Source organism: Klenkia sp. PcliD-1-E (assembly GCF_024124375.1).
Taxonomy (GTDB): Bacteria; Actinomycetota; Actinomycetes; order Mycobacteriales; family Geodermatophilaceae; genus Klenkia.
The window spans coordinates 1-41,368 of record NZ_JAMXRZ010000026.1 but is presented as its reverse complement, the minus strand read 5'-3'; the positions used below and the strand labels follow the sequence as shown (position 1 = coordinate 41,368).

Sequence of the window (41,368 nt, the reverse complement as noted above, 5' to 3'; positions counted from 1 at the left end):
TCGCCCGGCTGCCCGGCGCGGACGGCGTGGCCCGTCAGGTCACCGCGGCGGTCGGCGAGCTGGACTGCGCCGCGTTGGGCGCCCGGGCGGCGGCCAAGGCGCGGGCCGGCACCGACCCCTCCCCCGTCGACCCGGGCCGCTGGCCGGTGGTGCTCGAGCCCACCGCCGTGGCCGACGTGGTCGCGGGCCTGCTGACCGGCCAGTTCCACGCCAAGGCCGTCCTCGACGGCACCGGTGGGCTGCGGCGGGGCGAGCAGCAGTTCGACCCCGCGGTGTCGCTGGCCGACCCGGCCGGGTTCGGGCTGCCCTTCGACACGGAGGGGACGCCCAAGCGCCCGGTCGAGCTGGTCCGGGCCGGCGTCCCGGTCGGGGTGACGTCCGACCGGCGGACCGCGGCGGCCACCGGCGGCGCCTCCACCGGGCACGGCGGACCGGCATCGGCGACCTGGGGCCCGGTGGCCACCGACGCCGTGCTCGCGGCCGGGGGCGGCGGCACCGTCGACGACCTGGTCGGCCGGCTGGAGCGCGGCCTGCTGGTCACCGACGTCTGGTACACCCGCGTGCTGGACCAGAAGCGCTCGGTGTGGACCGGCCTGACCCGCAACGGCGTCTGGCTGGTCGAGGACGGCCGGGTCGTGCGCCCGGTCTCCACGCTGCGGTTCACCCAGTCCTACCTGGAGGCCCTCGCCCCCGGGGCGGTGACCGTCGGGTCGCAGGTGCAGGCGGTGCCGCGAACGCTGACCTCCACGGCGTGGGGCACCCACCGGGTCGCCGTCCCGGCGCTGTCCCTGGTGTCGTGGAACATCACCGGGAACGCGACCGGCTGACGCTCACAGCCGCCCGAGCAGCGCCCGGACGGCGGGCAGGAGCGGCCGGTCGGCGGGGATCCAGTCCAGGTCCTCCAGCTCGCCGGCGGTCACCCAGCGCACCTCGGAGTGCTCGTGGGCGACCAGCTCGCCGCCGGTGACCCGGCCCCACCACACCCGAAGCGTGGAGGCACCGGGCGAGCCGCCGGCCACCACGCCGGGCAGCGGCACCTCGCCGAGGAAGCCCTGCGGGGCGATGTCCACCGACAGCTCCTCCTGGCACTCCCGGACCAGCGCGTCGAGCTCGGGCTCCCCGCGCTCGACCTTCCCGCCGGGGAACTCCCACCGCCCGGCCAGCGACCCGGAGCCGCGGCGGGCCACCAGCACCCGGTCGCCGTCCACCAGGGCGGCACCGACGACCTGCACGACGTCCTGCGCCCGGCGCTGCGCGGCCGCGGCGTAGAGGTCCAGGTGGGCCTGCATCGCGGCCAGCACCCGGCGGCGGACGACGGTCTGGTCCAGCAGCCGGCCGAGGGGGCCGGGCACCCGGTTGTCCCACTCCTCCTGCTCGTCGACCAGCGTGCCGGCGCCGGTCGGGGTGAACCGCCGGGTGTGCCGCACGCGGGCCAGCAGCCCGCCCGACCCGTGGAACTCGTCGGCGACGGGGCGCTGCGAGCAGACCTCGGTCAGCGGCCACGGCCAGGGCCGGCCGAGGGCACGGGCCACGTCGTGGGCCACCGTCAGCGGCGCCTCCACCAGCGTGGTGAATCGCAGCTGGAACACCACCCGAGCTTCCCAGACCGGGCAGGATGGCCGTCGTGCGCATCTCCGCCCGGGTCGACTACGCGGTACGGGCCGCCCTGGAACTGGCCGCCGCGAGCCCGGAGTCGCTCACCTGCGACCGCATCGCGCAGGCCCAGGGCATCCCGTCCCGGTTCCTGCAGGCCATCCTCGGCGACCTGCAGCACGCCCGGCTGGTGACCAGCCAGCGCGGCCGGGACGGCGGCTACCGGCTGGCGCTGCCGCCGTCGGAGGTGTCCATCGCCCGGGTCATGCGGGTGGAGCAGGGCTTCCTCGCCGAGGTGCACGGCCAGCGCCCGGAGGACGCCACCTACCCCGGCGTCGCCCAGGAGCTGACCAGCGTCTGGGTGGCCGCCCGCGACTCCTACCGCCGGGTGCTGGAGCAGGTCACCCTCGCCGACGTCGTCGCGGGGCAGCTGCCCGCCGCGGTGGCCGAGCTGGCCGAGGTCGAGAGCGCCTGGCGCTCGTTCGGGGCCGTCCCGGTCGACTGATTGACTTCCCCGCCATGAGCGGAGTCGCCGTCCTGCTGACCGGGCTGTCGGGAGCCGGGAAGTCCACCGTCACCGACGCCCTGGTCGCCGAGCTCGAGGCCGAGGGCACGCCGGTCACCGTGCTGGACGGCGACGTGGTGCGCACCCACCTGTCCAGCGAGCTCGGGTTCAGCCGGGCCGACCGCGACCTCAACATCCGGCGGATCGGCTGGGTCGCCGGCGAGGTGGTCAGGCACGGCGGGACGGCGGTGATCGCCGCCATCGCCCCCTTCGAGCAGGCCCGCGAGGAGGCCCGGGCGCTGGTGGAGGCGCACGGCCGGTTCGTGCTGGTGCACCTGAGCACGCCGCTGGAGGTCTGCGAGGCCCGCGACGTCAAGGGGCTCTACGCCCGGGCGCGGGCCGGGGAGATCCCCACCTTCACCGGTGTGAGCGACCCCTACGAGGAGCCGGTGCGGGCCGAGCTGCGCATCGACACCTCGGTCGTGGGGCTGCCCGACACCGTCGCGCAGGTCCGGGCGGCGATGGCCGGTGTGGGAGACTCGCGGGCGTGACTGACCGCGGCACGCCCCTGGTCGCGCGCCTGCACGTCGACCTGGGCCGCGTCGTGAGCGCCGCCTGTCGCCGCTGGTTCTGAGCCTCGCCTCCCAGTCCCCCGCAGCACACCGCGCACCTGCGCGAAGGAGCCCGCCCGTGTCCTCCCCCACCCGCCCCAGCCGCACGGCCCAGAAGGGGCAGGGCCAGTGGGCCCTCGGCTACCGCGAGCCGCTCAACCCCAACGAGCGGATGAAGAAGGACTCCGACGGCCTCGACGTCCGCCAGCGGATCCTCGACGTCTACGCCCGCACCGGCTTCGACGGCATCGACCCCGGCGACCTGCGCGGCCGGATGCGCTGGATGGGCCTCTACACCCAGCGCGCCCAGGGCATCCCCGGCGGGAAGACCGCCGTGCTGGAGCCCGAGGAGCTCGAGGACGCCTACTTCATGCTGCGCGTGCGCATCGACGGCGGGCAGCTGTCGGCGCAGCAGCTGCGGGTCGTCGCCGGCATCTCCACCGAGTTCGGCCGCGGGGTCGCCGACGTCACCGACCGGCAGAACGTGCAGCTGCACTGGATCCGCATCGAGGACGTCCCCGAGATCTGGGAGCGGCTGGAGGCCGTGGGCCTGTCGACGACGGAGGCGTGCGGCGACACCCCCCGCGTCATCCTCGGCTGCCCGCTGGCCGGGGTGCTCGACGACGAGGTGCTGGACGCCACCCCCGCCGTCGCCGAGGTCGTGAACCGGTACCTCGGCGACCGGGAGTTCTCCAACCTGCCGCGCAAGTTCAAGTCCTCGATCTCCGGCTGCGCGCACCACTGCACCAACCACGAGATCAACGACGTCGCCTTCGTCGGTGTCCGCGACGCCGCCGGCGAGGCCGGCTACGACCTGTGGGTCGGCGGCGGGCTCTCGACCAATCCCCGGTTCGCCGAGCGCCTGGGCGTGTTCGTCCGGCCCGACCAGGTCGCCGACGTGTGGGCCGGGGTCTGCGGCGTCTTCCGCGACTACGGCTACCGGCGCTCGCGCACCCACGCCCGGATCAAGTTCCTGATGGCCGACTGGGGGCCGGAGAAGTTCCGCCAGGTGCTGCAGGACGAGTACCTGCACCACACCCTGCCCGACGGCCCGGCCCCCGAGCGGCCGGCCACCGACCAGCGCGACCACGTCGGCGTCATGGCGCAGGTCGACGGCACCAACGCGCTGGGCTTCGCGCTGCACACCGGCCGGATCGGCGGCGAGCTGCTGGCGACCGTGGCCGACATCGCCGAGCGGTACGGGCGGGGCCGCATCCGGACCACCGCCGACCAGAAGCTGGTCGTCCTCGACGTCCCGGACGACCAGGTCGAGGACGCCGTCGCGGCGCTCGCCGAGCACGACCTGCTGGTCCGCCCGAGCGTCTTCCGCCGGCAGACCATGGCCTGCACCGGCATCGAGTTCTGCAAGCTGGCCATCGTCGAGACCAAGGGCCGGGCCAAGGAGCTCACCGCCGAGCTCGAGCGCCGACTGCCGGAGTTCGACACCCCGCTGACCATCAACGTCAACGGCTGCCCCAACTCCTGCGCCCGCTTCCAGACCGCCGACATCGGCCTGAAGGGGATGGTCGTGGGCGGGGAGGAGGGCTTCCAGGTGCACCTGGGCGGCCACCTCGGGTTCGAGTCCTCCATCGGCCGCAAGCTGCGCGGGCACAAGGTCGCCGCCACCGAGACCGCCGACTACGTCGAGCGGGTGCTGCGCGGCTACCTCGAGCACCGCACCGAGGGCGAGACCTTCGCCGGCTACGCCGCCCGCGCCGACGAGGAGTGGCTGCGCTGAGCGGCGAGGGAAGGGTCCGGCAGCTCCCGCCGTTCCACTGCCCGTACTGCGGCGAGGAGACCCTGCGGCCGCGCGAGACCGAGGGAGAATGGCACTGCGGGTCGTGCCTGCGGACCTTCGCCCTGCGGACGACGGGAACAGGAGTGGAGCAGCCGTGACGACATCCCTGGTCGAGCCGACGCCCGAGCTGGCCGCCGAGGCCGATGCCCGCTTCGAGGACATCGCCGACCCTCGAGCGCAGGCGCTCGCCGTCCTGCGGTGGGCCGGGGAGACCTTCGGTGACTCCTTCGCGCTGACCTCCTCCATGGCCGACGGCCTGCTCGCCCACCTCGCCGGCCGCGCGCACCCCGGCGTCCAGGTCGTCTTCCTCGACACCGGCTACCACTTCGCCGAGACCCTCGGCACCCGCGACTGGATCGCCTCGGTCACCGACATCCGGGTGCTGTCGGTGCAGCCCGAGCAGACCGTCGCCGAGCAGGACGCCGAGTTCGGCCCGCAGCTGCACGACCGCGACCCCGACCTGTGCTGCGCGATGCGCAAGGTGCAGCCCCTGGCCCGCGCCCTCGCCGGGTTCTCCGCCTGGGGCTCGGGCGTGCGCCGGGACGAGGCCGAGACCCGCCGCGGCACCAGGGTCGTGGACTGGGACGCCACGCGCGGCATGGTCAAGGTCAACCCGCTGGCCGCCTGGAGCGCCGACGACGTCGACCGGTACACCGCCGAGCACCAGGTGCCGGTCAACCCGCTGGTCGAGGTCGGGTACGCCTCGATCGGCTGCGCGCCGTGCACCCGCCCGGTCGCCCCCGGCGAGGACCCGCGCGCCGGGCGCTGGGCCGGGCGGAACAAGGTGGAGTGCGGCCTGCACACCTGAGGGTCGTGCTGCAGGCTGCTCGCATGACACGACCGGAGGCACTGTCGGCCGACCAGGTGGCCACCGCGGTGGCCGAGCTGACCCACTGGGACGGCGACACCCAGGGCATCTACCGCCGGGTGGAGACCGGGTCCTTCCGGGCCGCCGTCGAGCTGGTCGACCGGATCGCCGACGTGGCCGAGGAGATGGACCACCACCCCGACCTCGACATCCGCTACAGCTGCGTGCGGGTCTCGGTGGTCACCCACTCCGCGGGCGGGGTCACCGACCTCGACCTCGAGCTGGCCCGCCGGGTCGACGTCCTCGCCGAGGACGCCGACGCCGGCTGACCGACCGGTCCGCTGCCGGCTGTTCACCCGGGCGTCGTGCACCTGCCCCCTCCCCCTCGCCCTGCTCGTCCAGGGTCGGGTGGTCGAGCACGCAGGCGATCCGGGAGGACCGAACGGGATGGGCCACGACCACGGGCACCAGCACACCCACGACCAAGGACCGGTGGAGGTCAGCTGGCGCGACGAGCACGCCGACGACCCGCTGTCGGTGTCGCGCCGGCAGTTCCTGACCCGCGCCGCCCTCGTCGCCGGGGCCACCGCCGGCGCCGGCGTGCTGGGCACCGGCCTGGCCGCGGCCGCGCCCGGAGGCACTCCCGGGCGACCCGGGGCGCGCCCGCAGCCGGTCAACCCGTGGTCCGGCGGCGCGCGCTTCTACGCCGGCGACCACCACATCCACACCCAGTACTCCCCCGACGCCCAGTACACCGTCGAGCAGCAGGTGGCCAAGGGCCGGGAGTACGGCCTGTCCTGGGTGGTCATCACCGACCACGGCAGCGTGGCGCACCAGAAGTTCTCCATCGACCAGGTGACGCCGAACATCGAGGCCTCGCGCAACGCCTACCGGGACGTGCTGGTCTACCAGGGCCTGGAGTGGAACATCCCCGGCGCCGAGCACGCCACGGTCTTCCTGCCCCCCGGCCGCAACACCGTCGACATCCTCAAGGCCTTCGAGCTCGCCTACGACGGCGCGGTCCTGGCCGCGAACGGGACCATCCCCGGCGCGACGAACGGTGCCGGCGAGCGCTTCGCCGTGCAGGCCCTGCAGTACCTGGACCAGCAGGTGCGCAGCGGCCGGGCCGACATCGCGCTCATGTTCGCCAACCACCCGGCGCGGCGCGGCATCGACAGCCCGCACGAACTGCGGGCCTGGCGCGACGCCGCACCGCAGGTCGCCGTCGGCATGGAGGGCGCCCCCGGGCACCAGGCGGCCGGCATCCCGCTGTCGGCCGGCGGGCCCGGCAGGGCCCGCGGGTACTACGACTTCGCGCCCACCGCCGACAGCTTCCCCGGCTACGCCCCCTCCGCGACGGAGAACCCGTACCGCACCTACGGCGGGTTCGACTGGATGACGGCCAAGGTCGGCGGGGTGTGGGACTCCCTGCTGGCCGAGGGCAAGCCCTGGTGGATCACCTCCACCTCCGACTCGCACCAGGTCTGGCGGGACACCTTCGCCCCCGGCACCCAGAGCTACGACGCCACCGGCAGCCGCGGCGCCCCGGTCGACACCGGCGCCCCCATCACCTCCTACGGCGACTTCTGGCCCGGCCAGTACTCCTCGACGCTGGTCGCGGCCCGGTCGAAGGACTACGTCGACGTCATGCGGGGGCTGCAGTCCGGCCAGGTGGTGGCCGTGCACGGTCGGCTGATCGACGGCCTCGACGTCCGGGTGCGGGCCACCCGCGGGGACGGCGATGGGCGCGGGGTCACCCTCGGCGGCCGGACCTTCGTGGCCCGGGGAGGGGACGTCACGGTCGAGATCACCATCGACCGCGCCGGCGGCCCCAACTCCAGCGGTCAGGTGCCCCAGCTGGCGAAGGTGGACCTGATCAGCGGGCCGGTGACCGGTGCCGCCGCCGACCGCGACACGCTCTCCGCGCCGCAGACCCGGGTCGTGCAGACCTTCGACACCACCCGGCCCCCCGGCCGGCGGGTGCGGCTGGAGCACACCTTCCGCGACGTGCAGCAGTCGTTCTACCTGCGGCTGCGCGGCAGCGACGGCAAGCAGCTGGACGGGATCAACCCGCGGATGGACGTGGCCGGGCAGGAGGACCCGTTCGCCGACCTCTGGTTCTACGCGAACCCGGTCTTCGTCGACGTGGTGTGACCAGCGCCGACCACTGGTGGGTGGGCGTCCCGGCGCAGGCCGAGGACGCCCATCTGCTGGCCGCCCTCGACGCGGTGCTGGCGGGGTCGGGTCGCTGTGCGGTGTGGGTGCAGACGCACGTCGACCGCCGCGGCCCGGCACCGGTGCTGATCGCCGGCTGGCAGCTGGACGACGGCCCTGCGCTCCCCGCCGCGCAGTTCGCCGCTGCGTTCGGCGGCACGGCCCGGCCGGCCGGTGGGCCTCCCGTCGACGGGCGGGTGGTCCGCTTCCCCGGCAGCGACGCGGTGCCCGTGCAGCTCACCGTCGCCGAGCTGGTGGCGTCGACGCCCGTGGACCGGGTGGTCGGCATCGGCGCGCCGGCCCACCCCGAGGACGTGGTCGACACCGTCGACGGCTACCTCCGGCCGGTCCGCCACCCCGACGGCGTGGAGCTGCTGGTGGACCCGGCCGGCCCGGGCCGTTGGCGACCGGTGGAGATCCGTTCCCCCCACCAGTGCTGCGGGGGCCGCCACTGAGCCGCCGACTACAGCGGCAGCACCAGCAGGTCGAGCAGGCGGTCGGCCTCGGCGTCGGGGTCGGCGGTCAGCCCGGTGTGCACCGGGCCGGGCTGGACGACGGTCGAGCGCGGCGCGGTCAGCCAGCGGAACCGGGAGCCGAGCACCTCGCGGCCGGCCGCCCCGGCGCCGGGCACCGCGGCGCAGACGTCGGCGGCGGCCTGCAGCGCCCACGCGATGGCCACCGGGTCGGCCGCGGGGTCCAGCGCCCGCAGCCGGTCGGTGTCCAGGTGCACCCGGGAGCCCAGGTAGTCCCGCTGCCGGCAGTAGACCAGCACGCCCGCGTTGAACTGCTCGCCGCGGTCGACGCGCGGGACCACCCGCAGCACCGCGTACTCGTAGGTGTTCACCGCTGCGAGACCCCCGGCGGGGGCGGCGGGCCCAGCCAGCCGGGCCGGTTCTGCCCGCGCGGCGCGGGCGCCCGGCCGCGGGACCCCTCGGCCGCAGCCTGCACCAGCGGGGGCAGCCAGGCCGGGCGGGCGTCCAGGCGGGCCAGCAGCTGGGCGACGTAACGCTCCCGGGTGGCGTCGGCCGGCTCCTCCTCGGGCCCGCGCAGCCAGGCGTCGGGCACCAGGCCCAGCACCCGCTCCAGCAGCGGACGGGTCACCAGCGGACCCAGCGCGGCGTCGGCCGCCGCCACGTCGGGGTGGGACTCGACCAGCGCGTGCTGCGCGGCGTCGTAGGGCCGGGCCACCGCCGCCGGCGCCCCGGGCCAGTGGTGGTGGAAGGTCAGCGCGGCGCCGTGGTCGATCAGCTGCAGCCGGCCGTGCCAGAACAGCATGTTCGGGTTGCGCCAGGACCTGTCCACGTTGCCCACCAGCGCGTCGAACCACAGCACCCGGCCGGCGAGCTCGGGGCCGACGTCGGCGGCGTGGGCGGAGAAGTCCAGCGCCCCGGGCAGGTAGTCCATGCCGAGGTTGGTGCCGGCGGAGTGCCGCAGCAGCTCCTGCACCTCCTGGTCGGGCTCCCCCGTCGCGAGGTCGGGCGCGACGTCCACGGTGACCAGCGCGGGGACCGGCAGCGCCAGCGCCCGGGCCAGCTCCCCGCAGACGACCTCGGCGGCCAGCACGGGCACGCCCTGGCCCGCCGAGCGCCACTTGACCACGTAGGTGCCCAGGTCGTCGGCCTCGACCAGGCCGGGCAGCGAGCCGCCCTCGCGCAGCGGGAGGACGTAGCGGGTGGCGGTGACGGCGGCGAGCACAGTGCCGCGAGGCTACCGCCGCCCCCCTACGGTGCAGCCATGCTCCGTCTGCCCGCGCTCCTCGCCGGCACCCTGCTGTTGGTCGCCGGGTGCGCGGGGCAGGCCGCCGTCCGCGAGTTCCCGGTGGTGGGCGCCCCCGGCATCGGCGACGACTACTTCCCCGGCGACGGCAACGGCGGCTACGACGTGCAGCGCTACGACCTCGACATCGGCTACGACCCGGCCACCGACGAGCTCACCGGCACCGCGCTGGTCACCGCCGACATCACCGGCGCCCCGCTGCGCGGGTTCTCCCTGGACCTCGTCGGCCTCGACGTCGCCTCCGTGCGGGTCGACGGCACCGAGGTGACCACCACCCGCGACGGCGACGAGCTGCTGGTCGACCCCGGCCAGGTGGTCGTGGACGGCCGGTTCACCGTGCAGGTGGAGTACTCCGGCGTCCCCGAGCCGGTGCGCGACGGGCCCGGGGTCTCCGGGGTCGTGCCCACCGACGACGGCGTGCTGGTGGTCGGGCAGCCCGACGTCGCGGCGACCTGGTTCCCGGTCAACGACCACCCGCGCGACGCAGCCGCCGTCCAGCTCTCGGTGACCGTGCCGGAGGACCTGGTCGCGGTCTCCAACGGCACCCTGGTCGCGGAGGGCGAGCCGGTCGACGGCGAGCGCACCTGGGTGTGGCGCAGCGACGAACCGATGGCCCCGTACCTGATCACCCTGGCCGTCGGGGACTACGACCTCACCGAGCGCGAGGTCGACGGGATCACCTACCGGGACGCCGTCGCCACCGGGCTGACCGACCGGCGGGCCGACAACGCCCGCGCCGCGCTGGACCGCCAGCCCGAGGTCGTGGACTTCCTCGCCGGCATGTTCGGCTCGCCCTACCCGTTCACCGAGTGCGGCGGCATCGTCACCGACTCCTCGCTGGGGTTCGCGCTGGAGACCCAGACCCGGCCGATCTACGCCCGCGACTTCTTCGGGACGGCGTCGGCCGCCGAGCTGGTGGTGGTGCACGAGCTGGCCCACCAGTGGACCGGCGACGACCTGCGGCTGGACCGCTGGTCCGACATATGGCTCAACGAGGGCTTCGCGACCTACGCCGAGTGGGCGTGGACGGAGGCCGAGGGTGGCGAGACGGTGGCCGACCAGCTGGCCGCCGTCACCGACCTGTCGGCCGACGACGAGTTCTGGCAGCAGGCGATCGGCGACCCGGGCCCGGCCACCGACGAGCTGTTCAGCACCGCGGTCTACGTCCGGGGCGCGGCCACCCTGGCGGCGCTGCGGGAGGGGATCGGGGACGACGCGTTCGACGAGCTGCTGTCGCGGTGGACCACCGACCGGGCCGGGCAGGCGGTGACGACGGCGGAGTTCACCGAGCTGGCCGCCGAAGTCGCCGGCACCGACCTGTCCGGGTTCTTCGCCGACTGGCTGGGCGCGGGCAAGCCGACCTGATGCGGACACTGGGCGGGTGCACCCCGACCTCGCCGCGCTGACCGACGCCCCCTTCACGTACCCGGAGGTCGGCGCCACCCGGACCGGGGACCTGCCGGCGGGGGTGCACGTCGTCCGGCGCCGGTCGGTGGTCGGCCGCGGGGACGACGCCTTCGCCCGCGCGGTGGCCGCGGTGTTCGACTGGGCGCCGCAGCGGCACGCCGGCCTGCGGGTGCGGGCCAGCGGACCGGCCAGCACCGAGGGTGCCGTCGTCCTGATGACCGCGGGTCCGCCGCCGCTGGGCCTGCGGATCCCCTGCCGGGTGGTCTGGTCGGTGACCGGGGGTGACCGGCAGGGCTACGCCTACGGCACGCTGCCCGGCCACCCCGAGAGCGGCGAGGAGTCCTTCGTCGTCTCCCGGGACGGCGAGGACGTGGTGTTCGAGATGGTCGCCTTCTCCCGGCTGGCCACCCGCGCCGCGCGCCTGGGCGGGCCGGTCAGCCGGGTGCTGCAGGCGGTCGCGCTGGCCTGCTACACCGGTGCGGTGCGGCGGGCCGCGCGCGGGTGAGGACTCAGCTGCCGCTGGGGCCGAACTGCTCCACCCGGACGGCGGACGGCGCGAAGCCCAGGTCGACGAGCAGGTCCGACGCCGTCCGGGCGAACCCCGCGGAGCCGCAGACGAACGCGGTCTGGCCGGGCTCCCACAGCGGCAGCAGGTCGGCCGCGGTCAGCCGCCCGGCCGGCCGGATGCCGTGCGCTTCCCGCGTGGTGAGGATGACGGCGCCGGCGGCCTGCAGCTCGTCGGCGTAGGGCAGCTCGGCGAGGGTGCGGGCCGACACCGCCACCCGCAGCAGGTCCTCGGTGCCGGTGGCGCGGGCGTGCCGGACCATCGCCACCAGCGGGACGACGCCGGTGCCGCCGCCGACGAGCAGCGCCGGGGTCTCGCCGTCCCAGGCGAACCAGCCCCCGATCGGTCCGCGCACCTCGAAGGTGTCGCCCGGCTCGACGACGTCGGCCAGGTAGGTGGAGACCTCGCCGTCGTCCAGCCGCTCGACGAACAGCTCGACCAGCGGGTCCGAGGGCGGGGAGGCCACCGAGTAGGACCGCTGCGCGGTGTAGCCGTCCTCGGCGGTCAGCCGGACGACGTAGTGCTGGCCGGGCAGGTGGTCGACGCGGTCGGCGACGTCCAGGCGCAGCTGGACCGACCGCGGCAGCGGCCGACGTACCCCGGACACCGTCGCCGTCGTCCACGGGCCGGGCGGGCTAGTCACCCTGGTAGCGCTGCTGGCGCCACGGGTCGCCGCGGTCGTGGTACCCGTTGCGCTCCCAGAAACCCTGCTGGTCCCGCTTCAGGATGTCGAGCTTGGTCACCCACTTGGCGGACTTCCAGAAGTACAGGTGCGGCACGAGCAACCGGACCGGGCCACCGTGCTCGACGGTCAGCGGCCGGCCGTCGAACTCCCAGACCAGCCAGGCCTTGCCGCCGGTGAGGTCCTCCAGCGGCAGGTTGGTCGTGTAGCCGGACTTGGAGGTGGCCATGACGTACTGGCCCTCCGGCGTCGGGCGGGCGACGTCCCAGAGCGCGTCGAGGGAGACGCCGGCGAAGTGGGTGTCGAACTTCGACCAGGTGGTCACGCAGTGGATGTCGCCGCGGTACTCGCTGCGCGGCAGGGCGTGCACGCCGTCCCAGTCCCAGGTGGTGGGGACCTCGACGTTCCCGGCGACGGTGATGCTCCACGTCTCCGGGCTGATCCGCGGCGTCGGCTCGGCGGTCAGCACGGGCCAGTCGGCGCCCACGTCGTACTGGCCCGGGGGCAGCCTCGGGTCACGGGCGGGGCGGGTGCGGCCGAGGAATCCTCGGGTGGGTCCGGGCATGGTTGCCTCCCATTCGGGTTCGGTCGGGGGAACACGGGTAGGAGGTCGTTCGTTCCCCGGGTAAGGCTGCCCTTCCATGAGACGTGTCACGCGGCGTTCACATGGGTCTCACCTGTGCATCGTCGTACCGTGTGCTCGTGGCGACAGTGACGACGCAGCAGGCAGGGCAGTCGGCGGGGGCGAACCCCGGTCCGAAGCGGGACCCCAAGACCGGCCGGTACGGCTCCTCGGTCTTCAAGAAGGCCGTCATGGCGGTCACCGGGATCATCATGGTCCTGTTCCTGATCGCGCACATGATCGGGAACCTGCACGTCTTCCAGGGTGCGGCCTCGTTCAACGACTACTCGGAGTGGCTGCGCCAGGTCGGTGAGCCGGCGCTGCCGCCGCGCACCCTGCTGACCGTCATCGAGATCGTGCTGACCCTGTCGGTGCTCGCCCACGGGTGGGCTGCGGTCTCGCTGTGGCGCCAGGCCAAGCGGGCCCGCCCGGTCGCCTACCAGACCAAGAAGCGCGTCCAGCAGAGCTACGCCTCGCGGACGATGCGCTGGGGCGGGGTCATCGTCGGGCTGTTCATCATCTACCACCTGCTCGACCTCACCTGGGGCGTCGCCAACCTCGACGGCACCGGCGGCACGCCCTACGACCGGCTGATCGCCAGCATGTCCAACCCGGTCGTCGTGTTCTTCTACGTCCTCGCGCTGGTCACCCTCGGCTTCCACCTCCGCCACGGGGTGTGGAGCGCGACGCAGACCCTGGGGCAGAGCAACAAGCGCCGCGAGCGCGCGGTCAACGTGTTCGCCACGGCCTTCGCCGTCCTGCTGATCGGCGGCTACCTCGTGGTCCCGTTCGTCGTCCTCACCGGCATCGTGGCCTGAGACAGGAGAGATCCGACATGGCACTGGAGCTGTTCCTCGAAGGCGACCCGATCGCCGACACCAAGGCCCCCACCGACGTCCCCATCGGGGAGCGGTGGAGCGAGCGCAAGTTCCGCGGCAAGCTGGTCAACCCGGCCAACCGCCGCAAGATGACGATCATCGTGGTGGGCACCGGCCTGGCCGGCGGCGCCGCGGCGGCCACCCTGGCCGAGGCCGGCTACAAGATCAAGTCGTTCTGGTTCCAGGACAGCCCGCGCCGGGCGCACTCGATCGCCGCCCAGGGCGGGATCAACGCCGCGAAGAACTACCGCAACGACGGCGACAGCGTGCACCGGCTGTTCTACGACACGGTCAAGGGCGGGGACTTCCGGTCCCGGGAGGACAACGTCCACCGCCTGGCCGAGATCAGCACCCAGATCATCGACCAGTGCGTCGCCCAGGGTGTGCCCTTCGCCCGCGAGTACGGCGGCCTGCTGGACAACCGCTCCTTCGGTGGCGCACAGGTGTCGCGCACCTTCTACGCCCGCGGCCAGACGGGCCAGCAGCTGCTGATCGGCGCCTACCAGGCCTTCGAGCGCCAGGTCGCCGCCGGCAACATCGAGACGCACTCGCGCACCGAGATGCTCGACCTGGTCGTCGTCGACGGCAAGGCGCGCGGGATCGTCGCCCGCGACCTGGTCACCGGCGAGGTGTCCACGCACATCGCCGACGTCGTGGTGCTGGGCACCGGCGGCTACTCCAACGTCTACTACCTGTCCACCAACGCCAAGGGCTCCAACACCTCGGCGATCTGGCGGGCGCACAAGCGGGGCGCGTACTTCGCCAACCCCTGCTACACCCAGATCCACCCGACCTGCATCCCGGTCTCCGGTGACTACCAGTCGAAGCTGACCCTGATGTCGGAGTCCCTCCGCAACGACGGCCGGGTGTGGGTGCCCAAGGAGCGCGGCGACACCCGCCCGCCCCAGGACATCCCCGAGGACGAGCGCGACTACTACCTGGAGCGCAAGTACCCCGCCTTCGGGAACCTGGTGCCCCGCGACATCGCTTCCCGGCAGGCCAAGAACGTCTGCGACGAGGGCCGCGGCGTGGGCCCGGGCGGCCTGGGTGTGTACCTGGACTTCGCCGAGGCCATCGAGCGGCTGGGCCGCAAGGCGGTCGAGGCCAAGTACGGCAACCTCTTCGACATGTACGCCCGGATCACCGGCGAGGACCCGTACTCCGCGCCGATGCGCATCTACCCGGCCGTGCACTACACGATGGGCGGGCTGTGGGTCGACTACGACCTGCAGTCGACCATCCCGGGCCTGTTCGTGATCGGTGAGGCCAACTTCTCCGACCACGGCGCCAACCGCCTGGGCGCCAGCGCGCTCATGCAGGGCCTGTCCGACGGCTACTTCGTGCTGCCGAACACGATCACCGACTACCTGTCGGCCGCGCCGTTCGAGAAGGTGCCCGCCGACCACCCGGCGATCGTCGAGGCCGAGGAGGGCGTCAAGGCCCAGGTCGAGAAGTTCCTGTCCATCAACGGCACGCGCACGGTGGCCTCCTTCCACCGCGAGCTGGGCCGGCTGGTCTGGGACTACTGCGGCATGGAGCGGACCGCCGAGGGCCTGCGCAAGGCACTGGACCGGATCCCCGAGATCCGCAAGGAGTTCTGGACCAACGTGAAGGTGGCCGGTGACGCGCACACCTTCAACCAGAACCTCGAGCACGCGGCCCGGGTCGCCGACTTCATCGAGCTCGCCGAGCTGATGTGCATCGACGCCCTGCACCGCGAGGAGAGCTGCGGCGGCCACTTCCGCGCCGAGAGCCAGACCCCCGAGGGCGAGGCACTGCGCAACGACGAGGAGTTCGCCTACGTCGCCGCCTGGGGCTGGACGCCCGAGGGCGAGCCGCCGGTCCTGCACCGCGAGGCGCTCGAGTACGAGTACGTCCACCTCGCCCAGCGCAGCTACAAGTAACGATCAACGGGAGCTGAGACACGATGCAGCTGACCCTCCGGGTCTGGCGCCAGCCCTCCCCCCAGGTCAAGGGGAAGATGGCCAACTACCACCTGACCGACGTGTCGGAGGACATGTCGTTCCTCGAGATGCTCGACGTGCTCAACGAGCAGCTCATCCTCGACGGCGAGGACCCCATCGCCTTCGACCACGACTGCCGCGAGGGCATCTGCGGCAGCTGCGGGCTGATGATCAACGGGATCGCGCACGGCCCCGAGCAGACCACCACCTGCCAGCTGCACATGCGGTCCTTCTCCGACGGCGACACCATCGACATCGAGCCGTGGCGCTCCGGGGGCTTCCCGGTCGTCAAGGACCTCGTCGTCGACCGGTCCGCCTTCGACCGGATCATCTCCGCCGGCGGGTTCATCTCCGCGCCCACCGGCACCGCGCCCGACGCGCACGCCACCCCGGTCCCCAAGGTCGACGCCGACGCCGCCTTCGACGCGGCGACCTGCATCGGCTGCGGCGCCTGCGTCGCGGCGTGCCCGAACGGCTCGGCGATGCTGTTCACCGCCGCCAAGGTCACCCACCTGGGGCTGCTGCCGCAGGGCCAGCCCGAGCGGGACTCCCGGGTGGTCCGGATGATCGCCCAGCAGGACGCCGAGGACTTCGGCGGCTGCACCAACATCGGCGAGTGCTCCGCGGTGTGCCCGAAGGGCATCTCCATGGAGACCATCTCCCGGCTCAACCACGACCTGCTCGGCGCCCTGCGCGCCGGCGCGGTGCCCGCGAGCTGAGCCGGCCCACCCCGCGGAAAGGGGCGGTCGACCTCCGGGTCGACCGCCCCTTTCCGTCGCTCGTGGAGTTCTCCACGACGGATTCCCCACCGGGGCCCGATCGGTGACACCATGGCGGTGACCGACCGCCTGTGAGGAGACACCCATGACCGACGTGCTGGACCAGACCGGCCTGCGGCAGCGCCGCCACCTGGTCACCGAGATCCCCGGCCCCCGGTCGGTCGAGCTCATGGCCCGGCGGGACGCCACCGTCTCGGCCGGCGTCGGCACGACCCTCCCGGTGTTCATCACCCGCGCCGGCGGCGGGGTCCTCGAGGACGTCGACGGCAACACCCTCATCGACCTGGGCTCGGGCATCGCGGTCACCAGCGTGGGCAACGCCGCGCCCCGGGTGGTCGAGGCGGTGCAGGCCCAGGTCGCGGACTTCACCCACACCTGCTTCATGGTCACCCCCTACGAGGGCTACGTGGCCGTGTGCGAGGCGCTGGCCGAGCTCACCCCCGGTGACCACGCCAAGAAGAGCGCGCTGTTCAACTCCGGTTCCGAGGCCGTCGAGAACGCCGTCAAGATCGCCCGGCACGCCACCGGCCGGCAGGCCGTCGTCGTGTTCGACCACGCCTACCACGGCCGCACCAACCTCACGATGGCGCTGACCGCCAAGAACATGCCCTACAAGCACCGCTTCGGGCCCTTCGCCGGCGAGGTGTACCGGGTGCCGATGAGCTACCCCTTCCGCGACGGGCTGTCCGGCCCGGACGCCGCCGCCCGCGCGATCTCGCAGATCGAGGTGCAGGTGGGCGCGGGCAACACCGCCGCGGTGCTGATCGAGCCGCTGCAGGGCGAGGGCGGCTTCATCGAGCCGGCGCCGGGCTTCCTCACCGCCCTGCGCGAGTGGTGCACCAGCAACGGCGTGGTGCTCATCGCCGACGAGATCCAGTCCGGCTTCTGCCGCACCGGCGCCTGGTTCGGCGTCGACGCCGAGGGCGTCGTCCCCGACCTGGTCACCACGGCCAAGGGCATGGCCGGCGGGCTGCCGCTGGCCGCGGTCACCGGCCGCGCGGAGATCATGGACGCCGTCCACCCGGGCGGGCTCGGCGGCACCTACGGCGGCAACCCGGTCGCCTGCGCCGCCGCCCTGGGCGCCATCGAGACCATGCGGGCAGACGACCTGGTCGGGGCCGCCCGCTCCATCGGCGAGGTGATGCTGCCCCGGCTGCGGTCGATGGCGGAGCGCCACCCGGTCATCGGCGACGTGCGCGGCCGCGGCGCGATGATCGCCGTCGAGTTGGTCCGCCCGGGCACCACCGAGCCCGACGCCGCACTCGCCGGCCGGGTGGCCAAAGCCTGCCACGCCCGTGGCGTCGTCGTCCTCACCGCCGGTTCCTACGGCAACGTGCTGCGCTTCCTGCCGCCGCTGGTCATCGGGCACGACCTGCTCACCGAGGCCCTCGACGTCCTCGAGGAGGCCTTCGCCGAGGTGACCGGCTCCTGATCCGCCGCCTCGACGGCGCCGACTGGGCGCTGCTGCGCGACGTCCGGCTCCGTGCCCTGCGCGCGGACCCGGACGCCTTCGGCCCCACCCTGGACGGCGAGCGCGACCTCACCCCCGACCGGTGGCGCGAGCGCGTCACCGGCTCGGCCTGGTTCCTGTCCCACCCGCTCGGGCTGGTCAGCGGCACGCGCGAGGGCGAGGACGCGGTGCTGTCGGGCATGTGGGTCTCCCCCACCGCCCGCGGCCAGGGGGTGGGCCGGCTGCTGGTGGACGCCGTCGACCGGTGGAGCCGCGAGGAGGGCGCCGTCCGGGTCGTCGCGCGGGTGTTCGACGACAACGCCCCGGCGGTCGGGCTCTACACCGCGCTGGGGTTCGTGCTCGACGGTCCGGTGGTGGTCAGCCGACGCGACCCCTCGCGGACCTGGCACAGCTGGGTGCGACCCGTTGTGGTGGCGACCACAGGGTCCTAGCGTCGCAGCATGAAGAAGCTGATCAACGACCCCGCCGACGTCGTCGCCGACGCCCTGCGCGGGATGGCGCTGGCCCACCCCGAGCTGCGGGTCGACCACGAGAACCGGGTGGTGTTCCGGGGAGACGGGCCCCGGCAGGGCAAGGTCGGCCTGGTCTCCGGCGGCGGGTCGGGCCACGAGCCCATGCACGGCGGGTTCGTCGGTCGCGGCATGCTCGACGCCGCCTGCGCCGGCGAGGTGTTCACCTCCCCCGTGCCCGACCAGATGGTCGCCGCCACCCAGGGCGTGGACGGCGGGGCCGGGGTCCTGCACATCGTGAAGAACTACACCGGCGACGTCATGAACTTCGAGATGGCCGCCGAGCTCGTCGCCGCCGAGTCCGGCACCGAGGTGGTCACCGTCGTGGTCGACGACGACGTCGCGGTCACCGACAGCCTCTACACCGCCGGCCGGCGCGGGGTGGGCACCACCGTGCTGCTGGAGAAGGTCGTCGGTGCCGCGGCCGAGGAGGGCCGCCCGCTCGCCGAGGTCGCCGACCTGGCCCGCCGGGTGGACGACGCCGGCCGCAGCATGGGCATGGCGCTGACCTCGTGCACGGTGCCGGCCGCGGGCAAGCCGACCTTCGACCTGCCCGAGGACCAGATGGAGATCGGCATCGGCATCCACGGCGAGCCCGGCCGCCGCCGGGTGCCGCTGGCGCCGGCCCGCGAGGTCGCCGAGATGCTGGTGGAGCCGATCCTCGCCGACCTGTCGTTCTCCGGCGGGGACGGCGTCATCTGCTTCGTCAACGGCCTGGGCGCCACCCCGCTGCTGGAGCTCTACGTCCTGTACGCCGAGGTCGCCGCGCTGCTGGAGAAGGCCGGCGTGGGCATCGCCCGCTCGCTGGTCGGGCCGTACATGACCAGCCTGGACATGGCCGGCGCCACCGTCACCCTGCTGAGGTGCGACGACGAGCTGCTGCGGCTGTGGGACGCCCCCGTCATCACCCCTGGGCTGCGGTGGGGCGCGTGAACCTCGACGAGCTGCAGGCCTGGCTGCGCCGGTTCGCCGAGCTGGTGCACGAGCACAAGGACGAGCTGACCGCCCTGGACTCCGCCATCGGCGACGCCGACCACGGCGCCAACCTCGACCGCGGGATGACCGCGGTGCTCGCCGCCCTGGAGGAGGCCCCGCCGGCCGACGCCGCGGCGCTGCTGAAGAAGACCGGCGCCACCCTGGTGTCCAAGGTCGGCGGGGCGAGCGGACCGTTGTACGGCACGCTGTTCCTGCGGATGGCCGGTGCCGACACCTTCCCGGCGGCGCTGCGGGCCGGGTACGAGGGCGTGCTGGCCCGCGGCAAGGCCGAGCCCGGGGACAAGACGATGGTCGACGCGCTGGGCCCGGCCTGCGACGCCCTCGACGCCGGGAAGTCGGTGGCCGAGGCGGCGCAGGCCGCGGTCGAGGGCCGCGACGCCACCGTGCCGCTGGTCGCCCGGAAGGGCCGGGCCAGCTACCTGGGCGAGCGCAGCGCCGGGCACGCCGACCCCGGCGCCACCTCCACCGCGCTGCTGCTGCAGGCCGCCGCCGAGACGCTGTCGTGAGGCTGTCGTGACGGTCGGCATCGTCGTCGTCTCGCACAGCCGGGCGCTGGCCGACGCCGCCGTCGAGCTGGCCCGGCAGATGCTGCCCGGCCGCGAGCTGGCGGTCGAGGTGGCGGCGGGCACCGAGGACGGCGGGCTGGGCACCGACGCGATGGCGGTGTCGGCGGCTGTCGAGGCCGCCGACAGCGGCGAGGGCACCGTCGTCCTCATGGACCTGGGCAGCGCGGTGCTGTCGGCGGAGACGGCCCTGGAGTTCCTGCCCGACGACGTCCGGGAGCGGACGACGCTGTCGGCGGCGCCGCTGGTCGAGGGCCTGGTGGGGGCCGTGGTGGTGGCCGCCGGCGGCGCGAGCCGTGAGCAGGTGGCCGCGGAGGCCGCTCGCGGGCTCGCGCCGAAGGAGGCCCAGCTGGGCTGAGATGTCCTAGCCTGCTGCTGTGACCCTCCTGAGCGGCGCCCCCTGATGGCCAGCGGTCTGTTCGCCCTGTTCGACGACGTCGCCGCCATGGTCCGGCTGTCCGCGGCCTCGCTGGACGACATCGGCGCCGCCGCCGGCCGGGCCGGGGTCAAGGCCGCAGGTGTCGTGGTCGACGACGCCGCGGTCACCCCGCGCTACGTGCAGGGGTTGAAGCCCGAGCGGGAGCTGTCGATCATCTGGCGGATCGCCAAGGGGTCGATCCGCAACAAGCTGCTGGTCATCCTGCCGGCGATCCTGCTGCTGTCTCAGTTCCTGCCGTTCCTGCTGACCCCGATCCTCATGTGCGGCGGGGCCTACCTCTGCTACGAGGGCGCGGAGAAGCTGTGGGAGAAGGTCTCCGGCCACCACCCGGAGGAGACCGCCGCCGCGGACGAGACGGTGGCCGACCCGGCCGAGCACGAGAAGGCCGTCGTCTCGGGGGCGGTGCGCACCGACTTCATCCTGTCCGCCGAGATCATGGTGATCGCGCTCAACGAGGTCGACACCGAGCCGTTCCTGTCCCGGGCGATCATCCTGGTCGTCGTCGCGCTGCTCATCACCGCGCTGGTGTACGGCGTCGTCGGGCTGATCGTGAAGATGGACGACGCCGGGGTCGCGCTGGCCGCGAAGCCGTCGAGGGGCGTCGCCGCGCTGGGCCGCGGGCTGGTCAAGGCCATGCCCGTCGTGCTGTCGACGCTGGCCACCGTGGGCGTGGCGGCGATGCTCTGGGTCGGCGGGCACATCCTGCTGGTCGGCGCCGAGGAGCTGGGCTGGGCGTGGCCCTACGACCTGGTGCACCACGTCGAGGTGGCCGTGCACGACGCCACCGGTGCGCTGGGCGGGGTGCTGGGCTGGCTGACCAACACCGCGCTGTCGGCCGTCGTCGGCGTCGTGGTGGGCGCGGTCATCGTGGCCGTGCTGCACCTGGTGCCCCGACGCGGCGGCAAGGCCGCCGCGCACTGAGCGTCAGTCGTCGACGACCGGTTGCCCGAGGTCGAGCGCGGCATCGCGCAGCCGCCGGTCGCGGGTCCACAGCAACGAGCCGGGGACCAGGCGGACCGAGCCCAGCAGGTGGGCGTCGACCGCGCTCAGCCCTCGGCCCCCCAGCCGGTTGCTCGTCGTCAGCAGGATGACCTCCGCGTGGCTGAGCACGGGGAAGGCCCGCAACCGCTCGAGCTCGACCAGGACGGCGTCGCGGTCGGCGAGCCGCCCCATCGCCAACTCCTCGACCACCAGCGGGTGTTGGCCGACCTCGTCGCTCGCCAGCGCGTCGACCAGGGCCGGCTCGCTCTCGTGCAGGTGGTCGATCCAGACCGACGTGTCGACCAGGATCACGCGTTGGGGTCGCGCCGGCGCGGACCGGCCTCCGCGCCCGGGTCGCTCCCGCCGAGCGCCGCCAGCCGGCGCCCGCTCTCGATCCGCACGAGCAGCTCCAGCGACTCCCGGATCAGCGCGGACCGCTCGGTCGTGCCCGTGAGCTCCTGCGCCCGGGCCACCAGGTCGTCGTCCAGCGTCACCGTCGTCCGCACCGTGGCACCTCTCGCGGCATCAGATGATGCTCATGATGATGCGCCGGCCGGTCGCGACGGTCAACCGCCGCGGGCGAAGAGCTCCGCGGCCTGGGCGTCGTCCACGAACGGGTACTTGACCTTGAACTGGGCCAGCGCTTCGGCGACCGGGAGCACGTGGGTATCCCGCCGGCCGGCCGCGTCGACGGTCTGCACCGTCACCACGTCGTCGTTGATCGGCACCCAGTGGGTCTCCGCGTAGTCGGTGAACACGTTCGGCACGGCCCCGACCCTACGGCCGTCAGAGCGGCGCCAGCACCGCCAGGTCGCGCGCCTCCAGCGCCTCGGTGACCGCGGTGCTCAGCCAGCCCGCCGCGGTGAACAGGTCGTCGCCACCGGGGTCGGCCGACAGGGTCGCGGCCACCGCCCCCGCACGCTGCAGGGCCTCGCACACCGTCCTGGTCATGCCGCTGCTATCGGCAGCCCGACACCCGCCCCGGAGGCCCGGCCACCGACCGCACCCGACGTAGCCTCACCGCCGTGGACCGCCGACGCTTCCTCGCGACCGCCCTCGCCGGGGGTGCCGCGGTGCTCGCCGGGTGCAGCACGCCGCCCGCCACGCAGGCCGCACCGTCCAGCACCGCGCGGCCGACCACCACCGCCCCCACCACGACGCCGTCCCCCACGTTCCCGGCGCCGCAGCTGACCCGGGTGCCCATCCCGCCGGGGAAGCTCACCGGCCTGCCCGGCGAGGGGTCGCTGCTGGCCTGGACCGTCGACGACGGCGACGACAGCTCGGTGGTGCGCGCCTACACCGAGTTCGGCCGGGACACCGGCACCCGGCTGACCTTCTTCCTCAACGGCTCCAAGCCGGCGTGGACCGAGAACGCCGACCTGCTGCGGCCCCTGGTCGCCGACGGCCGCATCCAGCTGGGCAACCACACCTGGAGCCACGCGGACCTGACGTCGCTGTCGGCGGCGGGCATCCAGGAGGAGCTGCAGCGCAACCACGACTTCGTGCAGGCCACCTACGGCGTGGACATGCGGCCCTACTACCGCCCGCCCTACGGGTACCGCAACCCCGCCACCGATGCCGCCGCCGCCGAGATCGGCTACACCTGCCCGGTGCTCTGGTACGGGTCGTTGTCGGACTCGGCGCTGATCACCCCGGAGGCGCTGCTCGGCTTCGCCGACCAGTGGTTCCTGCCGCAGCACATCGTGATCGGGCACCTGAACTTCACCCCGGTGACCACGGTGTTCCCGCAGCTGCGCCAGATCCTCGACTCGCGCGGCCTGACCACGGTCACCCTGGACGACGTCTTCGTGGCGCCGACCGCCTGACCTCAGGGACGCATCTCCACCTGCACGTCGACGCCGTCCCCGTCGAAGGACCGGTGACCGGCGAAGGTCACCGCCTCGGGGAACGGCTCGGCGTAGTGCCAGGCGACGTCGTCGTACCGGCGTCCGCCGACGGTGACGTGCTCGTAGCCGGCCACGCCCTTGTAGGGGCACACCGTGCTGGTGTCGCTGGGGGTCAGCACGTCGGTGCGGACGTCGGCCTCGGGCACGTACCAGCGCACCGGCAGACCGGTCTCGACCACCGCGACCGGGGCGCCGGTCTCGGCCACGACCTCACCGCCCACCCGGACGGTGACGTGCCGGGAGGAGCGCCGGGCGTCGACCCGGTGGAACGGGTCGCGGGGGTGCCCCAGCGCGACGTCGTCCTCCACGAGCCAGGTGTCCAGGCTCGACATCTCGAACGACACGAGGCCGGCCAGCGGCGGGCACCCCTCGATCGGCTCGGGGTAGCTCCAGCCGGCGTCGGCGACCCGGTGGTCCCCGACCTGCAGGTCCCAGTAGCTTGCCTCGCCCTTGAAGGGGCAGGTGGTCCGGGTCGCGCTCGGGGTGAGGACGCCGGGGGCGACGTCGGCGAGCGGCAGGTACCAGCGTGGCAGCAGACCGGTCTCGTGCAGCAGCTGCGCGCCGGTCGTGTCCACGACCACCTGGTCGCCGACCAGCCCGCGGACCCGCTCGGGCACCGGGTGCAGGTAGAGCGCGTGGGCCGGGGCGACCGACCACAGGTCGACGTTGAGCTGGCCCTGCGGGGGGCGGGCGAGCGGTCCGGTGCCCAGCGTCAGCGACATGGGCCCACGCTAGACCGCGCCGCGGGTGCCAGCCGTCCCACAGGTGCGGGCGGCACCATCGGCGTCCGTGGGGGTGCTCCTGCAGTGGCGGCCGGACTGGCTGACCACCGCCGCGCTCGCCGTCCTCGTCGGGCTGGTGGTCCGGGCCCGCCTGCGGCTGCGGGCCGCCGGGCAGCCGTGGCCGGTGCTGCGGGACGTGGCGTTCGCGGCAGGCGTGCTGCTGGCTGCGTGGACGACCTCGGGGATCCTGCAGGTGCGCGGTGAGCAGGTCGAGTGGGTGTGGACCGCGCAGGAGTTGCTCCTGCTGCTCGTCGTCCCCGTCCTGCTGGTCGCGGGCCAGCCGGTGGCGCTGCTGCGGGGGACGCACCGGACGCCGCGGGTGCTGCGGCTGGTGGGGCACCCGGCGCTGTCACCGCTGTACGTGCCCGTGGTCTGCGGCCTGCTGTTCTTCGGCGGGGTGGGCCAGCTCGCGCTGTCCTCGGAACCGGTCTCCTGGGCGCTGCACCTCGCGCTGCTCGCCGTGGGTGCGGTGGTGGCGCTGCCGCTGGTGGACCGCGACGACGCGCGCAGCTCGCTGGCGGTCGGTGCGGCGCTGGCCGTCGGTGTGGTCGAGCTGCTGCTGGACGCCGTGCCGGGGATCGTCCTGCGGTTGGAGACGCACCTGACGGTCCCGTGGTTCGACGCGCCCGGGTGGCTGGCCGGGCAGCAGTCGGCCGGGGGCCTGCTGTGGACGGTCGCCGAGGTGCTGGACCTGCCGTTCCTGGTGCTCACCGTGCTGCAGTGGATCCGGGTCGAGCGCCGCGAGGCGGTGCGGGTGGACGCCGAGCTTGACCGGGCGGCACCGACCGGGGAGCCGTGGTGGTTGGCCGACCCGGTGCTGCGGGCCCGCTACGGGTCGGCCGGACGCGACGACCCGCAGCGGGATCTCAGACGTTGAAGCGGAACTCGACCACGTCGCCGTCGGCCATCACGTAGTCCTTGCCCTCGATGCGCACCTGGCCGCGGGACTTGGCCTCGGCCATCGAGCCGGCGGCGACCAGGTCGCCGAAGGAGACCACCTCGGCCTTGATGAAGCCGCGCTGGAAGTCGGTGTGGATGACCCCGGCGGCCTGGGGCGCGGTGGCCCCGACCGGGATGGTCCAGGCGCGCGACTCCTTGGGGCCGGCGGTCAGGTAGGTCTGCAGGCCCAGGGTGGCGAACCCGACCCGGGCGAGCTGGTGCAGGCCCGGCTCCTCCTGCCCGACGGCGGCCAGCAGCTCGGCGGCCTCCTCGTCGGGCAGCTCGGCCAGCTCGGCCTCGGTCTGCGCGTCGAGCACGATTGCCTCGGCCGGGGCGACCAGCGCGCGCAGCTCGTCGAGGAGCTCGGTGTTGCCCAGCTCGTCCGAGTCGACGTTGAACACGTAGAGGAACGGCTTGGTGGTCATCAGGCCCAGCTCGCGCAGCGGCTCGGTGTCCACCCCAGCGGCGAACAGGGTCTGCCCGCCGTCCAGCACCTGCTGCGCGGCGACCGCGGCGTCGTACAGGGCCTTGCGGTCCTTGTCCTTGCGCATCTCCTTCTCCAGCCGCGGGACCGCCTTCTCCAGCGTCTGCAGGTCCGCGAGCAGGAGCTCGGTGTTGATCGTCTCGATGTCGTCCTTCGGGGACACCTTGCCGTCGACGTGCACGACATCGGGGTCGGCGAACACCCGGATGACCTGGCAGATCGCGTCGGACTCGCGGATGTTGGCGAGGAACTTGTTGCCCAGCCCCTGCCCCTCGCTGGCGCCCCGCACGATGCCGGCGATGTCGACGAAGGACACCGTCGCCGGGATGGTCTTCGCGCTGCCGAACAGCTGCGCCAGCACACCCAGTCGGGTGTCGGGGACGCCGACGACGCCCACGTTCGGCTCGATGGTGGCGAACGGGTAGTTCGCCGCCAGCACGTCGTTCTTGGTCAGCGCGTTGAACAGGGTCGACTTGCCGACGTTGGGCAGGCCGACGATCCCGATGGTGAGACTCACGGGGAGCCAGGGTACGGGGCCCCACCGTCGTGTCCGATTCCCGCCAGAACCCCTCCGGCCCCGCTGGCATGCTCGGTCCCGTGACCGAGCTGCTCGAAGGACGCGGACTGGACGACGAGCGCTGCTACCGCGCCGTCGCCAGCCGCGACGCCCGCTTCGACGGCTGGTTCTTCACCGCGGTGCACACCACGGGCATCTACTGCCGCCCCTCCTGCCCGGCCCGGACGCCGCTGCCGGGCAACGTCTCCTTCCACCCCACGGCGGCGGGCGCCCAGGCGGCCGGCTTCCGCGCCTGCCGCCGCTGCCGCCCGGACGCCGTCCCCGGCTCGCCGGAGTGGGATGTCCGGGCCGATGTCGTGGCCCGCGCCGTCCGGCTGGTCGCCGACGGCGAGGTCGAGCGCAGCGGCGTGCGCGGGCTGGCGTCCGCACTGGGCTACAGCGAGCGGCAGCTGCACCGGCTGGTGGTCGGGGAGCTCGGCGTCGGCCCGCTCGCCCTGGCCCGCGCCCAGCGTGCGCAGACCGCCCGGGTGCTGCTGGAGACCACCGACCTGCCCGTCGCCGACATCGCCTTCGCCGCCGGGTTCGCCAGCGTCCGGCAGTTCAACGACACCGTCCGCGAGGTCTTCGCCACCACCCCGACCGGGCTGCGCGGGTCCCGCTCGCGGGCCGCGCACGGCCCGTCGGGCTGGTTCACCCTGCGGCTGGCCGCCCGCGCCCCGTTCAGCGCGCCGGAGGTGCTGCTGTTCCTCGGCGGCCACGCCGTCCCCGGTCTGGAGGAGTGGGACGGCACCACCTTCTCCCGCGTCCTCGACCTCCCCCACGGCCCCGGCGTCGTCCGGCTCTCCCCCGGTGCCGACGGCGCCTCGGTCACCGCCCGGCTGCACCTGGGCGAGCTGCGCGACCTGGGGACGGCGGTGGCCCGCTGCCGGCACCTGCTCGACCTGGACGCCGACCCCACGGCCGTGGACGACGTGCTCGCCGCCGACCCCGCGCTGACCCGGCTGGTCCGTGCCGCGCCCGGGCGGCGGGTGCCCACCCACCCCGACGCCGCCGAGGCCGCCGTCCGCGCGGTGCTGGGCCAGCACGTCTCCCTGGCCGGCGCCCGCACCTTCACCGCCCGCGTGCTCACCGCCGCCGGCACCCCGCTGCCCGAGCCGGTCGGCACGCTCACCCACGCCTTCCCCCGGCCGCAGGCGCTCGTCGACGCCGACCTCGGCGCCGTCGGGCTGACGGGCAAGCGGCGCGCCACCGTGCACGCCCTCGCCGCGGCGCTGGCCGGCGGGGACGTCGACCTGGGCCCGGGGGCCGACCGCGCCGAGGCCGGCCGCGCTCTGCTGGCGCTGCCGGGCATCGGGCCGTGGACCGTCGCGCTCGTCGCACTGCGCGGCCTCGGTGACCCCGATGTCTGGCTGCCCGGCGACCTCGCCCTGCGCCGCGCGCTCACGGCGCTCGGCAGCTCGGACGCCGACGCCGCCACCCGCTGGCGGCCCTGGCGCTCCTACGCCGTGCTGCACCTGTGGGCGATGTCCGCCCCCGCCCTGTTCACCCGCCACCCCGAGGACTCGCCATGACCGCGCTGCACGCAACCACCGGGACCCCGATCGGGCCCTTCACCGTCCTCGTGCAGGACGACGCGGTGCTCGCCAGCGGCTGGACCGCCGACATCGGCGACCTGCTCCCCGTGGTGCACCGCTCGCTGCGGCCGGCCGAGGTCACCGCAGTGGAGCGGCTGCCCGTGCTCGACGTCGTCGACGCCTTCCACGCCGGCGACGTCGCGGCGATCGACGGGGTGGCGGTCCGGCAGCGGTCGGGCCCCTTCCTGCAGGAGGCCTGGGAGGTGCTGCGCACCGTGCCGGCCGGGCAGCCCGACAGCTACGCGGAGTTCGCCGCCCGGTGCGGCCGCCCGGCCGCGGTGCGCGCCGCGGCCGGGGCGTGCGCCCGCAACGCCGCCGCGCTGTTCGTCCCGTGCCACCGGGTGCTGGCCACCGGCGGCGGGCTCGGCGGCTTCCGCTGGGGGACGCCGGTCAAGCGCTGGCTGCTGGACCACGAGGCGGCGCACGCGCCCGTGCCCACCCCGGCGCCTGCCTGACCGGTTCTGTCGGACCCCTCGGGCACCCTCCCGGGCATGGACGCCGCCTCCCTGCTGCTGGGCCTGCTCGTCGGTGCGCTGCTGGCCACCGCGGTCACCCTCGGGGTCGTCGCCGTGGTCCGGCGCCGCGCCCCGCAGCCCGACGGCCTGGAGCCGGTGCACGAGTCGCTGGACCACCTGCACCGGCTGCTGGCCGGCATCGAGCGCGACCGGGCCACCGCGCACGGCGAGCTGCGCGAGCAGGTGGGCACGGTGGGGCAGACCTCGGCGCTGCTGCGCCAGGAGACCGCGGCCCTGGTCACCGCGCTGCGCACCCCGCACGTGCGCGGCCGGTGGGGCGAGGTGCAGCTGCGCCGGCTGGTCGAGGTCGCGGGCCTCCTCGAGCACGCGGACTTCGTGCAGCAGCCCTCCTCGGTCAACGACCTGGGCGCAGGGGTCCGGCCCGACCTGGTGGTCACCCTGGCCGACGGCAAGCACGTGGTGGTCGACGCCAAGGTCCCCTTCGCCGGCTGGATCGAGGCCGTGCAGGCCACCGACGAGACCGTCCGGGTCGCCCGCGTCGCCGAGCACGCCCGCCAGCTGCGCGCACACGTCGAGGCGTTGGCCGCCCGCCGCTACCCCACCGCCTTCGACCCCGCCGCACCCTTCACCGTCCTCTTCGTGCCCTCCGACGGATTCCTCACCACGGCGCTGGAGGCCGAGCCCGGCCTGCTCGAGCACGCCTTCGGCCGCGACGTGGTGATCGCCACCCCCAGCACCCTGCTCGCCCTGCTGCGCACCGTCGCCTACTCCTGGCGCACCGAGCGGCTGGCTCGCGACGCCGGCGCGGTGCTGGAGGTCGGCCGCCTGCTGCACACCCGGCTGGGCACCCTGTCCGGGCACCTGACCAAGCTCGGCGCCGCCCTCGGGTCCGCGGTGGGCCGGTTCAACGACACGGTGGGCAGCTACGAGCGGTCGGTCCTCACCACCGCCCGGCGCTTCGACGACCTCGGGGTCTCCGCCACCCCCGTGCCCACCCCGGCCCCGGTCAGCGCCCAGGTCCGCGAGCTGCACCCTGCCCCCGACCCGGAGCTGCGCACCGGGTGAGACCGGTCGTGCGCGACGCGCCCGGCCAGCACGCGCGCACCTCCAGCTGCCGGACAGGTTCGACCGTTACCGTGCGGTGATCGAACGGCGGCTCCGCAGGGGTGCTGTCGGCAGCGAGGAGGTGCACCATCGCACCGATCAGTGCAGTCGGATCCAGGCGGGAGGGTGCGGTGCGTCCCGAGCGCAGCTACCCCGGCGACGCTCCCAGGCCCCGCGCCGGAGCACCCCGGAGCCGGTCCGTGGCGCAGGACGACTGGTCCTTCGACGACCTCTCCTCGGGGTCGTCCCGGCCCCAGCGCCCCGGGGCCCGCGACCCCCGCCGTGACGGCCGGCGTGACGCCGGCCGCAGCCAGCGCCAGGCCCCGCGCCGCGCTGCCGCCCCCCAGCGCGGGGTGGCCGGCGCCCTCGGCGTGCTCGGCGTCTTCCTCGTGACCCTCGCCGCCGCGGCCGCCGACTCCTACCTCGGGGTCGGGCTCGGCACGCTCACCACGATCGCCCTCGTCGGGTCCACCGTCGCGGCCGGGCTGCTGGTCCGCCGGCGCGACCTGGCCACCGTCGCCGTCGCCCCGCCGCTGGTGTTCGTGGGTGTCGCGCTGGTCAACATCGTCCTCGCGCCGTCGGCCACGCTCTCGCTGCCGACGATCGCCACGCTGCTCATCCGCGGCTTCCCCGCCATGGCCATCGCCGTCGGCGCCGCCCTGGTCGTCGCCCTGGTCCGGGCGGTCACCCGCCGCTGAGGCCGGCCGGTCCCGCACCGCTGCGGGACCGGTGGCCGGTCAGTCGTCCGTCGCGGTGTCGACCGCGAGGGCCTGCCGGCGCTGCTTGAGCTCCTGCGGCAGGGCGAAGACCAGCCGCTCCTCGGCCGCCTTCACCGTCTCCACGTCGGGGTAGCCGCGCTGGGCCAGCCAGTCCAGCAGCTCCGACACCAGCACCTCGGGCACCGACGCCCCGCTGGTCACCCCGACGGTCGAGACGCCCTCGAGCCAGGCCTCGTCCACCTCGGCGGCGTAGTCGACCAGGTAGGAGGCCCGGGCACCGGCCTCCAGCGCGACCTCGACCAGCCGCACGGAGTTCGACGAGTTGGTCGAGCCGACCACCAGCACCAGGTCGCACTCGGCGGCCATCTGCTTGACCGCCTGCTGGCGGTTCTGGGTGGCGTAGCAGATGTCGTCGCTGGGCGGGGCCTGCAGACCCGGGAACCGGCCCTTGAGCTGGTCGACCGTGGCCAGCGTCTCGTCCACCGACAGCGTGGTCTGGGACAGCCACACGACCTTCTCCGGGTCGCGCACCTGCACGTTCGCGACGTCCTCGGCGCCGTCGACGAGCTGGGTGCGCTCGGGCGCCTCGCCCATCGTGCCCTCGACCTCCTCGTGCCCGCGGTGGCCGATCAGCAGGATGTCGTAGTCCTCGGCGGCGAACCGCTTGGCCTCCTTGTGCACCTTGGTGACCAGCGGGCACGTCGCGTCGATGGTGCGCAGCTGGCGGGCCGCGGCCTGCTCGTGCACGGCCGGGGACACCCCGTGCGCGCTGAACACGACCACCGCGCCCTCGGGCACCTCGTCGGTCTCCTCGACGAAGACCGCGCCACGGCGCTCGAGGGTGGCGACGACGTGCTTGTTGTGCACGATCTGCTTCCGGACGTAGACCGGGGCGCCGTGGATCTCCAGGGCCTTCTCCACCGCGATCACCGCGCGGTCGACACCGGCGCAGTAGCCACGGGGGTCGGCGAGCAGGACACGTCCGCGCTGATCAGCAGGCATGGCGCCCACGGTACGTGGGCCTCCGGGCGCGCCGCAGCGCTCGCTGGGGCACCCTTCCCCCATGGCCCGTGAGATCCCCGAACCCGTCCGCGCCGCCGCCGGGCTGGCCGCCACGCTGCTGGACGAGGCCCGCAAGCTGCCCGAGACCCTCCCCGGTCTCCCCGTCCGCGCCATCGGGCTGGCCATGCAGACGGCCCTGAAGGTGCAGCAGGAGTACACCGGGCTGGTCGCCCGCGGCGACGAGCTGCTGACCGGCCTGCGCGGCGAGGACGAACCCGGCCTGGCCACCTTCGACGACGACGAGGACGACCTGCCCCCGGCCCGGCCCACCGCGACCGGCGGCCTGGGGTCGCGCACCTCCTCCTTCGACCGCGTCCCGGTCGACCCCGAGGACGCCTTCGCCCCCGACGGCTACCTGGTCGACGACGGGACCCCTGCCGACGGCCCCGTCGACGACCAAGCCGACGACCTGGCCGACGAGCCGTTCGAGGAGCCCGTGCTGGTCGTCGACGAGGCGGCGGCGATCGGCGACGACGACCTCGCCGACGAGACGCTGGCCACCGAGGAGCTGCTGGCCACCGGCCTGACCGCCGACCTCGGGGGTGCCGCGCTCACCGACGCCGACGTGGCCGCATTGCCCGACGACCCCGAGGCCGACGAGATCACCGCGACCGTCGACGAGCTCGCCGTCGGGATGAGCGACTCCGCCGCCGAGGACGACGCGGTCATCGCGGCGTCGGAGAAGGCCATCGACGCCGCGCACGAGGTGGCCGCCGAGGCGCCGGTGACCGGGTACGAGGGTTTCACCATCGCCCAGCTGCGCGGCCGCCTCCGCGGCTACCAGCCGGTGACGGTGGACGAGCTGCTGGCCTGGGAGGAGGCGCACCAGGCCCGCCCGCCGTTCCTGACTCTGCTGCGCAACCGCAAGGAGAAGCTGGCCCGCGAGCAGGGCTGACCGGCCCCGTTCAGCACACCAGCGTCAGGTTGCCCTCGGTGAAGGGGCAGTCCCCGCCGGCGGGGACGCCCAGCACCTGACGGTCCGCGGCCGGGAACGCCGCGGTCGGCCCGGCGGCCAGCACCGGGGCCATCGCGTCGTGCCAGATCTGCGCGCTCTTCCCGCCGCCGAACCCACCGACGTCGACGTTCTCGTCCGGGTTGAACACGAGCACGCTGGCCGTGTACTCGGGCGTCGACCCGACGAAGGCGACCGACACGTTGCCCTGCGTCGTCCCGGTCTTGCCGGCGATGTCGTGCCCGGCGATGCGGGCGCGGCTGGCCGTCCCGATGTCGGACTGCACGTCCCCGCGCATGACCTGGGCCAGCGTGTGCGCCACCGGCGCCGGCAGCGCGCCGGCCGTGCAGTGGTCGCCGGTGTCCAGCGCGGCGCCGTCGGCACCGGTCATCGGGGACCCGTCCGCGGCCAGGACGGCCGTCACCGGGGTCGGGTCGCACTGCGTCCCCCCGGAGAACACCGTCGCGTAGGCATCGGCCAGGTCCAGCGGGCTGGTGGCCAGCGGGCCCAGGGTGAACGAGCCCTCCTCGCCGTCGATGACCTGCTGGGCGTCCTGGTCGGTCAAGGAGGCCAGACCCAGCTTCTGCGCCTCCCGCACCGGGCCCGCGACGCTGCCCAGGTGGTCCTCCAGCCCCACGAAGAAGGTGTTGGAGGACTCCACCAGCGCATCGGCCAGGTCGAGGGTCTCCGGGTAGTGGCCCGCGTTCTGCACCACGTAGGGCGCCCCACGCGTGCCGCCGTTCTTCTTGTAGACCGTCGAGGTGTAGGGGTCCGACGTGGTCTGGGTGAACGACGCGGTGTAGCCGTGCTGCAGCGCGTACGCCGCGGTGAACAGCTTGTAGGTCGACCCCGACCCGCGCGCGGCCGCGGTCGGCAGGTCCACCGAGGTGCACCCGGTGCCGGTGCAGCCGTAGGTGCGGTTCACGCTCATCGCCAGCACGTGCCCGGTGCCGGGCTGGACGACGTCGTAGACCGCGGCCAGCGGGCTGTCCTGCGGCACCGTGCGCACCACCGCGGCGTCCCCGGCCCGCTGCACCCCCGGCTCCAGGGTGGTCTGGATGGTCAGCCCGCCGTCGTCGAGCTGCTGGTCGGTCAGCCCGAGCGTGCCGGTCAGGTACCCGCGCACGTAGCTGCAGAAGAAGCCGCCCACCAGGGCCTGCGCGCACCCCTGCGGCGGGGTGCCCCCGGGCACCGTGGTCACCGGGGTGGCCAGGTCGGTGGCCAGGTCGGCGTCGGAGAGGTCACCGAGGTCGTGCATCCGGTGCAGCACGACGTCCCGGCGGGCCTGCGCGACGTCGGGGTGGGCGATCGGGTCGTCGGCCGACGGGTTCTGCACCAGCCCGGCCAGGGTGGCGGCCTGCAGCGGGGTCAGCGCGGAGGCGTCGACGGAGAAGTAGGTCCGCGCCGCGGCCTGGACGCCGTAGGCACCGTGGCCGAAGTACACCGTGTTCAGGTACCGGGTGAGGACGTCGGCCTTGCTCAGCCGGGCGTCCACCGCCAGCGCCAGCCGGGCCTCGGTGAGCTTGCGGGCGAGGGTGTCGGCGGTGGCCTCCTGCTGGCCCTGGCTGGTGGTCGCCCGCTGCAGCAGGGTCTGCTTGACCAGCTGCTGGGTGATCGTCGACCCGCCCTGCGCCGCGCCACCGCTGGACACGTCGGTCACCAGTGCGCGCAGCGTGCCGATCGGGTCGACGCCGCCGTGGCTGTAGAAGCGGGAGTCCTCGATGTCCACCAGCGCCGTCCCCATGACCGGCGCGATCTGCGCGGCGGTGACCGGCACCCGGTCCTGGTCGTAGAAGTCGGCGATCAGCGACCCGTCGGCGGCCAGCACCTGCGTGATGCCCGGCAGCGGTGCGGTGGTGACCTCCTCGACCGCGTTGCTCGACACCGGCCCCTGGCTGTCGGCGGCGGCGCGGCCGGCCAGGTCGAGCCCGACCAGCCACGGCCCGGCCACGGCGGCGACGAGCACGCCCGCGACGACGACGGCTCCCAGAAGCTTCCCCACGACCACCCAGCGCACGCATCGCACCCTGCCCCGGCCCCCTGGGCGCCGGCTGGGAGCTCCCTGCAGGTGCACCTGGCAGGCTCGGGCCCGTGACCGCACCGTCCTCCCCGGACCAGCCGTGGCCGGTTCGCACCGTGGCGCGCAAGGTGGCCGACTGGATCGGCCGCCTCGGCGAGGTGTGGGTCGAGGGCCAGGTGGCCCAGCTGTCCCGGCGCGGGTCGGCGACGGTGTTCCTCACCCTGCGCGACACCGCCGCCGACCTCTCGGTGCCGGTCACCTGCCCCCGGGACGTCGCCGAGCGGCCGGGTGCGGCGCTGACCGAGGGGGCCCGGGTGCTCGTCCGGGCGCGGCCGGACTACTACGTCGCCCGCGGGTCGTTCTCCCTGCGCGCCACCGAGATCCGCGCCGTCGGGCTGGGCGAGCTGCTGGCCCGCATCGAGCGGATCCGCACTCTGCTGGCCGCCGAGGGCCTCTTCGACGTCCACCGCAAGCGCCCGCTCCCCTTCGCCCCCGCCGTCGTCGGGCTGGTCACCGGCAAGGGCAGCGCCGCCGAGCGCGACGTCCTGGTCACCGCGCGGCGCCGCTGGCCCGCCGTCCGGTTCGTCGTCCGGCACTGCACCGTGCAGGGCCCCTCGGCGGCCGAGGAGGTCGTCGAGGCGCTGCAGCGGCTGGACCGCGACCCCGAGGTGGAGGTCATCGTGCTGGCCCGCGGCGGCGGTTCGGTGGAGGACCTGCTGCCCTTCTCGGACGAGGGCCTGGTACGGGCGGTCGCGGCCTGCCGGACCCCGGTGGTCACCGGTGTCGGCCACGAGACCGACACCACCCTGGTCGACCACGCCGCCGACGTCCGGGCCGCCACCCCCACCGACGCCGCCCACCGGGTGGTGCCCGAGATCGGGGAGCAGCGGCGCCTCGTCGACGGGTTGCGCGCCCGCGCCCGCGCACTGGTCACCGCCCGGGTGGAGCAACAGGAGCGCTGGCTGGAGTCGGTGCGCAGCCGGCCCTCGCTGGCCGAGCCCGGGCGGCTGCTGGCCGGGCTCGGCGACGAGGTCGCGGCGCTGCGCAGCCGGGCCACCCGCACCCTCACCCACCGCGTCGACCTCGCCGTCCGCGACCTGGAGCACGCCCGGGCGCGGGTGGCCTCCCTCTCCCCGCAGGCCACCCTGGACCGCGGCTACGCCCTGGTGCAGACGACCGACGGCGCCCTGGTGCGCGCACCCGAGGAGGTGGCCGACGGCCAGGCCCTGCTCGTGCGGGTGGCCGGCGGCCGCATCCCGGTGCGCGTGGACCGGCAGGATGGGCAGCCGTGAGCACCCCGGAGCCGGCCCCGACGCAGAGCTACGAGCAGGCCCGCGAGGAGCTGGCCGACGTCGTGCGCAAGCTGGAGGGCGGTGGGCTCACGCTGGAGGAGTCGTTGGCGCTGTGGGAGCGCGGCGAGGAACTGGCCGGGGTGTGCCAGCACTGGCTCGACGAGGCCCGCGAGCGGCTGCAGCGGGCCGCCCCCACCGACGAGGGGTGAGCCGCTACCCCGCCTGGTAGGGCTGCACGGACGCGGCCAGGGTGCGCAGCTCCTCGTCGGACGCCGACCCGGTGACCGCGACCGTCGCGGCGCCGTCCTCGAGCAGGTAGGCGGTCTCGCCGCGGGCGGTGGTGGTCTGCGTCCACTGCCGCCCGCCGATCTGCACCGGGGTGTCCCCCGACCGGCCGTCGAGCACCCGGGCCAGGTCCTCGGCCCGGGGCTCGTCGCCGATGACGAAGCCGGCGTACTCCTCACCGGGGGTGAGGTAGCCGATGGCCAGCGTGACGGGGTCGCCCGCCTCGGTGGCGTTGCCCGCGTCGGTGTTCACGCTGGTGGCCCGCCAGTCGTCGGGCAGGCCCTGGGGCACCAGCAGCTGGTAGCCCGCCCGGGCCGCGGCCAGCTGGGTGCCCGACGTGGTCTCCACCGTGCGGACCGGGTCGACGCCGTTCTGCCGCAGCGCCACCAGCCCGACCAGGGCCAGCACGATCACCGTCAGCGGCAGCAGCGAGCGCACCATGTTCGCCGCGGTGAACTTCGCCGCGCGCTCCTGCGACGAGCTGGCCACCATCTGCTGCTCGACGTCCGGGGAGCGCTGCTGACCCTGAGGTGCGGTGTCGGCCATGGACCTAGGATCGCAGCAGCGCTCCCCCATCCCGTCGACCGGCGGTGCACCGGCGGTCCGGCGGCCCCCCGAGGAGGTCCTCCGTTGTCCCTGCCCGTCCCCGACGGCCCGGCCCCGACCTACCACTCCGCCTTCCACGAGCAGACCCCGCCGACCGGCATCCGCCCCGACCGGAACCTCGCGCTGGAGCTCGTCCGGGTCACCGAGGCGGGAGCGATGGCGGCCGGCCGCTGGGTCGGCCGGGGCGACAAGAACGGCGGTGACGGCGCGGCGGTCGACGCCATGCGCGCGCTGATCCAGACGGTGAGCATGCGCGGCACCGTCGTCATCGGGGAGGGCGAGAAGGACGAGGCCCCGATGCTGTTCAACGGCGAGGAGGTCGGCGACGGCACCGGCGCCGAGTGCGACGTCGCGGTGGACCCGGTCGACGGCACCACGCTGATGGCCAAGGGCATGCCGAACGCGGTCTCGGTGCTCGCGGTGGCCGACCGCGGCGCGATGTACGACCCGTCCGCGGTCTTCTACATGGACAAGATCGCCACCGGGCCGATCGCGGCCGACGTGGTCGACATCCGGCTGCCGGTGAAGGAGAACATCCGCCGCGTGGCCAAGGCCAAGAAGGCGTGGCCGGCCGACGTCACCGTCGTCATCCTCGACCGGCCCCGGCACGAGGCGCTGGCCCAGGAGGTCCGCGACGCCGGCGCCCGGATCAAGTTCATCACCGACGGCGACGTCGCCGGCGCCATCGCCGCGGCGCGCGAGGGCACCGGCGTGGACCTGCTGCTGGGCATCGGCGGCACACCCGAGGGCATCATCACCGCCTGCGCGCTCAAGTGCATGGGCGGGGCGCTGCAGGGCCGGCTCATGCCCAAGGACGACGACGAGAAGCAGAAGGCCATCGACGCCGGCCACGACCTCGACCGGGTGCTCGACATCGACGACCTGGTCCGCGGTGACGTGTTCTTCGTCGCCACCGGCATCACCGACGGCGAGCTGCTGCGCGGCGTGCAGTACCGCGCCGGCGGGTGCACCACGCAGTCGCTGGTCATGCGCTCCCGGTCGGGCACCATCCGCGCCATCGAGAGCCTGCACTCGCTGGAGAAGCTGAACCAGTACTCCGCCGCCGGCTCCGACTACTGATCCCGCGCGCGACGACGGCCGGGTCCCCGAGGGGCCCGGCCGTCGTCGTCGGGTGCGTCGGCAGGTACCGACGCACGGTCGGTCAGTCGAAGGCGGAGATGCAGGGCGTCCCCGTGCCGGTCGGCTGACGACCCGCGCAGGAGTCGCCGTAGTCGTTGTAGGCCTCCAGGCCGGAGCCCAGGGACTGGAAGAACAGCGAGTCGCAGTCGCTCATGTTGCCGTCGTAGCAGCTCTGCGCCAGCTGGTTCAGGGCGGCATCGGTACCGAGACCGTCGGGGCTGGCCCCGGGCGGCGGCACGTCCCCGGACCCGCCACCGGACCCACCGCTCGAGCTGCTCGACGACCCGTCGCCGTAGAGGTCCGCGCACCCCCCGTACGTCTCGCTGGTCCGCTGGCCGCAGGTCGAGCCGTACTCCTCGTAGTCGCTGCCGATGTCCGAGGTCAGCCAGAGGTCGTCGCAGGCCGCCCAGTCCTCGCCGTAGCAGGAGTCGGCGAGCTGGTCGAGGGACGCGTCGTCGCCCAGGCCGGACGGGGACTCACCCGCCGGCACCGACCCCCCGCCGGAGGAGCTGGAGGAGGCCCCCGACGACGTCGTGCGCGAGGCCGACGTGGAGGTCTGCTGCGAGGTGCTGGTCGGGGTGGCGACGGTGTCGTCGTCGCCACGGTTCAGGAACAGCACGAGGCCCACGACGACCGCCGCGACCACGACGACCGCGCCGATGGACAGCGCGATCACGGTGTTCTTGTTGTTCTTCGGGGGCTGGCCGTAGGGCGGCTGGCCGTACTGCCCGGGCTGCCCGTACTGGCCCTGCTGGCCGTACTGCCCCTGCTGGCCGTACTGGTTCTGCTGCCCGTACTGGTCCTGGCCGTAGGGCGACTGCTGGCCGTAGGAGGGCTGCTGGCCGTACTGGCCCGGCTGGCCGTAGGAGGGCTGCTGGCCGTACTGGCCCGGCTGACCCTGCTGGCCGCCCCAGGGCTGCCCGGACTGCCCGGGCTGCTCACCGCCACCGCCCCAGGGCTGCTGGCCGTCGTTGGGCGGGTAGGGGGGTTGGGACATCTGGTGGACTCCTCGGTTCCGGACCCTGGCGTGCGGATCGTAGGGACCGGTCCCACGAACGGCCACCCCTCGTGATCATCCGGTGACCTGGCCGGGCCGAGAGCGTCCCGCGACCGGTGTCTAGGGTCTGGGTGCCGTCCGAGCCGAGACCAACCCACCGGGAGAGCAGCGTGGCCACCGAGCAGGACTTCCGCATCGAGCACGACTCCATGGGCGAGGTCCGGGTACCCGCGCACGCGAAGTGGCGGGCGCAGACCCAGCGCGCCGTGGAGAACTTCCCGATCAGCGGTACCCCCATCGAGCGCGAGCTCATCGGGGCGCTGGCCGCCATCAAGGGCGCCGCCGCGACGGTGAACGCCGAGCTCGGCGTGCTCGACGGCGACGTCGCCCAGGCCATCCACGCCGCCGCGCAGGAGGTCGCCCGCGGCGACTGGGACGCCCACTTCCCGATCGACGTCTTCCAGACCGGCTCGGGCACCTCGTCGAACATGAACACCAACGAGGTCATCGCCACCCTGGCCTCGGACGCCTCCGGCCTGTCGGTGCACCCCAACGACCACGTCAACGCCTCGCAGTCCTCCAACGACGTGTTCCCCTCGGCCATCCACATCGCCACCACCCGCGCCGTCGTCGTCGTCCTGGTCCCGGCCCTGGAGCACCTGGCCGCCAGCCTCGAGCGCAAGGCGACCGAGTTCGCCACCGTGGTCAAGAGCGGCCGCACCCACCTGATGGACGCCACCCCCGTCACCCTGGGCCAGGAGTTCGGCGGCTACGCCGCGGCGATCCGGTACGGCGTCGAGCGGCTGCAGGCCTCGCTCCCCCGCATCGGCGAGCTGCCGCTGGGCGGCACCGCGGTCGGCACCGGCATCAACACCCCGCCCGGGTTCGCCGCCAAGATCATCCAGAAGCTCGCCGCGGACATGCAGCTGCCGCTGACCGAGGCGCGCGACCACTTCGAGGCGCAGAGCTCCCGCGACGGCCTGGTCGAGGCGTCCGGCCAGCTCAAGACCATCGCCGTCGGCCTGGTGAAGATCTGCAACGACCTGCGGTGGATGGGGTCGGGCCCGCGCACCGGCCTCGGCGAGATCGCCCTCCCCGACCTGCAGCCCGGCTCGTCGATCATGCCCGGCAAGGTGAACCCGGTGCTGCCCGAGGCCGCGATCCAGGTCGCCGCCCAGGTCATCGGCAACGACGCCGCCGTCACCTTCGCCGGCACCACCGGCTCCTTCGAGCTCAACGTCACCCTGCCGCTGATCGCCCGCAACGTGCTCGAGTCGATCCGGCTGCTGGCCAACGTCTCGACGCTGCTGGCCGACCGGTGCATCGACGGCATCACCGCGAACGAGGAGCAGTGCCGCACCTACGCGGAGAGCTCGCCGTCGATCGTGACGCCGCTGAACAAGTACATCGGCTACGAGGAGGCCGCCGTGGTGGCCAAGACCTCGCTCAAGGAGCAGAAGACCATCCGCCAGGTGGTCGTGGAGCGCGGCTACGTCGCCCAGGGCAAGCTCACCGAGGAGCAGCTGGACGCCGCCCTCGACGTGCTGTCCATGACCCACCCCTGAGGCGGTGGTGCTCCGGGGCACCGGAGTCGGTAGCGTCCTGTCCCGATGAGCGCTACAGCAGACACCGAGGTACCCGGTCCGGCCACCCTGCACTACCCGGGGGGTGAACTGGAGCTGCCGCTGCGCCCGGCGACCGAGGGGTCGGACGGGTACGACACCGGCAAGCTGCTGGCCACCACCGGGCAGGTGGCACTGGACATCGGGTTCGTCAACACCGCCGCGTGCACGTCCGCGATCACCTACATCGACGGCGACGCCGGCATCCTGCGCTACCGCGGGTACCCGATCGACCAGCTGGCCGGCAAGGCCAGCTTCGTCGAGGTCTCCTACCTGCTGATCCACGGCGAGCTGCCCACCGCGGCCCAGCTGCAGGAGTTCGACAACAAGATCCGCCGGCACACGCTGCTGCACGAGGACCTCAAGCAGTTCTTCAAGGGCTTCCCGCTCGACGCGCACCCGATGCCGGTGCTGTCCTCGGCGGTGAGCGCCCTGTCGACCTTCTACCAGGACTCCCTGGACCCCTTCGACCAGTCGCAGGTCGAGATGAGCACCTACCGGCTGCTGGCCAAGCTGCCGACCATCGCGGCCTACGCCTACAAGAAGTCCGTGGGCCAGCCGTTCCTCTACCCGGACAACTCCCTGGGCCTGGTGGAGAACTTCCTGCGGATGACCTTCGGCTTCCCGGCCGAGCCCTACGAGGCCGACCCCGAGCTGGTCAAGGCGCTGGACATGCTGTTCGTGCTGCACGCCGACCACGAGCAGAACTGCTCCACCTCCACCGTCCGGCTGGTCGGCTCCTCGCACGCCAACCTCTTCGCGTCGGTCTCCGCGGGCATCAACGCGCTGTTCGGCCCCCTGCACGGCGGGGCCAACCAGTCGGTGCTGGAGATGCTCGAGGCCATCCAGCGCGACGGCGGCGACATCCCGAAGTTCGTCAAGCGGGTCAAGGACAAGGAGCCCGGCGTCAAGCTGATGGGCTTCGGCCACCGGGTCTACAAGAACTACGACCCGCGCGCGGCCATCGTGAAGGCCACCGCCGACTCCGTGCTGGACAAGCTCGGCGGCAACAGCGAGCTGCTCGACCTCGCCCGTCAGCTCGAGGAGGTCGCGCTCACCGACGACTACTTCGTGCAGCGCAAGCTCTACCCGAACGTCGACTTCTACACCGGGCTGATCTACCGGGCCATGGGCTTCCCGACCCGGATGTTCACCGTGCTGTTCGCCCTCGGCCGGCTGCCCGGCTGGATCGCCCAGTGGCGCGAGATGATCGAGGACCCCACCACGAAGATCGGCCGCCCCCGGCAGGTCTACACCGGGCCCACCGCCCGCGACTTCGTGCCCCTCGACCAGCGCTGACCGTGCCCGAGGGCGACACCTTCCGGTTGCCGCCGGTCCCCCTCGCCACGGGGGACCGGCTGGCACCGCCGGACGGGCGGGTCGTCGTGGGCGTCGAGCTCGTCGTCACCACCGAGGACGGCGACCGCACCCGGTTGCCGCTGCGCGCCGAGCACGGCGCGTGGTGGGCCCCTGCTCACCCGGAGGGGTGACCCGGCCACCCCGTCGGGGTCAGCCACCTCAACCGGCCCGCGCGCCGTCCCGATGCCCTCGGTGGACACCGGTCGACCTCCGGCCCGCCACCGGCGCGGGCGCGACCCGGTGCCGGGGGGAGCACCGTGCCGCCGCGCTCCGCCGCGCCCACCCCCCGGGCCACCCGTCCGGCCGCGCC

The 41,368-nt window shown here is 74.0% G+C and carries 47 protein-coding genes; 32 read left to right on the top strand and 15 right to left on the bottom strand.

Going from position 1 to position 41,368, the window contains the following annotated elements:
• Positions 1 to 827, top strand: an 827-nt coding sequence (locus tag NH342_RS07470; protein ID WP_253013287.1) for a metallopeptidase TldD-related protein, incomplete at its 5' end; no start/stop codon positions are given.
• A 3-nt stretch (positions 828 to 830) separates the two neighbouring features.
• Here NH342_RS07470 and NH342_RS07465 read toward each other — a convergent pair.
• On the bottom strand, positions 831 to 1,589 hold the full coding sequence (locus NH342_RS07465; protein ID WP_253013285.1) for a (deoxy)nucleoside triphosphate pyrophosphohydrolase: 759 nt from the start codon (positions 1,587 to 1,589) through the stop codon (positions 831 to 833).
• Between the two features lie 26 nt (positions 1,590 to 1,615).
• Here NH342_RS07465 and NH342_RS07460 point away from each other — a divergent pair, with 26 nt between their 5' ends.
• The 7 genes from NH342_RS07460 to NH342_RS07430 all read left to right on the top strand — a co-directional run bounded on the left by NH342_RS07460 (position 1,616) and on the right by NH342_RS07430 (position 7,984).
• On the top strand, positions 1,616 to 2,098 hold the full coding sequence (locus NH342_RS07460; protein ID WP_256479682.1) for an Rrf2 family transcriptional regulator: 483 nt from the start codon (positions 1,616 to 1,618) through the stop codon (positions 2,096 to 2,098).
• Positions 2,099 to 2,112: 14 nt separating this feature from the next.
• Positions 2,113 to 2,649, top strand: coding sequence for an adenylyl-sulfate kinase (gene cysC, locus NH342_RS07455; protein ID WP_253013280.1), 537 nt, complete (start codon positions 2,113 to 2,115; stop codon positions 2,647 to 2,649).
• A 139-nt stretch (positions 2,650 to 2,788) separates the two neighbouring features.
• On the top strand, positions 2,789 to 4,447 hold the full coding sequence (locus tag NH342_RS07450) for a nitrite/sulfite reductase (RefSeq protein WP_253013278.1): 1,659 nt from the start codon (positions 2,789 to 2,791) through the stop codon (positions 4,445 to 4,447).
• Between the two features lie 154 nt (positions 4,448 to 4,601).
• A complete protein-coding gene (locus tag NH342_RS07445) occupies positions 4,602 to 5,315 on the top strand; it encodes a phosphoadenylyl-sulfate reductase (protein ID WP_253013276.1) in 714 nt (237 codons plus the stop codon).
• A 23-nt stretch (positions 5,316 to 5,338) separates the two neighbouring features.
• Positions 5,339 to 5,644, top strand: a complete 306-nt coding sequence (locus tag NH342_RS07440) for a 4a-hydroxytetrahydrobiopterin dehydratase (protein ID WP_253013274.1) — start codon at positions 5,339 to 5,341, stop codon at positions 5,642 to 5,644.
• 118 nt (positions 5,645 to 5,762) lie between these two features.
• A complete protein-coding gene (locus tag NH342_RS07435) occupies positions 5,763 to 7,469 on the top strand; it encodes a PHP domain-containing protein (RefSeq protein ID WP_253013272.1) in 1,707 nt (568 codons plus the stop codon).
• Entirely contained in the window at positions 7,466 to 7,984 is a 519-nt protein-coding gene (locus NH342_RS07430; RefSeq protein ID WP_253013270.1) for a hypothetical protein, read from the top strand. The genes NH342_RS07435 and NH342_RS07430 overlap by 4 nt, the downstream gene beginning before the upstream one ends.
• A gap of 8 nt (positions 7,985 to 7,992) precedes the next feature.
• Here NH342_RS07430 and NH342_RS07425 read toward each other — a convergent pair whose 3' ends face one another.
• Positions 7,993 to 8,373, bottom strand: a complete 381-nt coding sequence (locus NH342_RS07425) for a DUF3037 domain-containing protein (RefSeq protein ID WP_253013268.1) — start codon at positions 8,371 to 8,373, stop codon at positions 7,993 to 7,995.
• Positions 8,370 to 9,224 carry a HipA family kinase gene (locus NH342_RS07420; RefSeq protein WP_253013264.1) on the bottom strand — a complete coding sequence of 285 codons (855 nt, stop codon included), beginning with the start codon at positions 9,222 to 9,224 and terminating at the stop codon, positions 8,370 to 8,372. Before NH342_RS07420 ends, NH342_RS07425 begins: the two co-directional genes overlap by 4 nt.
• 39 nt (positions 9,225 to 9,263) lie before the next feature.
• On the opposite strand from NH342_RS07420, the gene NH342_RS07415 reads away from it, so the two are divergent.
• Both NH342_RS07415 and NH342_RS07410 read left to right on the top strand, forming a co-directional pair.
• Positions 9,264 to 10,670, top strand: coding sequence for a M1 family metallopeptidase (locus NH342_RS07415; protein ID WP_253013262.1), 1,407 nt, complete (start codon positions 9,264 to 9,266; stop codon positions 10,668 to 10,670).
• 16 nt (positions 10,671 to 10,686) lie between these two features.
• Entirely contained in the window at positions 10,687 to 11,217 is a 531-nt protein-coding gene (locus tag NH342_RS07410) for a DUF1990 family protein (RefSeq protein WP_253013260.1), read from the top strand.
• Between the two features lie 4 nt (positions 11,218 to 11,221).
• Here the strand turns inward: NH342_RS07410 and NH342_RS07405 are convergent, their stop codons facing one another.
• Both NH342_RS07405 and NH342_RS07400 read right to left on the bottom strand, forming a co-directional pair.
• Positions 11,222 to 11,920 carry an FAD-binding oxidoreductase gene (locus NH342_RS07405; protein ID WP_253013258.1) on the bottom strand — a complete coding sequence of 233 codons (699 nt, stop codon included), beginning with the start codon at positions 11,918 to 11,920 and terminating at the stop codon, positions 11,222 to 11,224.
• Positions 11,913 to 12,524, bottom strand: a complete 612-nt coding sequence (locus tag NH342_RS07400; protein ID WP_253013256.1) for a sulfite oxidase-like oxidoreductase — start codon at positions 12,522 to 12,524, stop codon at positions 11,913 to 11,915. The genes NH342_RS07405 and NH342_RS07400 overlap by 8 nt, the downstream gene beginning before the upstream one ends.
• Before the next feature lie 137 nt (positions 12,525 to 12,661).
• Here NH342_RS07400 and NH342_RS07395 point away from each other — a divergent pair, with 137 nt between their 5' ends.
• The 9 genes from NH342_RS07395 to NH342_RS07355 all read left to right on the top strand — a co-directional run bounded on the left by NH342_RS07395 (position 12,662) and on the right by NH342_RS07355 (position 21,101).
• The gene (locus tag NH342_RS07395) at positions 12,662 to 13,399 is read left to right on the top strand and encodes a succinate dehydrogenase cytochrome b subunit (protein ID WP_253013254.1); all 738 of its coding nucleotides are present in this window, start codon (positions 12,662 to 12,664) and stop codon (positions 13,397 to 13,399) included.
• Between the two features lie 17 nt (positions 13,400 to 13,416).
• Complete coding sequence (locus NH342_RS07390; protein WP_253013252.1) at positions 13,417 to 15,363, top strand: fumarate reductase/succinate dehydrogenase flavoprotein subunit; 1,947 nt, start codon at positions 13,417 to 13,419, stop codon at positions 15,361 to 15,363.
• 23 nt (positions 15,364 to 15,386) lie between these two features.
• Positions 15,387 to 16,142 (top strand): succinate dehydrogenase/fumarate reductase iron-sulfur subunit, encoded by a 756-nt coding sequence (locus tag NH342_RS07385; protein ID WP_091056911.1) that lies wholly within the window; start codon positions 15,387 to 15,389, stop codon positions 16,140 to 16,142.
• A gap of 145 nt (positions 16,143 to 16,287) precedes the next feature.
• Positions 16,288 to 17,634, top strand: coding sequence for a 4-aminobutyrate--2-oxoglutarate transaminase (gene gabT, locus NH342_RS07380; protein ID WP_253013250.1), 1,347 nt, complete (start codon positions 16,288 to 16,290; stop codon positions 17,632 to 17,634).
• Positions 17,631 to 18,104, top strand: coding sequence for a GNAT family N-acetyltransferase (locus NH342_RS07375; RefSeq protein ID WP_308200621.1), 474 nt, complete (start codon positions 17,631 to 17,633; stop codon positions 18,102 to 18,104). Before gabT ends, NH342_RS07375 begins: the two co-directional genes overlap by 4 nt.
• 9 nt (positions 18,105 to 18,113) lie before the next feature.
• A complete protein-coding gene (gene dhaK / locus NH342_RS07370; RefSeq protein ID WP_253013246.1) occupies positions 18,114 to 19,115 on the top strand; it encodes a dihydroxyacetone kinase subunit DhaK in 1,002 nt (333 codons plus the stop codon).
• On the top strand, positions 19,112 to 19,684 hold the full coding sequence (gene dhaL, locus NH342_RS07365; RefSeq protein ID WP_253013244.1) for a dihydroxyacetone kinase subunit DhaL: 573 nt from the start codon (positions 19,112 to 19,114) through the stop codon (positions 19,682 to 19,684). Before dhaK ends, dhaL begins: the two co-directional genes overlap by 4 nt.
• Positions 19,685 to 19,691: 7 nt before the next feature.
• A complete protein-coding gene (gene dhaM, locus NH342_RS07360; protein WP_253013242.1) occupies positions 19,692 to 20,099 on the top strand; it encodes a dihydroxyacetone kinase phosphoryl donor subunit DhaM in 408 nt (135 codons plus the stop codon).
• A gap of 45 nt (positions 20,100 to 20,144) precedes the next feature.
• Positions 20,145 to 21,101, top strand: coding sequence for a DUF808 domain-containing protein (locus tag NH342_RS07355; RefSeq protein ID WP_253013240.1), 957 nt, complete (start codon positions 20,145 to 20,147; stop codon positions 21,099 to 21,101).
• 3 nt (positions 21,102 to 21,104) lie between these two features.
• On the opposite strand, the gene NH342_RS07350 is transcribed toward NH342_RS07355, so the two are convergent.
• Genes NH342_RS07350 through NH342_RS07335 form a run of 4 tightly spaced genes read right to left on the bottom strand, consistent with a single transcriptional unit; the run spans position 21,105 to position 22,112 of the window.
• Positions 21,105 to 21,473, bottom strand: a complete 369-nt coding sequence (locus NH342_RS07350; protein WP_253013238.1) for a type II toxin-antitoxin system VapC family toxin — start codon at positions 21,471 to 21,473, stop codon at positions 21,105 to 21,107.
• Positions 21,470 to 21,667, bottom strand: coding sequence for a type II toxin-antitoxin system VapB family antitoxin (locus NH342_RS07345; protein WP_253013236.1), 198 nt, complete (start codon positions 21,665 to 21,667; stop codon positions 21,470 to 21,472). Before NH342_RS07345 ends, NH342_RS07350 begins: the two co-directional genes overlap by 4 nt.
• Positions 21,668 to 21,727: 60 nt before the next feature.
• Positions 21,728 to 21,928 carry a hypothetical protein gene (locus NH342_RS07340; protein WP_253013234.1) on the bottom strand — a complete coding sequence of 67 codons (201 nt, stop codon included), beginning with the start codon at positions 21,926 to 21,928 and terminating at the stop codon, positions 21,728 to 21,730.
• 19 nt (positions 21,929 to 21,947) lie between these two features.
• Positions 21,948 to 22,112, bottom strand: a complete 165-nt coding sequence (locus NH342_RS07335; protein ID WP_253013232.1) for a hypothetical protein — start codon at positions 22,110 to 22,112, stop codon at positions 21,948 to 21,950.
• 74 nt (positions 22,113 to 22,186) lie between these two features.
• Between NH342_RS07335 and NH342_RS07330 the strand changes: the two genes are divergently transcribed.
• On the top strand, positions 22,187 to 22,987 hold the full coding sequence (locus NH342_RS07330; RefSeq protein WP_253013230.1) for a polysaccharide deacetylase family protein: 801 nt from the start codon (positions 22,187 to 22,189) through the stop codon (positions 22,985 to 22,987).
• A 2-nt stretch (positions 22,988 to 22,989) separates the two neighbouring features.
• On the opposite strand, the gene NH342_RS07325 is transcribed toward NH342_RS07330, so the two are convergent.
• Complete coding sequence (locus NH342_RS07325) at positions 22,990 to 23,790, bottom strand: DUF427 domain-containing protein (protein WP_253013218.1); 801 nt, start codon at positions 23,788 to 23,790, stop codon at positions 22,990 to 22,992.
• Positions 23,791 to 23,857: 67 nt separating this feature from the next.
• Between NH342_RS07325 and NH342_RS07320 the strand changes: the two genes are divergently transcribed.
• Positions 23,858 to 24,727 carry a cytochrome c oxidase assembly protein gene (locus NH342_RS07320; RefSeq protein ID WP_253013214.1) on the top strand — a complete coding sequence of 290 codons (870 nt, stop codon included), beginning with the start codon at positions 23,858 to 23,860 and terminating at the stop codon, positions 24,725 to 24,727.
• On the opposite strand, the gene ychF is transcribed toward NH342_RS07320, so the two are convergent.
• Entirely contained in the window at positions 24,717 to 25,790 is a 1,074-nt protein-coding gene (ychF, locus tag NH342_RS07315) for a redox-regulated ATPase YchF (protein ID WP_253013212.1), read from the bottom strand. The two genes, NH342_RS07320 and ychF, sit on opposite strands and share 11 nt — an antisense overlap.
• A gap of 80 nt (positions 25,791 to 25,870) precedes the next feature.
• Between ychF and NH342_RS07310 the strand changes: the two genes are divergently transcribed.
• The 4 genes from NH342_RS07310 to NH342_RS07295 all read left to right on the top strand — a co-directional run bounded on the left by NH342_RS07310 (position 25,871) and on the right by NH342_RS07295 (position 29,702).
• Positions 25,871 to 27,361 carry an AlkA N-terminal domain-containing protein gene (locus tag NH342_RS07310; RefSeq protein WP_253013210.1) on the top strand — a complete coding sequence of 497 codons (1,491 nt, stop codon included), beginning with the start codon at positions 25,871 to 25,873 and terminating at the stop codon, positions 27,359 to 27,361.
• Entirely contained in the window at positions 27,358 to 27,879 is a 522-nt protein-coding gene (locus NH342_RS07305) for a methylated-DNA--[protein]-cysteine S-methyltransferase (RefSeq protein ID WP_253013208.1), read from the top strand. Before NH342_RS07310 ends, NH342_RS07305 begins: the two co-directional genes overlap by 4 nt.
• A 36-nt stretch (positions 27,880 to 27,915) precedes the next feature.
• Positions 27,916 to 28,965 carry a DNA recombination protein RmuC gene (locus NH342_RS07300; protein ID WP_253013206.1) on the top strand — a complete coding sequence of 350 codons (1,050 nt, stop codon included), beginning with the start codon at positions 27,916 to 27,918 and terminating at the stop codon, positions 28,963 to 28,965.
• Between the two features lie 239 nt (positions 28,966 to 29,204).
• Entirely contained in the window at positions 29,205 to 29,702 is a 498-nt protein-coding gene (locus NH342_RS07295) for a DUF6542 domain-containing protein (RefSeq protein ID WP_253013204.1), read from the top strand.
• Positions 29,703 to 29,741: 39 nt separating this feature from the next.
• Here NH342_RS07295 and NH342_RS07290 read toward each other — a convergent pair whose 3' ends face one another.
• Entirely contained in the window at positions 29,742 to 30,725 is a 984-nt protein-coding gene (locus tag NH342_RS07290; RefSeq protein ID WP_253013202.1) for a 4-hydroxy-3-methylbut-2-enyl diphosphate reductase, read from the bottom strand.
• A 61-nt stretch (positions 30,726 to 30,786) separates the two neighbouring features.
• On the opposite strand from NH342_RS07290, the gene NH342_RS07285 reads away from it, so the two are divergent.
• Positions 30,787 to 31,680, top strand: a complete 894-nt coding sequence (locus tag NH342_RS07285) for a lipid droplet-associated protein (RefSeq protein ID WP_253013200.1) — start codon at positions 30,787 to 30,789, stop codon at positions 31,678 to 31,680.
• 10 nt (positions 31,681 to 31,690) lie between these two features.
• On the opposite strand, the gene NH342_RS07280 is transcribed toward NH342_RS07285, so the two are convergent.
• Positions 31,691 to 33,754: a transglycosylase domain-containing protein gene (locus NH342_RS07280; protein ID WP_253013198.1), complete on the bottom strand. Its 2,064-nt coding sequence runs from the start codon at positions 33,752 to 33,754 to the stop codon at positions 31,691 to 31,693.
• 74 nt (positions 33,755 to 33,828) lie between these two features.
• On the opposite strand from NH342_RS07280, the gene xseA reads away from it, so the two are divergent.
• Complete coding sequence (gene xseA / locus NH342_RS07275; protein ID WP_253013196.1) at positions 33,829 to 35,049, top strand: exodeoxyribonuclease VII large subunit; 1,221 nt, start codon at positions 33,829 to 33,831, stop codon at positions 35,047 to 35,049.
• On the top strand, positions 35,046 to 35,258 hold the full coding sequence (locus NH342_RS07270; RefSeq protein WP_253013194.1) for an exodeoxyribonuclease VII small subunit: 213 nt from the start codon (positions 35,046 to 35,048) through the stop codon (positions 35,256 to 35,258). Before xseA ends, NH342_RS07270 begins: the two co-directional genes overlap by 4 nt.
• A gap of 4 nt (positions 35,259 to 35,262) precedes the next feature.
• Here NH342_RS07270 and NH342_RS07265 read toward each other — a convergent pair whose 3' ends face one another.
• Complete coding sequence (locus tag NH342_RS07265) at positions 35,263 to 35,880, bottom strand: DUF4245 domain-containing protein (RefSeq protein ID WP_253013192.1); 618 nt, start codon at positions 35,878 to 35,880, stop codon at positions 35,263 to 35,265.
• 84 nt (positions 35,881 to 35,964) lie between these two features.
• On the opposite strand from NH342_RS07265, the gene glpX reads away from it, so the two are divergent.
• Positions 35,965 to 37,020: a class II fructose-bisphosphatase gene (glpX, locus tag NH342_RS07260; RefSeq protein ID WP_253013190.1), complete on the top strand. Its 1,056-nt coding sequence runs from the start codon at positions 35,965 to 35,967 to the stop codon at positions 37,018 to 37,020.
• Positions 37,021 to 37,102: 82 nt separating this feature from the next.
• Here the strand turns inward: glpX and NH342_RS07255 are convergent, their stop codons facing one another.
• Positions 37,103 to 38,077, bottom strand: a complete 975-nt coding sequence (locus tag NH342_RS07255; RefSeq protein WP_253013188.1) for a hypothetical protein — start codon at positions 38,075 to 38,077, stop codon at positions 37,103 to 37,105.
• Between the two features lie 170 nt (positions 38,078 to 38,247).
• Between NH342_RS07255 and NH342_RS07250 the strand changes: the two genes are divergently transcribed.
• Genes NH342_RS07250 through NH342_RS07240 form a run of 3 tightly spaced genes read left to right on the top strand, consistent with a single transcriptional unit; the run spans position 38,248 to position 41,189 of the window.
• A complete protein-coding gene (locus NH342_RS07250) occupies positions 38,248 to 39,642 on the top strand; it encodes an aspartate ammonia-lyase (protein WP_253013186.1) in 1,395 nt (464 codons plus the stop codon).
• Between the two features lie 45 nt (positions 39,643 to 39,687).
• The gene (locus tag NH342_RS07245; RefSeq protein WP_253013184.1) at positions 39,688 to 40,998 is read left to right on the top strand and encodes a citrate synthase; all 1,311 of its coding nucleotides are present in this window, start codon (positions 39,688 to 39,690) and stop codon (positions 40,996 to 40,998) included.
• A 2-nt stretch (positions 40,999 to 41,000) separates the two neighbouring features.
• Positions 41,001 to 41,189 (top strand): hypothetical protein, encoded by a 189-nt coding sequence (locus NH342_RS07240; RefSeq protein WP_253013182.1) that lies wholly within the window; start codon positions 41,001 to 41,003, stop codon positions 41,187 to 41,189.
• The last annotated feature ends 179 nt before the right edge of the window (positions 41,190 to 41,368 follow it).

Excerpts from the sequence above, each read along its gene's own strand:
- NH342_RS07460 (WP_256479682.1), top strand. The coding sequence starts at position 1,616 with ATGGCCGTCGTGCGCATCTCCGCCCGGGTCGACTACGCGGTACGGGCC.
- cysC (WP_253013280.1), top strand. The coding sequence starts at position 2,113 with ATGAGCGGAGTCGCCGTCCTGCTGACCGGGCTGTCGGGAGCCGGGAAG.
- NH342_RS07440 (WP_253013274.1), top strand. The coding sequence starts at position 5,339 with ATGACACGACCGGAGGCACTGTCGGCCGACCAGGTGGCCACCGCGGTG.
- NH342_RS07435 (WP_253013272.1), top strand. The coding sequence starts at position 5,763 with ATGGGCCACGACCACGGGCACCAGCACACCCACGACCAAGGACCGGTG.
- NH342_RS07415 (WP_253013262.1), top strand. The coding sequence starts at position 9,264 with ATGCTCCGTCTGCCCGCGCTCCTCGCCGGCACCCTGCTGTTGGTCGCC.
- NH342_RS07400 (WP_253013256.1), bottom strand. The coding sequence starts at position 12,524 with ATGCCCGGACCCACCCGAGGATTCCTCGGCCGCACCCGCCCCGCCCGT.
- NH342_RS07390 (WP_253013252.1), top strand. The coding sequence starts at position 13,417 with ATGGCACTGGAGCTGTTCCTCGAAGGCGACCCGATCGCCGACACCAAG.
- NH342_RS07385 (WP_091056911.1), top strand. The coding sequence starts at position 15,387 with ATGCAGCTGACCCTCCGGGTCTGGCGCCAGCCCTCCCCCCAGGTCAAG.
- gabT (WP_253013250.1), top strand. The coding sequence starts at position 16,288 with ATGACCGACGTGCTGGACCAGACCGGCCTGCGGCAGCGCCGCCACCTG.
- dhaK (WP_253013246.1), top strand. The coding sequence starts at position 18,114 with ATGAAGAAGCTGATCAACGACCCCGCCGACGTCGTCGCCGACGCCCTG.
- NH342_RS07355 (WP_253013240.1), top strand. The coding sequence starts at position 20,145 with ATGGCCAGCGGTCTGTTCGCCCTGTTCGACGACGTCGCCGCCATGGTC.
- NH342_RS07335 (WP_253013232.1), bottom strand. The coding sequence starts at position 22,112 with ATGACCAGGACGGTGTGCGAGGCCCTGCAGCGTGCGGGGGCGGTGGCC.
- NH342_RS07325 (WP_253013218.1), bottom strand. The coding sequence starts at position 23,790 with ATGTCGCTGACGCTGGGCACCGGACCGCTCGCCCGCCCCCCGCAGGGC.
- NH342_RS07305 (WP_253013208.1), top strand. The coding sequence starts at position 27,358 with ATGACCGCGCTGCACGCAACCACCGGGACCCCGATCGGGCCCTTCACC.
- NH342_RS07300 (WP_253013206.1), top strand. The coding sequence starts at position 27,916 with ATGGACGCCGCCTCCCTGCTGCTGGGCCTGCTCGTCGGTGCGCTGCTG.
- NH342_RS07290 (WP_253013202.1), bottom strand. The coding sequence starts at position 30,725 with ATGCCTGCTGATCAGCGCGGACGTGTCCTGCTCGCCGACCCCCGTGGC.
- NH342_RS07285 (WP_253013200.1), top strand. The coding sequence starts at position 30,787 with ATGGCCCGTGAGATCCCCGAACCCGTCCGCGCCGCCGCCGGGCTGGCC.
- NH342_RS07265 (WP_253013192.1), bottom strand. The coding sequence starts at position 35,880 with ATGGCCGACACCGCACCTCAGGGTCAGCAGCGCTCCCCGGACGTCGAG.
- NH342_RS07255 (WP_253013188.1), bottom strand. The coding sequence starts at position 38,077 with ATGTCCCAACCCCCCTACCCGCCCAACGACGGCCAGCAGCCCTGGGGC.
- NH342_RS07245 (WP_253013184.1), top strand. The coding sequence starts at position 39,688 with ATGAGCGCTACAGCAGACACCGAGGTACCCGGTCCGGCCACCCTGCAC.